38 protein-coding genes and 1 pseudogene are annotated in these 45,186 nt (G+C 63.4%); 17 read left to right on the plus strand and 22 right to left on the minus strand.

Annotated elements, in window-relative coordinates; all coding sequences use genetic code 11:
• Nucleotides 1-169 precede the first annotated feature (169 nt).
• Together SO139_RS31420 and SO139_RS31425 are read right to left on the minus strand one after the other, a co-directional pair.
• The gene (locus tag SO139_RS31420) at nt 170-919 is read right to left on the minus strand and encodes a glycosyltransferase family 32 protein (protein WP_449383006.1); all 750 of its coding nucleotides are present in this window, start codon (nt 917-919) and stop codon (nt 170-172) included.
• Nucleotides 920-994: 75 nt separating this feature from the next.
• Nucleotides 995-1,741: an FkbM family methyltransferase gene (locus tag SO139_RS31425; protein ID WP_449383007.1), complete on the minus strand. Its 747-nt coding sequence runs from the start codon at nt 1,739-1,741 to the stop codon at nt 995-997.
• 724 nt (nt 1,742-2,465) lie between these two features.
• On the opposite strand from SO139_RS31425, the gene SO139_RS31430 reads away from it, so the two are divergent.
• The 4 genes from SO139_RS31430 to clcA all read left to right on the plus strand — a co-directional run bounded on the left by SO139_RS31430 (nt 2,466) and on the right by clcA (nt 7,818).
• Nucleotides 2,466-3,068 (plus strand): hypothetical protein, encoded by a 603-nt coding sequence (locus SO139_RS31430; protein WP_449383008.1) that lies wholly within the window; start codon nt 2,466-2,468, stop codon nt 3,066-3,068.
• A 219-nt stretch (nt 3,069-3,287) separates the two neighbouring features.
• Entirely contained in the window at nt 3,288-4,133 is an 846-nt protein-coding gene (locus SO139_RS31435) for a metal-dependent phosphohydrolase (protein ID WP_449383009.1), read from the plus strand.
• A gap of 481 nt (nt 4,134-4,614) precedes the next feature.
• Complete coding sequence (locus SO139_RS31440) at nt 4,615-6,150, plus strand: PAS domain-containing sensor histidine kinase (RefSeq protein WP_449383010.1); 1,536 nt, start codon at nt 4,615-4,617, stop codon at nt 6,148-6,150.
• Nucleotides 6,151-6,453: 303 nt separating this feature from the next.
• Nucleotides 6,454-7,818, plus strand: coding sequence for a H(+)/Cl(-) exchange transporter ClcA (gene clcA, locus SO139_RS31445; protein ID WP_449383011.1), 1,365 nt, complete (start codon nt 6,454-6,456; stop codon nt 7,816-7,818).
• Nucleotides 7,819-7,875: 57 nt separating this feature from the next.
• Here clcA and SO139_RS31450 read toward each other — a convergent pair whose 3' ends face one another.
• Nucleotides 7,876-8,253, minus strand: coding sequence for an NUDIX hydrolase (locus SO139_RS31450; RefSeq protein ID WP_449383012.1), 378 nt, complete (start codon nt 8,251-8,253; stop codon nt 7,876-7,878).
• A 247-nt stretch (nt 8,254-8,500) separates the two neighbouring features.
• Here SO139_RS31450 and SO139_RS31455 point away from each other — a divergent pair, with 247 nt between their 5' ends.
• From SO139_RS31455 to SO139_RS31465, 3 genes are all read left to right on the plus strand, one after another.
• Nucleotides 8,501-9,964: a GH1 family beta-glucosidase gene (locus tag SO139_RS31455; RefSeq protein ID WP_449383013.1), complete on the plus strand. Its 1,464-nt coding sequence runs from the start codon at nt 8,501-8,503 to the stop codon at nt 9,962-9,964.
• 384 nt (nt 9,965-10,348) lie between these two features.
• Complete coding sequence (locus tag SO139_RS31460) at nt 10,349-11,581, plus strand: acetyl-CoA C-acetyltransferase (RefSeq protein WP_449383014.1); 1,233 nt, start codon at nt 10,349-10,351, stop codon at nt 11,579-11,581.
• Between the two features lie 280 nt (nt 11,582-11,861).
• Complete coding sequence (locus SO139_RS31465) at nt 11,862-12,164, plus strand: HU family DNA-binding protein (RefSeq protein ID WP_027528369.1); 303 nt, start codon at nt 11,862-11,864, stop codon at nt 12,162-12,164.
• A 240-nt stretch (nt 12,165-12,404) separates the two neighbouring features.
• Here the strand turns inward: SO139_RS31465 and lon are convergent, their stop codons facing one another.
• The 3 genes from lon to SO139_RS31480 all read right to left on the minus strand — a co-directional run bounded on the left by lon (nt 12,405) and on the right by SO139_RS31480 (nt 15,928).
• Nucleotides 12,405-14,786, minus strand: coding sequence for an endopeptidase La (gene lon, locus SO139_RS31470; protein ID WP_449383015.1), 2,382 nt, complete (start codon nt 14,784-14,786; stop codon nt 12,405-12,407).
• An 8-nt stretch (nt 14,787-14,794) separates the two neighbouring features.
• Nucleotides 14,795-15,181 (minus strand): Hsp20/alpha crystallin family protein, encoded by a 387-nt coding sequence (locus tag SO139_RS31475; protein ID WP_449383016.1) that lies wholly within the window; start codon nt 15,179-15,181, stop codon nt 14,795-14,797.
• A 180-nt stretch (nt 15,182-15,361) separates the two neighbouring features.
• The gene (locus SO139_RS31480; RefSeq protein WP_449383017.1) at nt 15,362-15,928 is read right to left on the minus strand and encodes a YciE/YciF ferroxidase family protein; all 567 of its coding nucleotides are present in this window, start codon (nt 15,926-15,928) and stop codon (nt 15,362-15,364) included.
• 224 nt (nt 15,929-16,152) lie between these two features.
• Between SO139_RS31480 and SO139_RS31485 the strand changes: the two genes are divergently transcribed.
• The 3 genes from SO139_RS31485 to SO139_RS31495 all read left to right on the plus strand — a co-directional run bounded on the left by SO139_RS31485 (nt 16,153) and on the right by SO139_RS31495 (nt 19,845).
• Nucleotides 16,153-16,779, plus strand: coding sequence for a MarC family protein (locus tag SO139_RS31485; RefSeq protein WP_449383018.1), 627 nt, complete (start codon nt 16,153-16,155; stop codon nt 16,777-16,779).
• Nucleotides 16,780-16,985: 206 nt separating this feature from the next.
• Nucleotides 16,986-18,797, plus strand: a complete 1,812-nt coding sequence (locus SO139_RS31490; RefSeq protein ID WP_449383019.1) for a chloride channel protein — start codon at nt 16,986-16,988, stop codon at nt 18,795-18,797.
• Between the two features lie 223 nt (nt 18,798-19,020).
• Nucleotides 19,021-19,845, plus strand: a complete 825-nt coding sequence (locus SO139_RS31495) for a hypothetical protein (protein WP_498541148.1) — start codon at nt 19,021-19,023, stop codon at nt 19,843-19,845.
• 61 nt (nt 19,846-19,906) lie between these two features.
• Here the strand turns inward: SO139_RS31495 and SO139_RS31500 are convergent, their stop codons facing one another.
• Nucleotides 19,907-21,100 (minus strand): MFS transporter, encoded by a 1,194-nt coding sequence (locus SO139_RS31500; RefSeq protein WP_449383021.1) that lies wholly within the window; start codon nt 21,098-21,100, stop codon nt 19,907-19,909.
• Nucleotides 21,101-21,162: 62 nt separating this feature from the next.
• Nucleotides 21,163-21,423, minus strand: a pseudogene (locus SO139_RS31505) (DUF2798 domain-containing protein).
• Between the two features lie 301 nt (nt 21,424-21,724).
• On the opposite strand from SO139_RS31505, the gene SO139_RS31510 reads away from it, so the two are divergent.
• Complete coding sequence (locus SO139_RS31510; RefSeq protein WP_449383022.1) at nt 21,725-22,111, plus strand: hypothetical protein; 387 nt, start codon at nt 21,725-21,727, stop codon at nt 22,109-22,111.
• A 43-nt stretch (nt 22,112-22,154) separates the two neighbouring features.
• On the opposite strand, the gene poxB is transcribed toward SO139_RS31510, so the two are convergent.
• A complete protein-coding gene (poxB, locus tag SO139_RS31515) occupies nt 22,155-23,891 on the minus strand; it encodes a ubiquinone-dependent pyruvate dehydrogenase (protein ID WP_449383023.1) in 1,737 nt (578 codons plus the stop codon).
• Nucleotides 23,892-24,016: 125 nt separating this feature from the next.
• Nucleotides 24,017-24,235 carry a hypothetical protein gene (locus tag SO139_RS31520; protein WP_449383024.1) on the minus strand — a complete coding sequence of 73 codons (219 nt, stop codon included), beginning with the start codon at nt 24,233-24,235 and terminating at the stop codon, nt 24,017-24,019.
• A gap of 230 nt (nt 24,236-24,465) precedes the next feature.
• Between SO139_RS31520 and SO139_RS31525 the strand changes: the two genes are divergently transcribed.
• The 4 genes from SO139_RS31525 to uraD all read left to right on the plus strand — a co-directional run bounded on the left by SO139_RS31525 (nt 24,466) and on the right by uraD (nt 27,084).
• Nucleotides 24,466-24,747 (plus strand): hypothetical protein, encoded by a 282-nt coding sequence (locus SO139_RS31525; RefSeq protein WP_498541159.1) that lies wholly within the window; start codon nt 24,466-24,468, stop codon nt 24,745-24,747.
• An 87-nt stretch (nt 24,748-24,834) separates the two neighbouring features.
• The gene (locus SO139_RS31530) at nt 24,835-25,248 is read left to right on the plus strand and encodes a DUF3830 family protein (protein ID WP_027528380.1); all 414 of its coding nucleotides are present in this window, start codon (nt 24,835-24,837) and stop codon (nt 25,246-25,248) included.
• A 1-nt stretch (nt 25,249) separates the two neighbouring features.
• Nucleotides 25,250-26,185: an allantoinase PuuE gene (gene puuE / locus SO139_RS31535; protein WP_498541149.1), complete on the plus strand. Its 936-nt coding sequence runs from the start codon at nt 25,250-25,252 to the stop codon at nt 26,183-26,185.
• Between the two features lie 11 nt (nt 26,186-26,196).
• Nucleotides 26,197-27,084, plus strand: coding sequence for a 2-oxo-4-hydroxy-4-carboxy-5-ureidoimidazoline decarboxylase (gene uraD, locus SO139_RS31540; RefSeq protein ID WP_498541150.1), 888 nt, complete (start codon nt 26,197-26,199; stop codon nt 27,082-27,084).
• On the opposite strand, the gene SO139_RS31545 is transcribed toward uraD, so the two are convergent.
• Nucleotides 27,081-29,807, minus strand: a complete 2,727-nt coding sequence (locus SO139_RS31545; RefSeq protein WP_498541151.1) for a molybdopterin-dependent oxidoreductase — start codon at nt 29,805-29,807, stop codon at nt 27,081-27,083. The two genes, uraD and SO139_RS31545, sit on opposite strands and share 4 nt — an antisense overlap.
• Nucleotides 29,804-30,631 (minus strand): FAD binding domain-containing protein, encoded by an 828-nt coding sequence (locus SO139_RS31550; protein WP_498541152.1) that lies wholly within the window; start codon nt 30,629-30,631, stop codon nt 29,804-29,806. The genes SO139_RS31545 and SO139_RS31550 overlap by 4 nt, the downstream gene beginning before the upstream one ends.
• A gap of 140 nt (nt 30,632-30,771) precedes the next feature.
• Between SO139_RS31550 and SO139_RS31555 the strand changes: the two genes are divergently transcribed.
• Nucleotides 30,772-32,118, plus strand: coding sequence for an 8-oxoguanine deaminase (locus SO139_RS31555; protein ID WP_498541153.1), 1,347 nt, complete (start codon nt 30,772-30,774; stop codon nt 32,116-32,118).
• A gap of 109 nt (nt 32,119-32,227) precedes the next feature.
• Here SO139_RS31555 and SO139_RS31560 read toward each other — a convergent pair whose 3' ends face one another.
• The 4 genes from SO139_RS31560 to SO139_RS31575 all read right to left on the minus strand — a co-directional run bounded on the left by SO139_RS31560 (nt 32,228) and on the right by SO139_RS31575 (nt 36,928).
• Nucleotides 32,228-33,304: a BMP family ABC transporter substrate-binding protein gene (locus tag SO139_RS31560; protein ID WP_449383028.1), complete on the minus strand. Its 1,077-nt coding sequence runs from the start codon at nt 33,302-33,304 to the stop codon at nt 32,228-32,230.
• A gap of 73 nt (nt 33,305-33,377) precedes the next feature.
• Nucleotides 33,378-34,295: an ABC transporter permease gene (locus SO139_RS31565; RefSeq protein WP_449383029.1), complete on the minus strand. Its 918-nt coding sequence runs from the start codon at nt 34,293-34,295 to the stop codon at nt 33,378-33,380.
• Nucleotides 34,282-35,373, minus strand: coding sequence for an ABC transporter permease (locus SO139_RS31570; RefSeq protein WP_449383030.1), 1,092 nt, complete (start codon nt 35,371-35,373; stop codon nt 34,282-34,284). The genes SO139_RS31565 and SO139_RS31570 overlap by 14 nt, the downstream gene beginning before the upstream one ends.
• Entirely contained in the window at nt 35,357-36,928 is a 1,572-nt protein-coding gene (locus SO139_RS31575) for an ABC transporter ATP-binding protein (protein WP_498541154.1), read from the minus strand. Before SO139_RS31575 ends, SO139_RS31570 begins: the two co-directional genes overlap by 17 nt.
• 568 nt (nt 36,929-37,496) lie before the next feature.
• On the opposite strand from SO139_RS31575, the gene SO139_RS31580 reads away from it, so the two are divergent.
• Nucleotides 37,497-38,603 carry a hypothetical protein gene (locus SO139_RS31580; protein ID WP_498541155.1) on the plus strand — a complete coding sequence of 369 codons (1,107 nt, stop codon included), beginning with the start codon at nt 37,497-37,499 and terminating at the stop codon, nt 38,601-38,603.
• A gap of 190 nt (nt 38,604-38,793) precedes the next feature.
• On the opposite strand, the gene SO139_RS31585 is transcribed toward SO139_RS31580, so the two are convergent.
• From SO139_RS31585 to SO139_RS31610, 6 genes are read right to left on the minus strand one after another with little or no spacing between them, the layout of a single operon-like run.
• On the minus strand, nt 38,794-39,279 hold the full coding sequence (locus SO139_RS31585) for a nucleoside deaminase (RefSeq protein ID WP_498541156.1): 486 nt from the start codon (nt 39,277-39,279) through the stop codon (nt 38,794-38,796).
• A gap of 13 nt (nt 39,280-39,292) precedes the next feature.
• Nucleotides 39,293-40,825: an ABC transporter ATP-binding protein gene (locus SO139_RS31590; protein ID WP_498541157.1), complete on the minus strand. Its 1,533-nt coding sequence runs from the start codon at nt 40,823-40,825 to the stop codon at nt 39,293-39,295.
• On the minus strand, nt 40,822-41,505 hold the full coding sequence (gene biuH, locus SO139_RS31595; protein ID WP_449382043.1) for a biuret amidohydrolase: 684 nt from the start codon (nt 41,503-41,505) through the stop codon (nt 40,822-40,824). Before biuH ends, SO139_RS31590 begins: the two co-directional genes overlap by 4 nt.
• A gap of 11 nt (nt 41,506-41,516) precedes the next feature.
• Nucleotides 41,517-42,443 (minus strand): ABC transporter permease, encoded by a 927-nt coding sequence (locus SO139_RS31600; protein WP_449382044.1) that lies wholly within the window; start codon nt 42,441-42,443, stop codon nt 41,517-41,519.
• Between the two features lies 1 nt (nt 42,444).
• A complete protein-coding gene (locus SO139_RS31605; protein ID WP_449382045.1) occupies nt 42,445-43,557 on the minus strand; it encodes an ABC transporter permease in 1,113 nt (370 codons plus the stop codon).
• Nucleotides 43,554-44,666, minus strand: coding sequence for a BMP family ABC transporter substrate-binding protein (locus tag SO139_RS31610; protein ID WP_498541158.1), 1,113 nt, complete (start codon nt 44,664-44,666; stop codon nt 43,554-43,556). Before SO139_RS31610 ends, SO139_RS31605 begins: the two co-directional genes overlap by 4 nt.
• Nucleotides 44,667-45,186 lie beyond the last annotated feature (520 nt).

Here is a 45,186-nt window from a genome sequence, read left to right on the forward strand (position 1 = left end):
GGAGATGTCGCAGCCCGGCCGAACAAGGAGATGGCCAATAACGAAAGCGCTTGACACCAATCGCCCCATACAAGTCCTCTGGCGCAAAGCGGACCTTCTGCGGGATGCGCACGTCTGCGATGGGGCCAGAACCGGACAGGAAGTCGAAAGCGACCACGGCATCTCGAAGCTATTGCCAGCTTCCGGCAGCCCCATGCACGAAGGAGGCTTCTTCCAACGTTCCCCTGCTCATTCCTGCTTGGAAGATTTGACTTCCAGAAACGACCCGAATGTCATTGTGTTGCTTCAATGAACCATTTTGGGTGATGGTCTTTGAAATAGCATTTGGTCCGGTGACACCAAAGACCGGCGGATAAACTGATTTTCCCAGCAGCTTGGCTGCTACTTGCTTTGCAAATCGGCCCGCTTGCGCAGTCGGCGACTGCACGGCTCGAACGTTCTGGGTAATTCCATTGAGGATATCTGTCCAAACGGGATGCTTCGGCTCGCTCGCAAATAGGCAGTTGTGCACACTGTTCGTGATCGAGCGATCGTTGGGCCAGGTCCATTCCCGCTCGACAAAAATGACTCCCGCGTCAAATTCAAATCTCTTTCTGAACAGAACGTCAGTGTCGCAGTAAACTCCACCACAGTGATCCATCAAGAGGTATCGGACAGTGTCGACAACCCAAATGAATTTGGGCATCTGGGAGATCGTACTCTCATAATACTCAGGATAGTTTTTCTTGATGAATTGCACGATGTCATCGTCGTCGTGGATCAGTATTTTGTAGTCTGGATAGAGGGCTCTTATGACATCGACATTGCCCTGCGCAGTCGAAGACAGTTTCTTACTCTTGCTTGTGAGGTGGAATATTTTAGGGATCATGCCTTGCCCTGTACCAATCGTTCGCGGCTCTTCTGCACGTTTTCCGATCACATAAGCTACCTACAAGCTATCTTCGTTCCCTGGCACTGCCGATGGCCGTCCCTTTGCTGCGGCTGTTTCGTAATTTCAAGCGAACGCAATCTCGATATCGGGCGCAGATGGATTGTTTGGGGCGTCGAGAGCAGAGGGGAGACTTTCGACTTTAGCCCCGCCCACGCTGTTTTTGGACAGCGTTAGCTCAATAACGAGGGGCGTGCCCTCGCTGATCGGAGACCAATTGTTGGCGTGGACATGCAGCAGACTGAACTTCAATTCGTTCACAAAACTCACAATCCGATCAAGATGAAGATCAACCTCGTGGAACTCGATGACGACGCTGGAAATCCGAGCCCGATTGCGCACGATTGAATCGAGACACCTGTATTCACTCCCTTCAATGTCCATTTTCACGAAGACATTCGAAGCCGTAACCCGCGCAAAGACGTCGTCGAGCGTACAATGTATTCCTCCAATCGGAAGGCCAACATACTTCGCGACATGCCGTCTTCGCCCTTTGAAAAACAGCCGGAACGCTCGCAATTTCCACAGAAGCCCTAATGCCAGTTTCGGCTTAAGGTCGAAGAACGCCCTAACCGCCCTTTTCATAAAGAGCTTCGGGTTGGTGGAGGCATCGTATGCGTCCAAAGGAACATCATTGATATTCACAAAATCGCTCTCGAATCTCCAATCGCAATTGACGCCAAACGACAAAAGGAAATCGGAGCGAGCAACATCTGAGCGAGACACCAGATATCCGCCGTCGCCCTTGCCCCCCAATCTAACGAGATCTTGGCAGGCCACGGGCTGCAACGTTGCAGGCAATCTAGCTTTCATGGAAAACCTCTGTAGCTGAAGGCACACTCATTCGCCCAGTCGCTACTGCCACCACTTCGCGGCGGAAATATTTCTCGACTGCGTGGCTCATCAGGCGCGACTCGCGCATCGCTTCATCTTCTGTCTCAATACGGAACTAGATCTTACCCCTCGCGGTGTGGGTGCCTGACGAGCGCCATGAGACCACACTATACCAATCGTTCGCGGCTCTCCTGCACGTTTTCCGATCACACAAGCTGCCTACAACGATCTTCGTTCCCTAGCGCTGCCGCGAATGAGGATGGAAGGAACAGTTCGGAAACGATGCTCACATAGACCGGCAATGGGTCAAACTGCGACGTGCGAGAGAGGGCGCTTCTGGCGCAAAGGGAACATTGGCGACGGTAGCCAGACAAAACTGACACACGGCGCACAAACTCGTGAGCGGGCCCCCGCCACGCGGTTCGCGTCACTGAATTCGTGCCCGCATCTCGCTTGGCGCCAGAATGAATTCACCGCATCGCCGGATTTAGGTCGCATTGCGACCTAGGTCGCGGCCAAAGCTCGTGCGGGTGGGGGCGCAACACCGGGGTTTTTCATGTCCGGTCATTTGCGATTTTGCTTCGCCGCTTTTGCGCTTCTTGCTGGTCTCTCGACGTCGCCTGCGTCTTCGAACCCTTTCGCCGGCTTATTCGAAGTCGCCCCCACAACAGCCCCTGCGCCCACCCCCGCGGAAGAGGAGTGCTTGCTGCGGCCCGGCAAGTCGGTCGCCGAGGGGCAGCACTGGGTCTATCGGTTGGAGGGCCGCCGCAAATGCTGGTTCCAGGCTGCCGAAGGGAGCGCGACGGTGAAGAAGGCGGTTCAGCACCGCGACCCCAAACATCGTGCCACCGCTCCCGAGGAGAAAGAGATTGTGGCGCGCAAGCGGCAGGCGGCGGTGGATGCGCGTGCGGAGCTGCAGCGCTCTGCACCGCTGGATACGTCTCGCCCGAGCCCGTCCGTGCCCGCGCAGGTCGCAGATGCCGGTCCCGTCCTTGCTGCCGAGATCGCGCCCCCCGCGTCGCCGGTGCGAGCTCCCAACCGCGAGGACGACCAGCTCACGCCCGACCACATCACGCCGGGTCAGGTCGACGTGGAGGCGCTTCTGGCGGCCGCGCCGGCCGCCGGGGAGGTGATTGCCGCCTCTGCGCCTTCGGCGACGCCGGTCGCCTTTCCCGCGACAGAGGTGGGCGGTGACGGGCAGGGCTGGACCTGGCTTGGCATGCTGCTGATGGCGCTGGGGCTCGTCTCCATCTTAAGCGCGAGCCGCACTTTTCGGTGGACCGTGCTTTTGCACCAGTTGAGGTGATCTTTCGATTGCCAGAGGCTGCCGCTTGTCAAAACGCGACCTGGGGGGATGTGGAGGCAAGCGGCCATGCGGCCTGAACCGCACGTCTCGGATTGGCTCCGGCGGCGAGCCGAACTGCCGAGACGACCTTTGATTTAGGTCAAGCTTTCCGAACAAGAGTCAGGGCCCTAGGTTGGCAAGACGAGCCGTTGTCGTGCGCACACACTGACGGGTGTTCAGATGATCACGATTCCAGAACTGTTGGCGCAGACTTTATCATCGTTCCTGACCTCTGATACGCGAGATAGGTTTGGTTCCTCGCATGCCCGCCTGACCGAAGTGCTTCCGTTTGCAGCCAGACTTACGTTGGAATGCATCGGCAACAGCGACGCCCTTTATCACGACATTGAACATACTATGCTTGTTACTCTTGCGGGGCACGATATCCTAATGGGACGAATGTTGTTGCTGCCGACAACAGCCGTAGACTACGCAAGTTTCATCCTGGCGTGCCTCACCCACGATATCGGCTACGTGCGCGGGATCGTTCAAGGAGATAGCGAAGACTCCTATGTCGCAGATCTGACCGGCCGTACAATTCGTCTCCCAAGAGGGGCGTCGGACGCCTCGCTCGGACCCTATCATGTGGACCGCTCAAAGCTGTTCGCCTCCGAGCGCTTCGATGGTATCGACGAGGTCGATGCGAGCCGAATTGCCCGAGCCATAGAATTCACGCGCTTTCCTTACACGGATTCTTCAAACGACGAACTGATCGAAGAGGAAGGTATGCTCCTGCGCGCTGCTGATCTTATCGGTCAGCTTGGCGATCCCAACTATCTGAGAAAATCAAATGCGCTGTTCTACGAGTTTGAGGAAGTCGGGTTGAACAAGAAGCTCGGCTACGAAACGCCTGCCGATGTCGTCTACAAGTACCCGCAGTTCTATTGGAACAATGTCGCCCCGCAGATTCAGAGCGCCATACGCTATCTCAATATCACCTCGAGCGGACGGCAATGGATAGCGAATCTCTATAGCAACGTTTTCCGAGCTGAACGTGAACCCGGCTTATCCGGGCCGCAGCCGTGACTGCGCTATCATCCAGATTTTAGGAAGCTAGGTCTTTCGGGCAAGACTGTTGGTACGTTCGCGCGCATTGTCTGCGTCGCGTCCAAGCACTTCTGCATGGGTCTGCGTGGCCGAACGTCGACCTTGCCGGGAGGGCAGGTCTTGGCGCACGGCGGGCATTGGTCGACGCCCGTGGCAAAGGTAGCACGGCTCCGCCTCACACGCAGGCGTTGATGGAACCGAAAGCTCGGCCCGCGTTGTTCGCCGGCCGGACCAATTCGTCCCGCGATGTGGGCGACAGAGAAGCCCTCGTATACGTAAGTATAGTCGTCACAAGGCATATTCCTGAAGGATCATTGGCCACTGCGAGGCCAGGTTCGACCCGCCGTGCGTCTTTAGCGATCGCCGGGGCTATCTGCCGCTCCGGGACGATGGACAGCCCCGCTATCCGATGCGAGAAAGAAATAAGTCGATCTGATCCATCGCTCTTCAAGAGTCGATTATGCAAGATCCGGTTCAAGTGCCGTCGGTCGCGCTCGATTCGAATGAGCGCAAGCGCTCCGAGGAGGCGCTGCGCGAGAGCGAGGAGCGCTTTCGCACATTGGTGCAATTCTCCTTCGATGTGTACTGGGAAACCGACTCGCAGCATCGCTTCATCCGCCAGGAGTTCGCCGAGACGCTTGCCGAGCCGCCGGTCGCCGAGATCGGCAGGACGCGGTGGGAGGTGCCATCCCTGGAGCCTGATGCAGAGGGCTGGCGCAAGCATCGGGAGATGCTCGATGCCCACCTCCCGTTCCGCGATTTCGAGCACGCGCGGCCGACGCCCGATGGCGGCAAGCGCTACGTGTCCGTCTCCGGGCTGCCCGTCTTTGACGAGACGGGGGGCTTTATCGGCTACCGCGGAGTGGGGCGCCACATCACGGAGCGCAAGCGCGCCGAACAGGCGCTGATCGAAAGCGAGGCCCGTTTCCGTACCTTCGTGGACCACGCGACCGACACGTTCATGCTCCACTGTGAAGACGGTCGCGTGCTCGACGTGAACCGACATGCTTGCGATAGCCTGGGTTACAGCCGGGGCGAACTGGTGGGGGTAACTGCGTCCTTCTTCGATCTGGAGCTGGATGAAGCGACCTGGCGGATCAACCGCGACCGCCTCAAGGCCGGCGGCATCGCTACGCTGGAGAGTCGCTATCGCCGAAAGGACGGCACCGTGTTTCCCGTCGAAGTTCGCATGCGTGAATTTTGCGAAGGCGGTCGGCGACGGATCATTTGTCTGAGCCGCGACATCACCGAACGCAAGCGAGCCGCCGAGACGTTCCGCGAGATGCAGGCGGAACTGACGCACGCCAATCGCGCGGCGGCGATGGGCCAGGTCACGGCTTCGGTGACACACGAATTAAGCCAGCCGATCACCGCGATGCTCTGCAACGCGGAAGCCGCATTGAACTGGCTGGGATCTCAATCCCCGAATTTCGAGAAGGCACGGCAGGCGCTCGCATCCATTGTCGCAGACGCCAAGCGGGGCGGCGAGATCATCGGTTGGATCCGTTCGCTGATCAAGAAGACGCCGGCGCCGAAAGAGACCATCGACGTCAATGGCGCGATCCTGGACGTGATCACCATAGCCCGGAGCGAGCTGCTCAAGCATGGTGTCTTGATCCAGACGGACCTTGCCCCTGGCTTGCCGCTCGCGGAGGGCTATCGCGTCCAGCTGCAACAGGTTGTTCTCAATCTAATCCTGAATGCGATCGAGGCGATGAATTGCATCGACGTGGGCGGACGGGAGCTCCGGATCAGCACGGCCGCAGATGCCTCAAATCGCGTTGTCGTCTCCGTGCGGGACAACGGCCCCGGACTTGACCTGGCCATGGTCGACCGCCTGTTCGAGCCCTTCTACACCACCAAGCCGGGCGGCACCGGCATGGGCCTGTCGATCTGCCAATCGATCATCGAGGCGCACGGAGGACGACTTTGGACCGGCGCGAATGAACCACGGGGCGCCGTGTTTCAGTTCAATCTGCCTTCGCAACACGGGTGATACGCGACATTTGCCAGTGATCTCGAAACACGCTGCGAGCGTCGCCTGGATGCCGCAGCGTGCGCGGCCGCAAATCCGTAGCATCGTGGGTGTCGAGAACGCCACCTGATAGAGAGGGTGGATCGCCAGCGATGACGCGCTCGTGCCGACGCCGATCGCGGCTGCCCCCCCATCCCAGCGCGTCGTGCTGCAAGCCGAGAAAGACAGTTCTTCGATCAGGTCGGAAGCATTTTTTCCGGGACATTCGCCGGTGATTTCGGCAAAGATTGTCCCTTGCGAAAGCCTCGAGATCATCGACCTGCCGTGGACCATAACCCCAATGACGACCGACAAGTCGAGGACGAACGTCGCGGCCTATTGGGGCTCGCGGCGATGGCCCTCGTCATAGGAGCGGCCACTGGATGTGTTGGGGCTATTTTCCGGCTTCTGCTCGCGCATGCCGATCGTCTGCGCGATGAGATGATCGCCTGGGCCTATGGCCAAGGGATCTGGGGATTTTTGATCGTCGTCGGCGCGTCCGCTCTCGCAACCCTGGTTGCCGCGTGGATGGTGAGGCAGTTCTCGCCACACGCTTCGGGCAGCGGCATTCCGCATGTCGAAGCCGTCCTGCACGAAGAGATTCCGCCGGCTCGGTTTGGTCTGGTGCCGGTGAAATTTGTCGGGGGGATACTGGCGATCGGCTCCGGGCTGGCACTGGGCCGCGAGGGGCCGACCGTACAGATGGGCGCTGGCATCGCGGTTTTCGCTGCGCGAGTCTGCCGGCTCTGCTGGGCGGACTCCCGCGTGCTGCTGGCGGCCGGCGCTGGCGCCGGCCTTGCAACGGCCTTTAATGCACCGATTGCCGGGCTCGTGTTCGTGCTGGAGGAGTTGGTGCAGAGGATCGAACACCGTGTTGCCATCGCCGCACTTGCAGCGCTGGCAACGGCGATCCCGGTCGCAAGGCTGCTTCTCGGTGATGCGCCCGACTTCCAGATCGGGCCGCTGGGCTACCCCAGCCCAGAGTCCGCCCCGCTGTTCTTTACCTTGGGTGGCGTCGCGGGCCTGCTGGCCGTCGCATACAATCGCACGCTGCTCGCGACCATCGCAGTTCGGGACCAATTCGGACGGCTACCGATCGAGCTCCGCGCCGGATTGATTGGCGCAAGCGTGGGCCTATTGGCCTGGTTCGCGCCCGAGCTGGTCGGTGGCGGAGATCAGATCACGCAGCGCACGCTGATTGGCCACGAGAGCGTGGGGATCCTCGGCTTCGCATTCCTGATCCGGTTCGGGCTCAGTGCTCTCTCATACGCCGCCGGCACTCCCGGCGGACTGTTCGCACCCTTGCTCGTGCTGGGAGCTCAGTCTGGGCAGCTGTTCGGAGCGGCTTGCCGCTTTGCATTCCCAACGTTCGCCATCCAGCCGGAAGCATTTGCATTGGTGGGCATGGCCGCTTTCTTCACTGGCGTGGTGCGTGCGCCGGTGACAGGCATCGTTCTCGTCGCCGAAATGACCGGTAACGTGACAATGCTGCTGCCGATGCTGGGCGCCTGCTTCATGGCGATGTTGCTACCCATGCTGCTGGGCAATGCACCGATCTACGATTCCCTGCGTGAGCATACGCTGCGTTTGGAGCGGCAAATCAGACAGAGACGAGGGCTGAAGGCTGACCAGACGTCGACAAAGGCGTAGAGCACCCGATGCCCGCTGATTGCCCGGGTTCGAAGCCGTGATTGCGAGCCTTGGGGCTCACTTCGGAAACAGCCTGTCCCGGATGTAGCGCGACGTCGGTGTTAATCTGAGCCCTCGCGGCTTGCACCAGGCCGCCTTGTCGATCTCCTTCTTGTCTCCGATCTTCAGCCCGCCGGAAGCATTCTTCGTCAGGAAAATCGCATCGCTCATCTTTCGTCCGGATCGGCGGTTTTTCCGCTTCACTTCTCTCCAGAGCTTCAAAGGGCCGGGCTTCAGGTTCGGCAATTCTTCCCTGATCTCGCGGCGTAGGCACTTCCTGTCACTCTCGCCTGCACGCCTGCGGCCGCCCGGAAACATCCAGCGCTTATCGCGCCGTCGTCTGACCAGGAGCACGCGCCCCTTCTTTGCCACAACGAGTTTCGAGGACTTTGCCATAATCCCTGCGAATCGATTTCATCAATGGGCAGCAGTCTAGACCAGTCGGATCGGCCTACAATAACGGGCGCTGCGTTTGCGGCCCTGTATTATCCCGGTATTGGCCTGGCCGGAGCGCGACCAAGTTTGCCCCTGCCGCTCTCGATACACCAGCAGCGCATCACGATCGTCCCCGAACTTCACTTCTCAAATCGGCCGGGACCCTCCATTGTGCCGGTCCGAAATGAATAGAAGTGGAACAGAACCAATGCCGGACAAGTTCTCGCGTCGCCAGTTTGCGAGGATCGCGGGGCTGTCCGCAGCGGGGATTGCGGCCCCCGGACAATCCGTCGAGGCGAAGCCGGGAGCGGCGCCACGCCCGGCGGGAGGCTTTCCGCCGGGCTTCCTCTGGGGCACTGCGACCTCGTCCTACCAGGTCGAGGGTGCCGTCACCGAAGATGGGCGAGGGGCCTCGATCTGGGACACGTTTACGCGGGTGGCTGGCAAGATCGAGGACGGAACCAATGGTGACCGGGCCAACGAGCACTACCATCGCTACAAGGACGACATCGCGCTGATCAAGGAGCTCGGCTGCAAGGCCTATCGCTTCTCGGTCGCATGGCCGCGGGTGTTTCCCGACGGCGACGGCAAGCCGAACCCGAAGGGGCTCGACTTCTATAATCGCCTGATCGACGAGCTCCTCAAGAACGGCATCGAGCCGTGGCTCACTCTCTATCATTGGGATCTGCCGCAATCGCTGCAAGATCGTTTCGGCGGCTGGCGCTCGGCCGAGACCTGCAAGGCGTTCGGGGACTACGCAGCCCATGTCGCGCGATACCTGACCGATCGCGTCAAGAACGTGTTCACTCTGAACGAGAGCGGCCGGTTCGTCTATTTCGGCTATGGCATCGGCATCGACGCGCCGGGGCTGACGCTGTCGCAAGCCGAGGTGAACCAGGTCAGGCACAACACCGCGCTGGCGCATGGTCTCGCGGTGCAGGCGGTTCGCAGCTCCGGCCGCCGCGGCACGAGGGTGGGGCCGGCGGAGAACATCGATGCCTGCATTCCCGCGATCGACACGCCGGAGAACGTCCGGGCCACCGAGATCGCGCTGCGCGAGCTGAACGCGAGCTATCTCAACGTGATCATGGAGGGCAAGTACACCGACGCCTTCCTGCAATTCGCGGGGCCCAACGCGCCGAAATACACCGATGCAGAGCTCAAGATCATCTCGTCACCGATCGACTTCCTTGGTCTCAACATCTATGCGCCGCAGCATTATGTCGTGGCCTCCGACAAGGGCGCCGGCTTCTCGCTGCTGCCGATCCCAAAATCGTTTCCGCACATGAATTCGGACTGGCTGCGTGTCGGCCCCGAGACAATCTACTGGGTACCGAAGTTAGCTGCGAAGATATGGAAGACGGGCGCGATCTATATCAGCGAGAACGGCGCCTCCGGCGACGACCAGGTCACGCCCGACGGCAAGATCTTCGACACCGACCGCATCATGTATTTGCGCAACTATCTCGCCCAGCTCGAGCGCGCGACGGCGGAGGGCGTGCCGGTCCGCGGCTATTTCCTGTGGAGCCTGATGGACAATTTCGAGTGGGTCTACGGGCTCAACAAGCGCTTCGGGCTCTACCACGTGAACTTCGACACCCAGGTCCGCACGCCAAAACTCAGCGCGAGCTTCTACCGCAACGTGATCGCAAAGAACGCAGCGGGGGTGTGAGGGGTCTTTGCCCAAGGCGGTCGCGTAGGCTCGGCCGCATGGTTCGAGCCGCGCCGCGAGCGGCGCTCCTCCGCATGAGGGTCCAGGATTTCGCCGCGATACCAGACCTCATCCTGAAGAGCCCGCCAAAGGTGCACGTCTCGAGGGATGGCGGCAAAGCGACTTTCTCACCGCATTGCCCGGCCATCGCTTGTTGCCTTCGATTTGTCTCGACGAATCAAATGGTTTCGCGGAACGGCCGTGTGTCGTCCGGCAGCCACGCTTCTACTTTGCATGGGCTTGTTTTTCAGCTTTTTGCAAAGAGGCGGCGCCGACCTGCGCATTGACTCCGCTCGCCCCCTGATTCAAAACCGCCGCAACAGCCAAGAACAAGAGGATAACGCCATGGTGGACGCGCTGATCATCGATGCCTGTCGGACGCCGCGCGGGGTGGGCAAGGCCGGCAAGGGGGCGCTGTCGGGCATTCATCCACAGCAACTGGGTGCGACCGTGCTGCGCGCGCTCGCCGATCGGACCGGCATCGACACCGCGGATGTCGACGACATCGTCTGGGGCTGTAGCGCGCAGGTCGCGACGCAAAGCGGAGACCTCGGGCGGATGTCGGCGCTCGATGCCGGCTATGACGTGCGCGCCAGCGCCGTCACGCTCGACCGCTTCTGCGGCTCCGGCATCACCAGCGTCAACATGGCGGCGGCTTCCATTATGTCCGGCGCAGAGGATCTCGTGATCGCTGGCGGCTGCGAGATGATGTCGATGGAGGGACGGCGCGGCGGCGGTCCGATGATGATGGATTCCGGCAATCTGCGCCTGCGCGCAAGGCATCCGCAGTCGCATCAGGGCGTCTGCGCGGATGCGATCGCAACCATGGAAGGCATCACGCGAAGGGATGTCGATGCGCTCGGGCTGGAGAGCCAGAAGCGCGCGGCGCATGCGATGGCCAATGGGCACTTCAAGAAGGGCCTGGTGCCGGTCTACCGCGAGGACGGCAGCCTCGCGCTCGATCACGAGGAGTATCCGCGGCCGCAGACCACGATGGAGGGACTTAGCAGCCTCAAGCCTGCATTTCCCGCGATTGCCGACTATGCGCTCGACGACAAGGGGACGACCTATCGCGGGCTGATCCTGCAACAATATCCAGATCTCAAAATCGACTTCGTGCACCACGCCGGCAACTCGTCCGGTGTCGTCGATGGCGCCGCCGCGATCCTGCTGGCCTCGCCGACCTATGCCAAGACGCATGGGCTGAAGCCTCGTGCCCGCGTGGTCGCGATGGCGAATATGGGGAACTCGCCGACCCTGATGCTGAACGCGCCGGTGCCGGCGACCCGCAAGGTGTTGGCCAAGGCCGGGCTTGGCATCGACGACATCGATCTGTTCGAGATCAACGAGGCCTTTGCAGTGGTTGCGGAAAAATACATCCGCGATCTCAAGCTCGACCGCGCCAAGGTCAACGTCAATGGCGGCTCGATCGCGCTCGGCCATCCCATCGGCGCCACCGGCTCGATCCTGATCGGCACCATCCTCGACGAGCTCGAGCGGCGGGACCTGAAGCGCGGCCTGGTCACCATGTGCGCCGCAGGCGGCATGGCGCCCGCGGTGATCATCGAGCGGGTTTAGCCTTCTTTTATAGGGTGAATCGCGCTCCTTCTTGCACAAAGAGGGCGGTCGTCGCTTGTCGAGAGCATGGAATCAGCTTTAGCAAGGGCGTCGCGGGCCTTTGAAATAAGGTAAAAAGCGCTGTTTTGGCTGCCACCTGCTCTGGAAGTGGCTAAAAAGCAGGGTTTTTTGTCACAGCGGGACAAAAAAGCCCGTATTTTCGCGACAAAACTGTGCAGAAGGCTATAGGCCTTCAACGGTTGGTCTAATATGCAACCGGCAACGAATCAGAGGAGACACGATGCCAACCCAACTGTCCAAATCGCAACTGATCGAAAAGATCGCGACTGCCACCGAGCTTTCCAAGCGCGACGTCAAGAACGTCATGGAGACCTTGACGGATGTCGGCCACAAGGAGCTCAAGAAGAACGGCCTTTTCCTGGTGCCGGGCTTCGCCAAGTTCGTGGTCATCAAGAAGCCCGCGACCAAGGCGCGCAAGGGCACCAACCCGTTCACGGGTGAAGAGATGATGTTCAAGGCCAAGCCGGCCCGGAAGATCGTCCGCGCACGGCCCGTGAAGGCCGCCAAGGACGCCGTGGCCTAACGGCTAAAAGCAAAGGCCCCCTCCACAAGAGGGGGCCTTTTGTTTTTTTAGGTGCCGCAGGGGCGAGGCGGAGGGGTCAGCCCCTGCGGTATCTGGCTTTGACCCGAACGGGCTGAAGCCGACCGCGCGACGCAGGGATCTGCTCCCGGAGCCGGCCGATCGTACGATCGAGCCATTGCCGCAACCGCTGCACCGTCCGTCTGGTCTTTGTTCTTTTCAACGCCATCGTCATCACCGTTCTCACTCCGCTGCCTCGACCTGTGCTTTGGCCGGGTCAAGCGCTTCGGCGACTGCCTCGTCGACCCGCTCGAGCCAGATGAATTCCAGGCTCTCGCGCGCGCTCTTCGGGATGTCGTCGAAATCCCGCTTGTTGCGCGCCGGTAGCATCACCCGCTTCAGGCCTGCCGCTGCGGCCGCCACGACCTTCTCCTTGATGCCGCCGACGGGGAGCACCAAGCCGCGCAAGGAAATCTCGCCGGTCATGGCGGTGTCGTTGCGCACGGTGCGGTTGGTCAGCAGCGAGGTCAGCGCCGTGAACATTGCAACGCCTGCGCTCGGGCCGTCCTTCGGGGTGGCGCCCGCCGGGACGTGAACATGGATGTCGCTCTTCTCGAACAGCGCCGGATCAATGCCGAGCTGGGTCGCGCGGCTCTTCACCAGCGTCAGCGCAGCCTGCACGCTCTCGCGCATGACGTCGCCGAGCTGGCCGGTCAGGATCAGGCTGCCCCTGCCGGGCACGCGCGTCGCCTCGATGAACAGGATGTCGCCGCCGACCGGCGTCCAGGCAAGCCCCGTGGCAACGCCGGGCACACTGGTGCGTAGCGCAATCTCGCCCTCGAAGCGTGGCTGGCCGAGCACGGTCGTGATGTCCTTCGGCGTGACCACGACCTTGGTCGCGGTGCCCTCGGCAATCTGCACCGCCGCATGCCGAAACACCTTTCCGATCTCGCGCTCCAGCCAGCGCACACCGGCCTCGCGCGTGTAGCCCTTGACGATCAGCTTCAACGCCTCCGGCTCGATCTCGGCCTGTTCTGTCGTCAGGCCATTGGCCTCGAGCTGACGCCGCACCAGATAGCGCGTGGCGATCTCGAGCTTCTCGTCCTCGGTGTAGCCGGCAAGACTGATCAGCTCCATGCGGTCGAGCAGCGGTCCCGGGATCGAGTCCAGCATGTTGGCAGTGGCGATGAAGACCACGCGCGAGAGGTCGAAGGGCACGCCGAGATAGTTGTCCCGGAACGTGCCGTTCTGCTCGGGATCGAGCACCTCCAGCATTGCGGCCGACGGATCGCCCTGCACGCCGCGGCCCATTTTGTCGATCTCGTCCAGCATCATCACGCAGTTCCGGCTACCTGCCTTCTTGATGCCTTGGATGATGTTGCCGGGCAGCGCGCCGATATAGGTGCGGCGGTGGCCGCGGATCTCGGCCTCGTCGTGCACGCCGCCGAGGCTGACGCGCACGAACGGGCGATCCATGGCGCGCGCGATGGACTGGCCGAGCGAGGTCTTGCCGACGCCGGGCGGGCCGACGAAGCACAGGATCGGCGCCTTGCCCTGTGGCGCGAGCTTGCGTACCGCGAGATACTCGATGATGCGGCTCTTGATCTTCTCCAGGCCATAGTGGTCTGCGTCGAGGATGCGGCGCGCCTCCGCGATGTCGATCGGCTTTTCCTCGGGCAGCGCCCAGGGCAGTTCGATCAGCCAGTCCAGATAAGTGCGGACCATGCCGGCTTCACCGGCCGCTTCCGGCATGCGCTCATAGCGGCGCAGCTCCTTCTTCGCATGCGCTTCTGCCTCCGGCGGCATTTTTGCTTTCGCGATGGCCTCGGTCAGCTCGGCGACTTCCGCCGCCTTGCCGTCGCCTTCGCCGAGCTGGCGTTGGATGGTCGCCATCTGCTCGCGCAGAATCGCCTCGCGCTGGCGCTCGTCGAAGGCCGCCTTGGTCTGCTGGCCGATTTCGTTGGAGATGCGCAAGACCTCCAGCCGCTCTGCGAGCCGCTTCGACACCTTGTTCATGCGGACCGAGAGATCGATCGTCTCAAGGACCTCCTGCTTGTCCTGTGGTTTGATGTCCATATAGGCGGTGGCGAGATCGGCCAGCGCGCCAGGCGCTGTCGTGCCCTGGAACATCGCCACGAGCTCTGGCGGCACCTGCGGTAGAAGCTGGATCGCCTCGATCGCCTGGCGCTGCAGGTTGAGAAAGCGCGCCTCGATCTCCGGCGAGGTCGTGCTCGGCTCCGGAATCTGCTGCACGCGCGCGGCCGGGAACGGCGTTCCCGGCAGGAAGTCGAGGATACGCGCGCGCTGCACGCCCTGGCAGACGATATGATGGGTCTCGTCAGGCGCGGTGATGTAGCGCACGATGTTGGCGATGGTTACGATCCGGTAGAGATCGTCCGGCGCGGGGTCGTCGATGTCGCCGTTGCGCTGGAGCACGATGCCGATCGGCCGCTGCTCGCGCAGCGCCTGCTGCGCGGCGGCAATCGACTTCGGCCGCGCGATCGCGATCGGCGCGATCACGCCGGGAAACAGCACCATGTTGCGGACGGGGATGACGATCAGCGCGTCGTCCGGAATCTTGGCGGCTTCGGTGGTCACAGTGGTTTCGGTCTGTTCGTTGGCCATGGTCGACCTCAGGCGGATTTGGCGAGGCGCAGCGCGACACAGCCGTCCATCACGAAGCGGCTGATGGCATAGCGTCCGACTGGCAGGGCAATGCGGCGCTCGAAACGCCCCTGTGGCAGCTCGAGCCGATGGATGCGGGCATTGCGCAGCTCCGGTGGCAGCGTGCGCCGGCCGGAGATGACGAGCACGCCGTCATGGATCACCGTTTCGACATTGTCGGGATCGACGCCGGGAAGGGCGACCAGGATCAGGAGCTCCCGATCGGTCTCCAGCACGTCGATCGGCGGCTCCCAGCAGGACTCCTGGCGACCGAACTGTTGGCGCAATCGCTCGCCGCGATTGAACTGCTCCAGGGCTTCGGAAAGCATCCAGTCGAGGGGGTTTTTAGGTTGCATGGCGCGGGCTCTGGAATTGGAAAGCCTGCATATGGTGCTGGTTCCGGGGAAATCCAGCACCAGCCTGCCAGGTTGACTGGGCGGCCAAGCGGCCTGTGCTGCCCGTTCAAATGCTCCGGCGCCGTTGCATCGCACACGGCGCCGTCTGTTGCCAATTTGCCTGGCCGCCGCGGGCAGCCTCTAGGCCGCCGCCCGGTACTGCTCTTCGGCTTCGAGGTTGATCACGGAGGTCGCAAGCTCGGTCAGCGTATGGTCGGTCGCTTCCTCTTCGTCCAGCGTCTGCTGGAGCAGGCGTGCCGCGTCCTGCATGCCGAGTTCCTCGGCCCAGGTGCGTAGCGTACCGTAGCGGGAGATCTCGTAGTGCTCGACGGCTTGCGCTGCCGCGAGCAGCCCCGCATCGAGAGCCGGCGCGCCCTTGAACTCCTTCATGATCTCCGCGCCTTCGTCCGCGATACCGTTGATGGCTTCGCAAGGTTTGCCGCGCGCGGGCTTGCCCAGCATCTTGAACACCTGGTCGAGGCGCTTCACCTGGCCTTGCGTCTCCTTGAGGTGTTTGTTGAAGGCGGCGGCGAGATCCTTTGAATGCGCTGCCTTCGCCATCTTCGGCAATGTCTTGATGATCTTGTTCTCGGCGAAATAGATATCCTTCAGCGTTTCGAGAAACAGGTCGTTCAGCGTCTTTGGCGTCGGGCGTGCGCGCCGCGCCTTCGATGTCCTCGTTGCTCGTTTCTTTGCTCGTTTGACCATGGATCCTCCTCTTGAGGTCGACGGGAAGGCGTCTGCTTCCTCAATCCTCAGGCGATCAAGACATGAGGCTGGCCCAAAGTTCCAATCGGCGCGACGAGGCGGCGATCCGCCAGGAGCATGCCGATCGCGCTGTTGCTCATGATCGACTCCTCTGGTTTTCAAGCTGGCGTTGGTGGGCTAAGTCGGTTCCGACAGTCATCGTTCTACGGGAGACGCTGCCGCGCATGCTCGATCTTGCCCTGTCGGCGTTTGTCACCCTGCTGCTGGTGGTCGATCCCGTCGGCCTCGTGCCGGCCTTCCTGGCCGCGACCGCCGGCATGCCGGAAGCGGTCAAGCGCACCGTCGCCTGGCGTGCGCCGCTGATCGCGGCTTCGATCCTGGTCGTGATCGCGCTGATCGGAAACTGGCTGTTGCGCCAACTCGGGATCGGCATCCCGGCGTTCCAGATCGCCGGCGGGCTGCTGCTGTTCGGCGTGTCCTACCGCATGATCTTCGGCGACCGGCCGCAGCGTGAGGCGCGCGAGGCCGACAAGGCGCTGTCCGAGCATGCCTCCGACGTTGCGGTGTTTCCGCTGGCGATCCCCATGATGGCCGGCCCCGGCGCGATCGCGACCACGCTGCTGCTCTCGGGCGACGCCGGCAACGCCGCCCGGCTCGGCATCAACATCGCGGTCATCCTCTTGGTCTGCCTGCTCTGCATGATCTCTTTTGCCGCCTCGACCCTGATCGCGCGCACGTTGGGGCGGACCGGCAACGCCGTGCTCTCGCGCCTGCTCGGCATCCTGCTTGCGGCCTATTCGGTGCAGTTCGTCCTGAACGGCATCGCCGCGGTCCGCGCCAGCCTGCCGTGAGATCAATGTGTTGATTTTGTTGCAATTTTCTTGCAGCTCCCGAGCCGGACATGCCATCGTCGGCTTTCTCTTGCGCAGCCTCATGGCTTTGACGTAACTCGGATCGATAAGAGCGCGGAACGCGCGCATCGCCAGGACGCCGATCCCGATGACAACACAGCGCATGGCCGGCGACGGCATGGCCGCAGAATAGAAGAGCCTCGCCGGTGTTCGCGCGGATCAGGCACATCGTCGATCGCAAGAGATCGCACAAGGGATCGAACAAGGCATCGAACCGGATGCTGGTCCGCATCCGCGCCCTCCTGCGCAGCAATGAATTCTACCTGATCCCGCTCGCGCTTCTGATCGGCATCGCCACCGGCGGCGTCGTGACGCTGATGGCCGAGATCGCGCAGATCGCCCACGTCCTGATCTTCGGCATTCCCGTCGACGTGCGGCTGTCCGCCAACGCCTATGTCAACCCGTGGGCGGCGCTGAGCGCGCCCGCCCTTGGTGGCTTGGCGCTCGGGATGATGGAATGGTCGCGGCGGCGGCTGAAGATCTCCAGTGCCGTCGACCCGATCGAGGCCAACGCGCTGCGGGGCGGCAATCTGTCCCTGCGCGACAGCGTGGTGGTCTCGAGCCAGACGCTGATCTCCAACGGCTGCGGCGCCTCCGTCGGCCTCGAGGCCGGCTATACCCAGATCGGCTCCGGCATCGCCTCGCTGCTCGGTCAGTTCTTCAACCTTCGACGCAACGATCTCCGCCTGATCGTCGGCTGCGGCGCCGCGGCTGCGATCGCCGCCGCCTTCGGCGCACCGATCACCGGCGCGTTCTATGCCTGCGAGCTGATCGTCGGCGTCTATGCGGTCGGCAGCGCCGCTCCGATCCTGGCAGCCTCGCTCGCCGGCGCGTTGACCGCGCAGTGGCTCGGCGGCGCGCCGTACTCGATCGAGATACCGAAGGTGAGCACGGTCGGCATTGAGCAATATCTGGCGCTGATCGGGCTCGCGCTCGTCACCGGCGGCGTGGGCATAGCCGTGATGCGCTCGTCCTCGACGTTCGAGCGCCTGTTCGCTTGGCTACCGGTCTGGCTGCGCCCGGTAATCGGCGGCCTCATCGTCGGCTCCTTCGCGGTCGCCACCCCGCAGGTGCTGGCGGCCGGCCACGGCGCGATGGTGCTCGATCTGTTTCACGACATGACGATCGGCCTGATCGCGCTGATCATCGCCCTGAAGCTGACAGCCTGTCTGATCTCGCTCGCATCGGGCTTCCGCGGCGGCCTATTCTTCGCCTCGCTGTTCGTCGGCAGCCTGATCGGAAAATTCTTCGCCGCCGTGCTCTTGCTGATCAGCCCCAGTTTCGCGATCGATCCGCTGGTTGCGATGCTCACTGGCATGGCGACGCTCGGGGTCGCCATCGTCGGCGGTCCCCTGACGATGTCGTTCCTGGTGCTGGAGATGACGCGCAATGTCGACGTCACTGCCGTGGTGCTGGCGGGCTGTATCGTGACCTCGATCTGCGTACGCTTCATGTTCGGCCATTCGTTCTCGACCTGGCGCCTGCATTTGCGCGGCGAGACCATCCGCAGTGCCAACGACGTCGGCTGGCTGCGAAACCTCACGGTCGAGCGGATGATGCGCAGCGACGTCGGCAAGGTGCCGTCCTCGACGACGATTGCCGCCACACGGCGCGAATTCGCACTGGGCTCGCGGCCGGGCATCGTCGTCGTCAACAACGCCGACGAATATGTCGGCCTCGTCATGTTGCCCGACCTGTTCTCCAGCGACCTCGACACCATCGCCGACGACATCCAGGTGATCGAGCTCGCCCGCTACACCGACATCGTGCTGATCCCGGAAATGAACATAAAAAGCGCGATGGCGGTGTTCGACGAGGCCGAGGCGGAGATGCTCGCGGTGGTCGAATCCGCCGATAGCCGCAAGGTGATCGGCTTCCTCACAGAGACCTTCGCCCGCCGCCGCTATGTCGAGGAGATCGACAAGGCCACGCGCGGCGTGCTGGGCGCGTTGTCGTAGCGCGTAGCGGTATTGGAGGAGGGGTGCCCGCGGCGTTCGTCTCGACCCGGCCCCACACTTTCCATGATGGGGTCTTGCTTTAGACAAACCGCGTCGGCGATGATCAGCCAAGCGGAAATGCGAAGAACGTCCTTCGGGGCGACATTGGGCTGGGGTAGGAGCGCCAATGAATTCCGTGTCAAACCCGACACAAGCCGAGCCACATTTTGCGCTGTCCGCGCGAATGGACCAAGAGCTCACGCATACGTACGAGAAGATCAGAAGCGTGGATGAAGAGATCGCGCGGGCCAGCGAGCAGCTTTCCAGGCTGGAGCGCGAGGAGCGCGATGACACGCGCAGCCGCCCGTCGCGCCGCCGGCCAGTGCTTCGCGGCCTGGTCGGCCTCGTGCTGGCCGCGGGTATTGGCACCGCGGCCCTGGTCTCGCAATCATCCCACGGTGATCAACTCAGGCAGGTGATCGCCGGCTGGGCACCGCTGCATGCTGCACTATCATCACCCTCGCAAGCAGAGCCCGTGCTTGCCGCGCAGCCCGGCCCGCCGGCTGTTCAGCTGGCCCAGGCATCACCCGCATCGCCGCAACCGGAGCCTCCCGCTCAGGCCGTCCCGGAGGCGGTCGCGCCGACCGTGACCGCGCTTCCTCCGCAGGTGACGGAATTGCTCGAGAAGATGGCGAGCGATCTCGCCAACGTGCAGCAGGGCATCGAGCAGCTCAAGGCAAGCCAGGCCCAATTGAAAGCGAACCAGGAGCAAATGTCGGCCGACAGCCTCAGGGTTGCCGACGAGTTGAAAGCGAGCCAGGAGCAAATGGCGCGTCTTGTCGCCAAAACGCCCGATACCAGGACGCCGGTCAATGCGCCTGACCAGGCGGCGGGAAAGACTGTTCACCAGGCGTCCGATTCGAACACGCGCCCGAAGACGGCCGCTGCTGCCGTGCCTCCGCCGCACCCGGTTCCGGCTTCGTCACGCAAGCCGGCCCAGGCCGCTCCCACCCCGCCTGCGGCTGCCCGGCGGCCGTCTCCAGTGCAACTGGAGTCCGCACAACAATAGTCGTCGGGACGGCTGTTTATCTCGGCCCTCGTACGCCGTCCTTGGGGATCGAGGGCCGATCTCACTCCAGTCGGTCGACCTGGCGCAGGATTGGGAACAGCTTCATCCACAACAGCGCCACTGCGATGGTGCCGATGCCGCCGAGCAATGCAGCCGGCATCGCGCCGAGCAGGGCAGCGACCATGCCGCTCTCGAATTCGCCGAGCTGGTTCGAGGCGTTGATGAAGAGGAAGTTGACGGCGCCGACGCGGCCGCGCATTGCATCGGGTGTCGCGAGCTGTACCAGCGCGACGCGGACGATGACGCTGATCGTGTCGGCCGCGCCCATGGCCATCAGCGCAGCGATCGACAGCCACACGGTTTGCGACAGCGCGAAGACGATGGTGGCTAGCCCGAACGCAATCACCGCCTGGAACATCCGCAGGCCCGCGCGACGCGCGATCGGATAGCGCGCGATCACCGCCGTCATCAGAAGCGCGCCGACGGCCGGCGCTGCCCGCATCACGCCGAGCGCCCATGGAATGTCCTTGGCATAGATCGGAAGCAGCGCGGTCGCGCCGCCGAGCAGCACGGCGAACAGATCGAGCGAGGTCGTGCCGAGGATCGCGGGATTGCTGCGCACGAACGCAAGGCCCGCGAACAATTCCGCGAGGTTCGGCGGCTCGGAGTCGGCGGAACGTTCGAGCTCGATCGCGCCGACGAGCATTCCGGCCAGCAGCGAGCATAGCGCCATGATGCCGTAGGGCGCGCCCGGTGCGAGTGCGTAGGCGAACCCCCCGAGCGCGGGACCCGTGATCGTGGCGAACTGCCGTGTGCCGGTCGCCATGGCGGTCGCGCGCTGGAGCATGCCATCCGGTGCGACGCCCGGCAGCAGCGCAGAGGAGGCCGGGCTTTCGAAGGCGCCGGCGAACCCGAGAATGGCAAGGACCACGAAGATCTCCGGCGCCGTCACCGTTCCCGCGAGCGCCCGTACGCCGAGCCAGGCTGCAGCCAAGGCCTGCATGACCTGGCAAAGCTGAACGATGCGGCGGCGGTCGTAGCGATCGAGAATTGCGCTCGGGATGAACTGCACGAGGCCCGCCATGCCGAGGTAGAAGGCGCTGCCGGTCAGCTCATAGATCTGCCAGCCCAAGGCGACGGTGGCGATGTTGTGAGCGAATTCCGAGAATGTGTTGGAGCCGATATAGAGCAGCAGCGGGCGATGCCGGGTCAGCGTCTCCGGATTTGCGGCAGAAGCCGTTTGGTCTGAAGTCATTTGATCCAGGTTCATGCGAGGTAAGCGCGGGGGACGGCGGGCGCTGCCGCGATCCTCGCCGGTTAGCGGGGCGAGTCCGCGGAGGGGGCGACCACGAAGGCGACGACGATCCGGCGGACCAGTGCCAGGACCACCAGCAACGTCGGAAAGGCGACGAGCCACGACAGACCCTAGGCCGCCGGCCACGTCACCAGGAAGAGGGGGGTAGGTCCAAGGCTCTTCAGAGTTGAAATGGTCGACACCACGGCCGTCATGAGGATGGAAAGCACCAATGGCATGACGACAGGCGCATAGCGCGGCGGCAGTTTGCGAACCGCAATCATCTGATCTCTTTGGGAAAAGGACGCGACAGTCACGTTGAACCCTGAAAAATGCATCGATCCCGACCACGTCGGTTGATGCGTTGGTTCACGTGTAACGCTTGCGGCGCCGAAGAACAGCGCGCCGGTTTGATAACGGCCCCGCTGAAATCGATCAAGCCGGATTTTGCCAGGCAGCTTTACAATCGTTCAAATTGGCGCGGCGGATTGCCGCGATCAGGCAACCACATCGCTGGGTTGTGGGTTATGTATCGTTTGCATATCTGCAAATTTGGTTCTTTGAGCGCGAACAGAGGATGCTCAGATGACGGATAAAGCCATGATGTCCTTGAAGAGCAGGAGCGTCCTGCTGGCCACGCTCGCTGGCCTCGTCCTTGTCGCGGCGCCGGTGGTGCCCTCGGCTGCCGAGTCACGCACGTCACTTTCGAAGGCTGCCACAGTGGCCCCGGCTTCCGCCGCTGCGACCGACTTCAGCGCCGCACGGCGCCGCTATTACCGTCGCGGACCGAGCGCCGCCGGCCTCGCCTTCATGGGCGCGGCGACCGGCATGATCGCGGGTGCGATCGCCGAGCAGCGCCGGCGGGACTACTATGAGAACAACTATTACTATGGCCCGGGTCCGTATTACGGCCCCGGCTATTCCGGCGGCGGTCCCTACTATGGTGGTCCGCGCTACTATCAGCCGTACTGATCACAAGGGCCTGCCGCCAGAGCTCGCGTGGACAAGCGCGTCTCTAGCGAGGTAACAGGTTCGTCTTGGCGAGATCGAGAACTTCGTCGCCGCGGCCATTCATGACGGCACGCAGGACCCAGAGACTGAAGCCCCTGATCTGCTCCGGGGTGATAGTCGGCGGCATAGAGAGCTCCTGCTTGGCGGTGACCACATCCAGGAGTGCCGGTCCGTTATGCGTCAGGATCTCCTGCATCGCGCCCGGGAGCTCGCCCGGGTCCTCGACGCGACGACCCATGATGCCCATGGCGCGCGCCATCGCCGCAAAGTCGGGATTCTCCAGATCGACGTTGGTGTCGACGAAGCCTGCAGCCTTCATCTCGAGCGCGACGAAACCGAGGACGCCATTGTTGAAGACGACGACCTTCACAGGCAGCTTCATCTGGGTGAGCGTGATGAGGTCGCCCATCAGCATGGTGAAGCCGCCGTCGCCCGATAGCGAAATGACCTGACGTCCCGGCTGTGCCGCCTGCGCGCCGATCGCCTGCGGCATGGCGTTGGCCATGGAGCCGTGCACGAATGATCCGATCAGCCGGCGGCGTCCGTTCATCTGCACATAGCGGGCCGCCCAGACGGTCGGCGTGCCAACATCCGCGGTGAACACCGCATCGTCCGCCGCATGATCGCTGATGACCTTCGCGAGATATTGCGGATGGATCGGCTTGCGGCCCGGGGTGCCCTCCGCGAGCGCGTCGAGGCCCTCGCGCGCCTTCTTGTAATGCGCAATCGCATTGTCGAGGTGCCGCCGCTCGGTCTTGACCTTCAACAGCGGCAGCAGCGCCTCGATGGTCAGCCTGACGTCGCCGACCACGCCGAGGTCGAGCTTGCAGCGTCGGCCGAGATTTTCCGGCCTGATGTCGATTTGCGCGATTTGGCAGTCAGTCGGGAAGAACTGCTTGTAGGGGAAATCAGTGCCCAGCATCAGCAGCACGTCGCAGGCATGCATCGCTGCATAACCGGACGAGAAGCCGATGAAGCCGGTCATGCCGACGTCATAGGGATTGTCGTATTCGACATGCTCCTTGCCGCCAAGCGCGTGCACGATTGGGCTCTTCAAGGTCTCGGCCATCCGCATCAGCGGTGCGTGCGCGCCGGCGCATCCCCGGCCGCAGAACAGCGTGACGCGCTCCGTTCCGTTCAAGAGAGACGCCAGCGCCTCCAGTTCGTTGGTCTCGGGCACGATCTTTGGTGGGGACAGCGCCAGGCCCCGCGCGGTCGCCAGAGCACGCTGAGGTGGCGCGCGAAACGCGACGTCGCCAGGTATGGCCACGACCGCAACTCCGCGCAGTCCGACCGCCGCGCGGATGGCGTTTTCCAGCACGTAAGGCAGTTGGCTTGGATCCGAGATCAGCTCGCAATAGTGGCTGCACTCCTGGAATAGATTTTGCGGATGAGTCTCCTGAAAATAGCCGCCGCCGATCTCGGCCGAGGGAATCTGCGCTGCGATTGCGAGCACCGGAACGCGGCTGCGATGGGCATCGAACAGACCATTGACGAGATGCAGATTGCCCGGTCCGCAGGAGCCGGCGCATACTGCAAGGCTGCCCGTCATCTCGGCCTCGCCTGCGGCGGCAAACGCTGCGACTTCCTCGTGCCGCACATGCACCCACTCAATGGTGCCACGGCGGCGCAGCGCTTCCGTGAGGCCGTTGAGGCTGTCACCGACGATGCCATAGATCCGCTTGACACCCGCCTGCTCGAGCGTTGCCACGAAGAGGTCGGCCACGTTGTTGATCGCCATCACGTTCTCCCGGTATCGCTGGTGTTGTCGCGTTTATCCTTCGAGGCTCCCCATACGGCGCGTTGCGCCCCCGGCTCGCTCCTCGGGATGACGGATCTGGCAGTATGGTCGTGCGAGCCTAGCAATCACCGCCCTGCGGGCGCCGAGAGCGCGCCGGTCGAGTAGCGCCACCAGTCGACTTCGCGTGGCTCGGTCGGCCAGACGGCAGCGCTGGAGTCGCGGAAGGACTGGGTAGCGGGGACGGGGGCCTTGCGGGGGTGGTGGCGCTGACTTGCTGAGGCCGTCTGGATCGTCAGGGACGCGAGCAGCGTCGTGGCGAGCACGGTCAGTGTTGTTGTTCGCATCATTGGTCTCCCTAGTCGGACGCCGCCCGAGAGAAATGTCTCGTGCCGGTGTCGCCGCTTTTCGGAGATGGCGATGCGTCTTGCCGAATATCACGGTTTCGGCCATCACGAAGCGGCGAGCCAAAATTTTAGTCGCGGCTAAATATTCGGCAATGGCGTGGATGGTCCTGATGGACTTGGCGAGCACGATCCGCTTGAATGGGGACCAGTTGATGTATCGAGCCACACCGATGTGGAAATATTTACTGGTCTTGGCCCTGGTGGCCTCGCCCACCGCAGCGCAGGTGAAGCAGCCGCCGAAAGCCGCGACGGCGGTGCGCCCCGACCCTTGCGCGCCGATCGGGCGTACCGCGGACGGCAAGCTGGTCTATTCCATGAAATGCGAGAACCTGCCGGCGCCGTCGTCACCTCCGCCGCAGGCGGAACTGAAGGAGGTGGCCCCGCCGGCGGCCGAGGCTGAGCCGGAAACGCGGCGGAGCGGCATTTTCGGCTGGTCTTATGACCGCAGGTGACGCCCCACTTGCGTTGGTCCTGCTGGGATGCTCTTTGCGTGAAAGTTCCCCGTGGAGGGCCAAAGCCTTCCCACCTAGAGAGATGAGATGAGCAAACTCGTTATTCGCGCCGGCGATTTCACCTTTGATGCCCGCTTCGAGGAGCAACTGGCGCCGAAGACCGTCGCCGCATTCCGTAAAGCCATGCCGTTCGAAAGCCACATCATCCACGTGCGCTGGAGCGGCGAGGGCGTGTGGATGCCGCTCGGCGACCTCGATTTCGGCGTCGGCTACGAGAACCACACCAGCTATCCCGCGCCGGGCCAGATCATCCTCTATCCCGGTGGCATCAGCGAGACGGAGATCCTGCTCGCCTATGGTGGCGTGCACTTTGCAAGCAAGATGGGCCAGCTTGCCGGTAATCACTTCATCACGCTGACGTCGGGTCTTGAGAATCTGGCGACGCTGGGCAAGAGCGTGCTGTGGAAGGGCGCCCTGCCGATCCGCTTCGAGGAAGTCTGAGTTGCCAGAGCCCCGCTATCCCCGTGATCTGCGCGGCTATGGCCGCAACCCGCCGCATCCGCATTGGCCGGGCGGGGCCCGCATCGCGGTGCAGTTCGTTGTCAACTTCGAGGAGGGCGGGGAGAACAACATTCTGCACGGCGACCGCGCCTCGGAAGCGTTCCTGTCCGACGTGCTGGGCGCGCAGCCATGGCCCGGCCAGCGCCATGCCAACATCGAATCGATGTTCGAATATGGGTCGCGCGCGGGCTTCTGGCGGCTGTGGCGGATGTTCACGATGCGCAAATTGCCGACCACTGTGTTTGGCGTTGCCACGGCGCTGAAACGCAATCCGGAGATCGTCGCCGCGATGCAGGAGGCAGGCTGGGACATCGCCAGCCACAGCCTGAAATGGATCGAGCACAAGGACATGACCGAGGCGCAGGAGCGCGCCGAGATCACCGAGGCCATCCGCGTGCATACCGAGGCGACCGGCGTGCGGCCACTCGGCTGGTACACCGGTCGATCCTCGATCAATACCAACCGGCTGCTGATGGAAGAGGGCGGCTTCCTCTATCTCTGCGACTCCTATGCCGACGATCTGCCCTATTGGGTCAAGGGCTCCGGCCGCAAGCAGCTCATCATCCCCTATACGCTCGACAATAACGACATGCGCTTCATCAACGCGCAGGGCTTTGCGGAGGGCGAGCAGTTCTTCACCTATCTGAGGGATGCCTTCGACGTGCTCTATGCCGAAGGCGAGAGCGCGCCGAAGATGATGTCGGTGGGCCTGCATTGCCGCCTGGTCGGTCGTCCCGGCCGCGCGGCGGGATTGATGCGCTTTCTCGACTATATCGGCGGGCACGAGCACGTTTGGGTGCCGACCCGACTGCAGATCGCGCGTCATTGGCACGATAATCTCGCCCATCTCGCCGACGATGCGTTCGAGATTGGTTGAGGCGGGCGGCGATGTCGCAACTGTCTCTGTCCGATCTCAACGCTGCAAGCAAAGCCGACTTCGTCGCGGCGCTCGCCAACATTTTCGAGCACTCGCCATGGATCGCCGAGCGCGTCGCGGATCAGCGGCCGTTTGCCGGGGTCAATCAGTTGTTCGCGGCGATGACGGCGGCGGTCGAAAGTGCCGTGGCAGAGTTGCAGCTCGCGCTGATCAAGGCACATCCTGATCTTGCCGACAAGACGCAGCGCGCAGCGGGACTGACCGCGGAATCCAATGCCGAGCAGAACAGCGTCGGGCTCGACCGCTTGTCCGACGCCGAATACATGGCGTTCGAACGCGTCAATAATGCCTATCGCGCAAAGTTCGGCATCCCCTATATCGTCTGCGTGCGCCGCCATACCAAGGATTCCATCCTGCGCGATTTCGAGCAGCGGCTGCCGAACGACGCCGAGACCGAGACAGGGCGCTCGATCGCGGAGATCTGCCGCATCGCCGCGTTGCGGCTCGATCAGCTCGTGATCGCCGACGATCGTCTGAAGGTGCACGGCCGGCTCTCGACCCATGTGCTCGACAATCACAGCGGCAAGCCTGCGCCGGGCATCGCGGTCGAGCTTGTCGAACTCGCTTCTCTCGGCGAAAGCCGCATCATCGCGCGCGCGGTAACCAACCATGACGGCCGTACCGATCAGCCGCTGATCGGCGGCCGGCCCTTGCCGATCGGCCGCTACGAGCTCCGCTTCAGCGTCGGCAAATATTTTGCCACGCGCGGCGTGCCGATGTCGGACCCGCCGTTCCTCGACGAAATTCCGCTGCGTTTTGCGATCAGCGAGCCCGAGGGCCACTACCACGTGCCGCTGCTGGTCACGCCCTGGAGCTATTCGACCTATCGCGGGAGCTAGGCGCCGAACTTTTCGTGCAGCGCCGGGAATAGCCGGTCTGGCTTGAACGGTGTCGATGTAAAACGAATGCCGGTAGCGTCCGCGATGGCGTTGCCGAGCGCAGCAGCGACCGGGTTGTACGGGCTCTCGCTCATCGACTTCGCGCCCATCGGTCCGATCGTATCGGACGTCTCGGCGAACAGCACTTCCGTGCGCGGCACATCGGCGAAGGAGGGCAGGTGATAGTCGCGGAATTTGGCGTTGATGATGCGCCCCTGCGCGTCGATCACCATCTCCTCATACATTGCCGCCCCCAGAGCCTGCGCTACGCCGCCCTCGACCTGGCCGCGGCATTGCATGGGATTGGCGACGACGCCGGCATCGGCGGCCTGCACGCTCCTGAGAATCTTCAACTCACCCGAGGCCTTGTTCACCGCCACGCGAAAACCCTGCACGTTGAACGCGACCGAGCGCGGCGTGCCCTGGGAATTGCCGCTCGCCGCGAGCACCTCGCCTTGCTCCCGTGCGTTCCTCGCGAGATCAGCAAAGGAGATCCGCCTGACACCGCTGACGACAGAATTGTCGTCAAGCGTGCAAATCGCGACATCGCACAGCCACGCTTCGGCCGCAGCAGCCTTCAACATGCTCGCAAGACGCTCCGCCGCCGCCTGCGTTGCCTTGCCGGCGACGAAAATGCCGGCGCTGCCATAGGCGCCGGTGTCGTGGCCGCCATGCGCTGTGTCGGATTGCTTGAGGTCGATGTTGTCGACGGTGGTCGCAAGCGCGCTGGCTGCGATCTGCCGGTGCACCGTGCTGGTGCCGTTGCCGAACTCGGCGGTGCCGACGGTGAGATCGAAGCTGCCGTCGCCGTTCAGCGTGATCATCGCGTCCGCGATATGCCCGGCGGGCGGCACGGTATCGATCATGGTCAGCGCAATGCTCTCGCCGATCAACCAGTCCGGCGACAAATCGGGCCGGGGCGCATCCGCTTGCATCGCGCGCTCGACCAGATCGAGGCACTGGTCGAGCCCGTAGGAGCCATAGGCGACGTCGTGATATTCCGACGGCGGCGGCGACAGCATGGGATCGCCGGGCCTGACGACGTTGCGGCGGCGGATATCGTACGGGCTGATGCCGAGCTGCCTTGCCAGTTCGTCGATCGCCGACTCGACCGCGAGCAATGCCTGCGGCAGGCCGTAGCCGCGATACGCGCCAGCCGGCACCGTGTTCGTGTAGACGACGACGCCATCGACCCTCTTGTTCGGGCAGTTGTAGACGCTGATGGACTCTCCCACCGCGTGGAACATCACGGCTCCGCCGTGATTGCCGTAAGCTCCGGTATTGGAGAGCAGGTCGAGCTGGAGCGCGGTCAGCCTGCCGTCCGCATCGGCACCGGCCTTGACGCGGACACGCATCGGATGTCGCGTCGAGGTCGCGATGAACTGCTCCTCGCGCGTCAGCTCGAGTTTCACAGGACGCCCGGTCTTCAGTGCCGCGAGGGCAAGGATGTCCTCGACGAACATCTCCTGCTTGCCGCCAAAGCCGCCGCCGACGCGCTCGCAAAACACGCGCACCTTGTCCATGGGAAGATCGAAAATGTTCGACAGCGCGCGGCGAGTGAGGAACGGCACCTGCGTGCTGGTGCGGACATTGAGGGCGCCGGACGCATCGAGCCAGGCCAGGCCGCCATGCGTCTCCAGCGCGGCATGCTGCACGCGCTGGCTAGCGAAAGTTCCCTCGTAACTGACGGCCGAAGCTGCGAACGCCGCCGCAACGTCACCGAACTCGCCATGGATCTCCGCCACGATGTTGCGCTGTGCATTCGCGACGCGATGTTCGATGCTGCGATCGGGATGCACGAGCGGCGCCCCGAGCGCCATCGCCTGCTCCGGGTCGATCACCGCGGGCAGGATGTCGTAGGCCACCTTCAGCCGGCGGCACGCTTCCTCCGCGGCAGCCTCGGTCTCCGCCACGACCGCGGCAACCTTCTGGCCGATGAAGCGGACGACGTCGTCGAGGATTCGCGTGTCCTCCGGGTCCATCCAATCCTTCTCGTGCCGCGCGGTCGAGAACAGCCGGTCGGGCACATCCTCGTGGGTCAGCACCGCGTGGACGCCGGGAATTTTCAATGCCGCGGACTTATCGATCGAAGCGATCTTCGCATGCGCATGCGGCGAACGCAGGAGCTTGATGTGGAGGAGGCCCTGGATCTCGGTGTCGAAAGTGTAGCGCGCCTCGCCGCGCACGATGTCGGGTCCGGCCGGCGCGGGAAGGCTGCGGCCGAACGCGCCGCCGGCCTCCACGGCATCGTCGACATTGGTCTTGCCGTCGAGCGCATCCGCGATCGCGCGATAGCCGGTGCAGCGGCAGATGTTGCCCTTCAGCGCCGCGCCGAGATCGGTGCGCTGCGCCTGGTTCAGCGACGCGCAGGTCAGGATCATGCCGGCGGTGCAGAAGCCGCATTGAAACGCCTGGGCGTCGAGAAAGGCCTGCTGCATCGGATGCGTGCCGCCGTCGCCGCCAAACCCTTCGATGGTGGTGATCGCGCGGCCCTCGGCGCGGAAGGCAGGGATCAGACAGCTATGCACCGGCTCGCCATCGAGCAGCACCGTGCAGGCGCCGCAATCGCCGGCGTCGCAGCCCTTCTTGACGCCGAAATGGCCGAGCTCGCGCAGGAAGGTTCGAAGGCATTGGCCCGCGCGTGGGTGTTCCGAAAACGGCTTGCCGTTGATCTCGAAGCTCATGGCCGCGCGCCATCCAGCAATTCGCGACGAATCTCCTCGGCAAGGTGCAGCGTCATATGCTTGCGCCAGAACGGCTTGCCGTGGACGTCGTCAAGATAGAGGCCGTCGATGATCTCGGTCACGATGGCTGCGCGCAATGCGTTCGCATCGGGCGGCTTCGGGAGGGACAGTCGGATCGGGCGCACGGTCGATGCAGTCACCGTCAGGTTCAGTCCACCATCGTCATCGAGGCTGCCGATCAACAGCGCCGCGGAGCGGCCGACCGGCGTTAACGAGATCTGGCGGAACGCCGAACGGCGCTTCAGTGCGGATAGGGGGATATCAATCTGCCGCAACAGATCGCCCGGCATCAGGCGGTTGCGCTGATTGCCGGTGATGAAATCGAGAACGGGAAGCTTCTGCTCGCCGCCGCCGGCCTTCCAGATCGTGCAAATGCCGTCGAGTGCTGACGTCAGCGAGATCATTGGACCTGCCGGCAGCGACATGCAGAGATTGCCGCCGACCGTTGCCGTCTTCCAGATCTTGAACGAGGCGAGGAAGGCGCGGCAGCATTGGCTGATCAGCGGTGCGGCGACCCAGTCGAGCGGACAGGTCAGCGCATCGAGCTCTGCGATGGTGCAGGTTGCCGCGATCGTCAGATAGGTGTCGGTGATGGTCAGTGCCGGCCATTTCAGGTCGGCGAGGTCGATCAGGCGGGACAGGTGGGCCTGCGGCTCCGAGAACAGCCAGGTTCCGCCCGCGAGCCAAGCATCACCTGCCGTCCAAACGGGCAGTTGCGCGCGGCTCTCCGGATGGGCCACCGACGTGATGGTATTCAAGTCCATGAGTACGCCAACGCCTTGAATCGGATCGATCGCTTGAAATGGAGTCTTGCAAGTCCGGAGCCAAGTCGCAACAAGGATGCAAGCAACTAACCTTCGCCTTGCGGGCGAGAATGCCGGCCGACGTCAGGAGAAACGGGATCATGGATAACGCAAAGCCGGTCTGGATCAAGGATCCGCTCGCCATCCTCGCCGGTGGTGCCGAGCGCGGCATCGTGGTGCAGGATGGGCGGATCATCGAGCTTGTGCCCGCTGGCGGTAAGCCCGCAGCGGACGCCGCGGCGTTCGAAGCGGGCGAACATGTCATCCTGCCCGGTCTTATCAATACGCATCACCACTTCTACCAGACGCTGACGCGCGCGCTGCCGGCGGCGATGGACCGCGAGCTGTTTCCCTGGCTCAAGGCGCTCTATCCGGTCTGGGCACGGATGACGCCGGAGGCGCTCCAGCTCGGCGTCACCGTGGCGATGTCGGAGCTGCTGCTGTCGGGCTGCACCACCACGACGGATCATCACTACGTCTTCCCCGCGGGCCTTGAAGATGCGCTCGACATCGAGGTCGCCGTTGCCAAGCGGCTCGGCGTGCGCGTGCTGCTCACGCGCGGTTCGATGAACCTGTCGCAGCGCGACGGCGGCCTGCCGCCTGATAGCGTGGTGCAGGACGAGGACACCATCCTCGCCGACAGCGCGCGGGTGGTTGCAAAGCATCACCAGCGCGGTGCGGATGCGATGGTGCAGATCGCGTTGGCGCCATGCTCGCCATTCTCGGTGACGACGTCGCTGATGCGCGCCACCGCCGATCTCGCCGACAAGCTCGACGTCCGCCTGCACACCCATCTCGCCGAGACCGAGGACGAGAACAGGTTTTGCGAACAGATGTATGGCTGCCGCCCACTCGATTATCTCGAGAAATGCGGCTGGCTCAATGCGCGGACCTGGCTCGCTCACGGCATCTTCTTCAATGCCGACGAGATGAAGCGGCTTGCCAAGGCGAAGACGACCATCAGCCACTGCGCCTGCAGCAACCAGCTTCTCGCGTCCGGCTGCTGCCCGGTCTGCGAGATGGAGGAGGCTGGCGTCGGCATCGGGCTCGGGGTCGACGGCTCGGCCTCCAACGATGCGTCCAATTTGATGCAGGAGGTGCGCTCCGCGTTCCTGCTCCAGCGTGCCCGCTATGGTGTGACGAGGATCAGCCACAAGGACGCATTGCGCTGGGCCACCAAGGGCTCAGCCGCCTGCGTTGGCCGTCCCGAGCTCGGTGAGATCGCGATCGGCAAGGCGGCCGATCTGGCGCTGTATCGGCTGGATGAATTGCGCTTCTCGGGTCATGGCGATCCGATTGCAGCGGTCGTGCTTTGCGGCGCGCATCGGGCTGATCGGGTGATGGTCGCAGGCAAATGGGTCGTGGTCGACGGGGCGATCCCGGGGCTGGATATCGCCGATTTGATCCGCCGCCACAGCGCTGCGGCCCGCGCGATGCAGGCAGGTTAGGCAGGTAGGATAGAGAAGAGGGGGCAACCACCATTGCCGGGTATTGGTGGCTACCCCCTCCGAACCTCCTCCGGGAGGAGCAGGTGATTTTAGCAATGCAAGAAGCGTGCTACTTGCCCGGCACCTTGTCGTCGATGCCCTTGACGTAGAAGTTCATGCCGAGGATCTGGCCGTCATCGAGGTGATCGCCGCCCTTGCACTCGACTTCCTTGCCGTCCTGCCCGACGACCGGGCATTTGAACGGATGCAGCTTGCCTGACGTGATCGCGGCTTGGGCATCCTCTGCCATCTTTTTCACGTCGTCGGGCATGTTGGTGTAGGGCGCCATCGCGAACATGTGGCTGTCGAGCCCGCCCCAGGTGTCCTCGGACTTCCAGGTGCCGTCGAGTTCGGCCTTGACGCGCGCGATGTAGTAGGGACCCCAGGTATCGAGGATCGAGGTGAGCTGCGCCTTGGGCCCGAACTTGATCATTTCGGAATCCTGGCCGAAGGCGAGCTTGCCGCGCTCGGCAGCGATCTGCATCGCCGCCGGCGAATCCGTGTGCTGCATGATAACGTCGGCGCCCTGGTCGAGCAGCGCCTTGGCGGCGTCGGCCTCCTTACCCGGATCGAACCAGGTGTTGGCCCAAATGATCTTGACCTTGATGTTCGGGTTGATGGTCTGCGCCGCGAGGATCGTCGCGTTGATGCCGGAGACGACCTCGGGAATCGGGAACGAGCCGATATAGCCGAGCACACCGGTTTTCGACATCTTGGCGGCGATCAGGCCCTGGATGTACCGCCCCTGATACCATTTCGACGAATAGGTCGACATGTTCTTGTCGCGCTTGTAGCCGGTGGCGTGCTCGAAATGCACGTTCGGATATTTCTTCGCGACCTTCAGCGTCGGGTCCATGTAGCCGAAGGACGTGGTGAAGATCAGCTTGTTGCCGGCGCGGACGAGCTGCTCGATGGCGCGCTCGGCGTCCGGGCCCTCGGGAACATTCTCGAGATAGGTAGTCTCGATCTTGTCGCCCAATTCCTTCACGAGCGCCTCGCGCGCCTGCTCGTGCTGATATGTCCAGCCGAGATCGCCAATCGGGCCAAGGTAAATGAAGCCGACCTTCAGCTTGTCGGCAGCGGAGGCGGCGCCAATGCTTCCGGCAAGCAAGAGCCCGGCAGCCAGCGCAAGAAGTGTTTTCCTCATCATCAATCTCCAAACAGTCGGGGAAAGCCACACCGCAACGTGCGCGCCCCATCGCGCACGAAGCGGAAGTCCATCAACGATCGGGCACGAACACGGTGCCGAGCGCGGCCGGCGCGGTCGATCCGCCGGTGCGTGCGCGCGACAAGAGAACCAGGACGATCACGGTTGCCAGATACGGCAGCGCCGACATGAACTGCGAGGGAATGCCAATGCCCCAGCCCTGAGCGTGCAGTTGCAGGATGGTCACCGCGCCGAACAGGTAGGCGCCGACGACGAGGCGCCCCGGCCGCCACGATGAGAACACGACCAGCGCGAGCGCGATCCAGCCGCGGCCAGCAGTCATGCCGGGAATGAAGAACGGCGTGTAGGCGAGCGGCAGATAGGCACCGGCAAGTCCCGCGCAAGCGCCGCCGAACATCACCGCAAGGGTGCGGATGCGCAGCACGGGATAGCCGAGCGCATGCGCGGAGACGTGGTTGTCGCCGCAGGCGCGCAGGATCAGCCCGGCTCGCGTCCGATAGAGGAACCACCATACGCCGACGATCAGCGCGATCGAGAGATAGACGAAGGCATCCTCGCCGAACAGCACGCGGCCGATCAGCGGAATGTCGGTGAGGATGGGAATGTAGAGATGCGGCGCCGGCGTGATGCGCTCGCCGACGAAGCCGGCACCGATCAGGCCCGAGAGCCCGATGCCGAGGATGGTCAGCGCGAGCCCGGTCGCAACCTGATTGACCGCGAGACCGAGCGCCATCAGCGCGAAGACCAACGACATCAACGTACCCGCAATGATGCCGCAGATTGCGCCAATGATGATCGAGCCCGTGAGCCACGCACCCGCAAAGCCGCAGGCCGCGCCCATGATCATCATGCCTTCGACGCCGAGGTTGAGGACGCCGGAACGCTCGGTCACGAGCTCGCCCGTCGCCGCGATCAGCAGCGGCGTCGAGGCGGCAAGCACCGACAGGATGATGGCTTCAACCAGTTCCACGGGCCACCTGACGGTTCGGGAAGACCAGCCGGAAACGGTAGAGGATCAGGGAATCGCAGGCGAGCACGTAGAACAGCAAAATCCCCTGGAAAACTTTGGTGACATCAAGCGGGATCTTCATTGCGATCTGGGCCTGCTCGCCCCCGATGAAGGTCAATGCGAGAAAAAGGCCTGCAATTAATATTCCAATCGGATTCAACCGGCCGAGGAAGGCGACGATGATGGCGGTAAATCCGTAACCGGGCGAGATGCCGGGTTGGAGATGCCCAACCGGGCCGGCAACCTCGATGATGCCGGCAAGACCGGCCAGCGCGCCTGAGACGGCGAAGGTCAGGATGATCAACTGGTTGGCGTTGAAGCCGCCGAACCGCGCCGCGCGCGGCGCAGCGCCGACCACACGGATCTCGAAGCCCTTGATGGTTCGTCCCAGCAGCACCGCCGCTGCCGCTACGATCAGGAGTGCGATGATCGAGCCGAGATGTAGCCGCCCGCCTTCGATCAGCACCGGGACTGTCGCCACGGGATCGAATTCCGCAGTGGTTGGGAAATTGAAACCGTGCGGATCGCGCCACGGGCCACGGACGAGATAGTCGAGGAAGAGGTCGGCAACATAGACCAGCATCAGGCTGGTCAGGATTTCGCTGGCGCCGAATTTCACCTTGCAGATGGCCGGGATCAGGGCGTAGAGCGCGCCGGCGACGGCACCAAGCAAGAGCATCGCCGGCAGCACCCAGACCCCGGCGTCCGTGCCTTGCGTCTTCACCGCGATCCAGCTTCCGGCGACTGCGCCAATCAGGAACTGGCCCTCGGCGCCAATGTTCCAGGCATTGGCGAGATAGCAGAGCGACAGCCCGATCGCGATCATCACCAGCGGCGTCGCCTTCACCGCGATCTCCTGGAGGGAGTAGCCGTCGGTCAATGGTGCGATGAAGTACGCATGGAGAGCAAGGAGCGGATTCTTGCCGAGGACCGCGAACAGGATGCTCATCGTCACGATCGTCAGGCCGATCGCGATCAGCGGCGAGACCAGCGCGATCGTGTTGGAGCGCTCGGTGCGCTTCTCAAGCACGAGCTGCATGCGCGACCTCCTTCTGGTCCAGGCTGCTGCCGCCCATCAGCAGGCCGAGCTTTTCACGCGTCGCTTCGCTGGCCGAGAGCGGCGCCGAGAGCCGGCCGTGGAACATCACCGCGATACGGTCGGCGATCTCGGCGAGCTCGTCGAGATCCTGGCTCGTCACCAGGACGGCCGCGCCGCTGGCGGCGAGATCCAGCAGCGCCTGGCGGATGATGGCAGCCGCGCCTGCATCCACGCCCCAGGTCGGCTGACTCACCACCAGCACGGCCGGGTTGCGCAGGATCTCGCGGCCGACGATGAATTTTTGCAGATTGCCGCCGGAGAGGCTTGCCGCTTCCGGATCGCGCTTGGCCTTGCGTACGTCGAAGGTCTCGGTCGCCTTGTCGACCGTTTTCAACGTCGCCGCCGTATCGATGAAGCCGTGCCTGACCATGCCGCTGGCGGCGTGGCCCGTCAGCAATGCGTTCTCCGACAATCGCATGCGCGGCGCGGTGCCATGGCCGAGCCGCTCTTCGGGCACGAAGGCCGCGCCCAGCTTGCGGCGCTGGGTGATCGACAAATGGCCGGCGGCGATGCCTTCGATCACCACCGTGCCGGGATCCTTCGACAACCTCTCGCCCGACAGGGCGGCGAAAAGCTCGTCCTGGCCGTTGCCAGCGACGCCTGCGATGCCGAGGATCTCACCGCCCTTGAGCTCGAGCGAGATGTGCTCGAGGCGCACGCCGTGCGGCTCGTCGGGCACAAGCGTGAGATCGTTGACGACGAGCCGCGGCACAGTGGTCTGCCTGCCAGTCGCGGCCCTGACCTCCTTGATCTCGCCGCCGACCATCATGCGCGCGAGCGAGGCCGCCGTCTCTTGCCGCGGATTGCAGGTCGCGACCTTCTTGCCACCGCGCAGGATGGTGGCAGTGTCGCACAGCCGCTTCACCTCTTCGAGCTTGTGGCTGATATAGAGGATTGCGCGGCCTTCCGCCTTGAGGCGTTCGAGCACGATGAATAGCTGGTCGGCCTCCTGCGGCGTCAGCACGGCGGTCGGCTCGTCCAGGATCAGGAATTTGGGATTTTGCATCAGGGCGCGCACGATCTCGATGCGCTGCCGCTCGCCGACCGACAATTGCCAGACCTCGCGCTTTGGATCGAGCGGCAGGCCGTAGGTCCTCGAAACCTGTTCCAGCCGCGCCGACATGTCCTTGTAGGACTCCTTGCCATCGAGCCCGAGCGCGACGTTCTCGGCGACGGTGAGATTCTCGAATAGCGAGAAATGCTGGAACACCATGCCGATGCCGCGGCTGCGGGCTTCCGACGGGCCGGACAGCACGATGCGCTCGCCCTGCCAGCGAATCTCGCCGGCGCTTGGCTGGATCAGGCCGTAGATCGCCTTGACCAGCGTCGACTTGCCGGCGCCGTTCTCGCCAAGCAGGGCGTGGATCTCTCTGGGGAAGATATCAATGTCGATCGAGGCGTTGGCGAGGAAGTCGCCATAGCGCTTGGTGAGCCCGATCGTCTGGAGCAGCGGTGGCTCCCCGGTATGCGGGCTGTTGGGCATCGCGTCTGACATTCGCCGTCACGTGGGTCGAGTAAAGTGCCTCTGCCTCAATAGTGGGCTAGTTTGATCCGCCGCGTAAGTAGCGAAAAAACGTCATGCCTTGCTCAACGCTTCGGCAAACGAGAGGATTCGCCATCCATTCGCGATTCTCGAGCGACAGTTCTAGCGAGTCCGTAGTTATGCGGTAAGTGTCTGTTGCAAATTTGTGACGGTTCAAGCCCAATCGGAACCGCCCTGTGCAGCCTTGATGCCAAGTTGGGCAACCGACGCGTTTCGCTTTGTACGCTTTGCGCAGACGCGGCGACGCCGCGGGTCCGGGCTCAGCGTGTCGGTTTTTGCCGCGCACAAAAGGCAAAGAAAAACAATCGGGAAACTCTGGCAGGGGCTCGCGCAACGCGCGCAAGCGAAGCGCGAGGCCGGGCATCGAAGCGAGCGAAAAAGTCCTGATCCTCGCGCGCCTTCTGCCGAAACCTGCAGCAGGCGCTGAAACAAGTTGAGGCTTCTCACCTCCAGGGAACGGCGCAAGTGTCGCGCCCGACGGGGCTTGATTTCTAAAGCTTCAATTTTGGGGGTGTTCAGGATGTCGTTTCGTTTCACGGCAATTGCAGCAACGGCGCTGTCTCTTGCTACGCTAGCCACCGGCGGCTTGGCTCACGCGGCGGACCTTCCAGTCAAGGCCGCCAAGAAGACAACGGACCTTCCGTTCTTCCTGGTGATCGACGACCGGGTGTCGTTCTCGTATATGCCGAAGGGCACCGACCCCGGCATGTGGAGCGTGCGCCCGGATGGTTCGATCGACGGCAAGACGCCCAAGCAGGTCTACTCCTTCACCCACTTCGATCTCTGGGCCTACGGCACCAACTTCTTCACCATCTCGATGTTCAAGTCGGGTCATAACGACCCCGCCAGCCCTTGCGTTGCGCCCGGCGTGACCATCACCGGCGGCGCTGCCGACTGCGCCGGCGCGACCGAGATCTACGGCCTGTTCCGCTCGACCTTCGGCTGGAACGAACTATTCAACACCAAGGCCTTCACCGCCGGCCCGCTGCACAACGTCTCGTTCGAAGTCGGTATGGACGGCAACACCGAGAACAACTTCCTTGCGCCCGCCAAGCGCGACGTCGTCGCCGGTCTGCAGTTTGCCTTCGATCTTCCCTACAAGGGCTACATCAACGTCGCGCCCTTGATGTACTGGGAGTTCTCGAACCACAACGCCTTCACCCAGTGCGGCCTGTTCGTCGCCGGACCTGCGGGCGTCGTCTGTAACTCGGACGGCAATGTCAGCTACAATCCGACCTGGGCGGTCGAAATCAACTACTACATGGACCTCGGCTTCCTGCCGCCGAACATGCAGTACTGGTCGATCAGCGGCCGTGCCGGATGGTATGGACCAAAGGGCGACTCGAACGGCCTTCCTGCGCTCTCGGGCGTCGGCCGGTTCTCCACCGCGTCCAAGACCGAGCTGAACAGCGAACCGATCCGCCTGACCTTCGACGCCTCGAAGGCGGCGTGGGGTGACAAGTACTCGCACTTCGTCGATCTCTGGGTCGCCTATCGCTACTGGCAGAACAAGTTCGGCCTCGATCACAACGCCATGCCCGGCGTCTGCACCGTCGCCGCCACCGGCCAGAGCACCAAGAGCTGCACCGAGTCCACGGTCTATGGCGGTGTCACTGTGAAGTTCTGATCGGTTGAAGTCTTCCAAGGTTCGGATGGCGCCGTGCAGGAATGCGCGGCGCCATTTGGGGGTTTTGGCGGAGAATCGTAGGGTGGGCAAAGCGAAGCGTGCCCACCACTTCTGCTCTATTGCATTCAGATGGTGGGGACGGCGCGAGGGCGCCTTTGCCCACCCTACGAGTCCGAGTTTGTGGAGATTGCTACCTCGTCCACACGCCGTCGTGCAGGGCTTCGGCTTCGTTTTCCAGGAGCGGGCCGACGACCTCGGTTCGCCGCTGGCCGCTGACAAAGACCTCGCGGCAGGGCAGATCGAGGGTCGGGTTCTCCGGGTGGTTGCCGGTGACGCCGCGCAGGCGATGTTCGCTGAGCCCATAGACCACGCGGCCGATGCCGGCCCAGTAGATCGCGCCGGCGCACATCGCGCAGGGCTCGGCGGAGGAGTAGAGCGTCGCCTTGGCGAGCACCTCACGACCCAGCGTCCGGCAGGCCTGCGTGGCGGCGAGGCGCTCGGCATGCGCGGTGCCGTCATGGTCCGGCATGTAGCCGTTTTCGGCCTCGATCAGCACCTTGCCGTCCGCGTCGACCACGAGGCAGCCGAACGGGTGGTTGCCATGGGTGAGGGAGCGGCGGGCTACCTCAAACGACAGGCGCAAGAAGTGCTCGTCGTGTTCCGATGCGCCGCTCATCGCTGCTCCGCTGTTAGTGTCCCGCCATATGACGGCCGACCACGGTGAGGTCGGCTTCGCTGGTCCGTGCTTCATACACGAATTCGCCGTGGAACATCACAACCAACCGGTCGGACAGCTCGAGCAATTCGTCGAGATCCTCGCTGACCAGCAGAACCGCCGCGCCGCGATTGCGCGCGGCCATGATCTCGGCGTGGATTTGCGCCACCGCCGCGAAATCGAGGCCGAAGCAGGGATTGGCCGCGATCAGCACCTCGACGTCGCCGCCGAGCTCGCGCGCCAGCACCGCGCGCTGCACATTGCCGCCTGACAGCGCCGAGATCGGCGTCTCCGGCGTGCGCGTCTTGATCTTGTATTGCGCGATCTTCTTTCGGGCGTCGTCGCGGAATGCGCCGCGGTTGAGCCACCAGCCGAGGCTCGCAAAGGGCGCGCGGTCGAATTCGCGGAAGGCGATATTGTCGGCGACGCTCATGCCGCCGACGCAGGCGTTCTTGAGCGGTTCCTCCGGCAATAGTGACATCTTGTGCTGGCGCATCTCCTCGCGGCGTGCGTGATAGGGATCGCCGGCGACGCGGATTTCGCCGCTCTCGGCGTCGCGCTGGCCGGCCAGCACCTCGACGAGCTGGCGCTGGCCGTTGCCGGAGACACCGGCGATACCGACGATCTCGCCGGCGCGTACCGTAAGGGAAACGTCGTGCACTGCGATCGCGCCGGCATCGTCGCGTGCGCGGACCTTTGCCAGCTCCAGCCGCGCCTGGCCTGTTTCGCCGGTGCGCGGCGGCTGCACGGTCAACTCTTCGGCGCCGATCATGGTGCGCGCCATGGCGTCGGGCGTGAGCTCGGCAACCTTGCCTTGGCCGGCGAGCTTGCCGCGCCGCAGGATCGTCACCTCGTCGGCGAACGCCATGACCTCGCGGAACTTGTGCGTGATCATCAGGATCGTCAGCTCGCCCCTGACCACCATGTCGCGGAGCATGCCGAGTACCTCGTCGGCTTCGGCCGGCGTCAGTACGGAGGTCGGCTCGTCCAGGATCAGGAAGCGCCGCTTCAGATAGAGCTGCTTGAGAATCTCGCATTTTTGCCGCTCGCCGGCGGAGATGTCGGAGACTTTTGCGTTGAGCGGCACCTTGAACGGCATCCGCGCCAGAAACGCTCCAAGTTCCTTCTTCTCCTTACTCCAATCCACCACTGCCGGAACGTCGTCGCGCGCGAGCACGAGATTCTCGGCAACCGTCATCGCCGGCACGAGGGTAAAATGCTGGTAGACCATGCCGAGCCCGAGCGCGTGGGCATCCCTGGGATTGCCGATCGCCTGCTGGCGGTCGCCGATCAGGATGTCGCCTTCGGTGGCGTGGTAGTAGCCCATGATGCATTTGACGAGCGTCGACTTGCCCGCGCCGTTCTCGCCGAGCAGCGCGTGGAAGGAGCCGGGACGCACCTTAAGCTCCACCTTGTCCAGCGCCAGGAAATCGCCGAAGCGCATAGTCATGGCGAGGGCATCGACGCCGAAGGCGCCGCTAGGCGGAGGTATTTCGCCGATGATCACGAGATCACCCCGATGAAGGCGTCAGATGTCGCGACCGCGCCGAACACGCCGCCCTGCATCTTGATCATCTTCAGCGCATGGTCATGGTTGCCCTTGTCGGTCGCGCCGCAGCAATCGTGCAGCAGCACGCATTCGAAACCGCGGTCGTTGGCCTCGCGCATGGTGGTGTGGACGCAGACGTCGGTGGTGATGCCCGTCAGCACGATGTTGTCGATGCCGCGCACGCGCAGGACCAGCTCGAGATCGGTGGCACAGAACGAGCCCTTGCCGGGCTTGTCGATGATGGGCTCACCCGCCATCGGCGCCAGCTCGGGGATAATCTCCCAGCCGGGCTCGCCACGCACGAGGATACGGCCGCATGGGCCGGGGTCGCCGATCCCGGCGCCGATCTGCCGCGAGCGCCAGCGCTTGTTGGCGGGCAGATCAGAGAGATCGGGCCGATGGCCTTCACGGGTATGTATGACGTGGAATCCCTGCTTGCGCATCACTGCGAGCAGCTTCTTGAGCGGCTCGATCGGCGCTCGCGTCAGCGACAGGTCGTAGCCCATCTTGTCGACATAGCCGCCGACGCCGCAGAAATCGGTCTGCATGTCGATGATGATCAGCGCCGTGTTCTCGGGGCGCAGATCGCCGTTATAGGGCCAGGCGTAGGGCTCGGACTTGATGTGACGCTCGGGCATGAGTTCGCTTCCTAGCGGGTAATCGATAGTTCAGCCGGCGCGCCCGTCAGCGTGCGCTTCGGCGAGCAGGTGATGATCATGATCGCCAGCGTCAGGATGTAGGGCGCGGCGTTGAAGAGGTGATAGCCGGAGGTGACGCCGACCGATTGCAGCGCGGGGCCGAGCGCCGCGGCGCCGCCGAAGGCGAGCGAGGCCCACAGGCACAGCATCGGATCCCAGCGCGCGAAGATCACGAGCGCAACCGCCGTGATGCCTTGGCCGGAGGAGAGGCCCTCGTTCCAGCTTCCGGGATAGAACAGCGACAGGAACGAGCCGCCGATGCCGGCGAGGAAGCCGCCGACCATGGTGGCGCGCAGCCGGATCAGGAGCACGGAATGGCCCATCGCGCGCGCCGCATCCGAGCTTTCGCCGGCGGTGCGGATGAGGAGGCCCCAGCGCGTGGTGCGGAAGGCCCAGTAGAGGATCGGCGCAAGCGCGACGCCGATCAGGAACATGACGTTGATGCGCAGTGCCGCGCGCACCTGAGGGATGTCGCTCCACCAGCCGAAGTCGATTGCGGGCAGCCGCGGCGCGGTCGGCTCGATCAGCGGCTTGCCGAGATAGAAGGCGAGGCCGGTACCGAACAGCATCAGCGCAATGCCGACCGCAATGTCGTTGACGCGCGGCAGCGAGCAGATGCCGGCATGCAGTGCGCCAAGCAATGCGCCGGTGACGCCGGCTGCAAGGACGCCGAGCCACGGCGAGCCGGAGAGATAGGAAATGCCATAGGCGCTCATCGCGCCCATGACCAGCGTGCCTTCGAGGCCGAGGTTGATGCGGCCGGAACGCTCGGTGATGCATTCGCCCAGGCTCACGAACAGGAAGGGAGTGGAGACGCGAATGGCGCCGCCGAACACGGCGAGCGGCACGGTCCAGAGTCCGATCGAGGCATCTGCCATCTCAGGACTTCTCCTTGAGAAAACCGATGCGGCCGTAAAGCGCATCGCTTGCCAGCACGAAAACGAAAATGATGCCTTGCAACACCAGCACGGACGCATCGGGCAGCCCCAGGCGGCGTTGCAACAACCCGCCGCTGGCGCTGATGCCGCCGAGCAGGATCGCCACTGGAATGATCGCAAGCGGATTTTGCCGCGCGAGGAAGGCGACCAGTATGCCGGTGAAGCCATAGCCCGCGGCGAGATTGGCGTTGGCGCGGCCCTGCACGGCCGCGACCTCGACCATGCCGGCGAGCCCCGCCGCGCCGCCGGCGAGGAAGCAGATTATGAGGATGAGCTTGTTGACGCCGAGTCCAACGATCTTTGCGGCCCGGATGTTGCCGCCGGCAACTCGCGCGGCGAAGCCGAACACGGTGTGGTAGATCAGGATGTAAGCGGCGATTGCGGCAGCCAGGCCGAAGACAAGGCCCCAATGCACGTCGGTGCCGGGGATGCTGCCGATCATGTTGACAGCGCCGATCTCACGCGTCGACGGCTTGTTGAGGCTTGCGGGATCCCGCATCACGCCTTCGACGAGATGGTTGAGGATGGCGAGTGCGATATAGACGAGCAACAGGCTCGAGATCGTCTCGTTGACGCCGCGATATTGCCGCAGCGCGCCGGACAGCATGATCCACAGTCCGCCGCCGATCACGCCGGCGCAGACCATCGCAATCTGGACCACGAGCGGCGGTAGGCCTTGCAACGCCAGTGCCGCGCTGGTTGCCGAGAGCGCGCCGATCAGCAGCGCCCCCTCGCCGCCGATGATGACCATGCCGAGCTGCGCGGGCAGCGCTGTGCAGAGCGCGGTGAGGATGAGCGGTGCTGCGCGTGTCAGCGTGTTCTGCCAGGAGAACCAGGTGCCGAACGCGCCCTGGTACATGTAGAAATAGAGGTCGAGCGGGTTCTTGCCGAACAGCGCGACGAAAATGCCGAACACCGCGAGCGCGCCGACCAGCGCCGCGCCTGGGATCAAGATGTACTCAATGCTCGCGCCGTGGCGCTGGAGGAAGCCCGCGTCAGCGACCGGGGCGACGGCCCCGACCGCACCGACGGGATCCGCCGCTTCCGTTGTCACGAAGTCGCTCCGATCACGCCTTCGACGAGGTAGTCCATCTTCTCGAGTTCGGGATCCTTCTGGCCGCGCTCGGTGCCGGCGGCAATTACTGTCTTGCCCTTGTTGTCGAGCAAGCCGCCCTTGAAGATGGCAAACCCGTCCGCAGACAGGAATTTGGCCTTGGCCTCCTCGGCCGCTTTGCGTGCCTCGGCCGACACCGCTTCGCCATAGGGAGATACCTTCACGATCTCTTCTTTCAGACCGCCGCGGTAGAAGTTCGGGATCTCTTCGCCGGCGGCGATCATCTTGACGAACTTCGGATAGAGCGCCTCCCAATTCCACTCGGCGCCGGTGAGATACGCCTTCGGCGCCAGCGCCGACTGGTTGCAGTGATAGCCGCAGACCATTGCGCCGCGGCGCGCGGCGTTCTCGACCATGGTCTTGGGACCGTCGACGTGACAGGTCAGGACGTCGACGCCCTGGTCGATCAGGCTGTTGGTGGCCTCGGCCTCCTTGACCGGCATCGACCAGTCGCCGGTGAAGATCACCTGCGTGGTGGCCTTCGCATTGACGGACCTGGCGCCAAGCGTGAAGGCGTTGATGTTGCGCAGCACCTGGGGGATTGGCTTGGCTGCGACGAAGCCGAGCTTGCTACTCTTCGAAGTCAAGCCAGCGACGATACCGGAAATGTATTGGGCTTCGTCGATATAACCAAAATAACTACCGGCGTTCTTCGGATCCTTGTCGGTCCAGAGGCCGCCGCAGTGCTCGAAGCGCAGCTTCGGGTACTTGGTCGCCATCTTGATCATGTGCGGGCTGTAGTAACCGAACGAGGTCGGGAAGAGCAGGGTAGCGCCATCGAGATTGATCATGGACTCGATGGTCTTCTCGACCGCATCGGTCTCCGGTACCTTCTCTTCCTCGACCACCTTCAGGCCCGGTATCTTCTTCAGCGCCGCCGCGCCCTGCGCGTGCGCCTGGTTGTAGCCATAGTCGTCGCGCGAGCCGACATAGATGAAGCCGATCGTCGTCTCGGCCGCGAAAGCCGGGCGGACACCGACTGCCGCTCCCAAGGAGAGCGCCGCGCCACCCTGCAACAAATGCCGTCGTGAAATCCTGCCAAGATCCATTGGATGCTCCCTTTGGCGGTGGTCCGCCCCTCTCTCGCGGCCACCGCCAGTCGGGGGCAGCCGGAATACGATGTCGCAAGCTTCGTGCCAGAGGTTATTGAGCAAGCAGGAGCGATTAACCCGTTATAAAATAAAGGCTTTGTTCCGGGGTCGAATCTTGGGCAGATGCCTGGGAGGCTAAATTATAGGCAGTATCACGACATTGTATGCAATGTAGTTAAGCAGTCTGAACCGACTTCCCCTTCGACTATCCGTCTGCCGGATGGCGCTGTCGGCGCTGCATTCATGCTAACCAATCCGCGAGTCGGGCCCTGCGCGTGAGGCGCGCGCTGGCACCGAACTTGTATCGATGGTCGTCGGGCCTCGCTTGAGAGGTTGCGGCCCGGAGGATGGAAAGTTTGAGCGAGATGGCTCCTGATATCGCCGTTCAAAATGGCTCGCTCGGCGAAGGGATCGTGCGTCGCATCAACGAGCTCGGGGTCATCTCGGAGGACGCGGACAAGCTCACGCGGATCTATCT

The sequence above is a fragment of the Bradyrhizobium sp. UFLA05-89 genome (assembly GCF_059803475.1).

Coding starts and splice junctions, on each gene's coding strand:
- SO139_RS31450 (WP_449383012.1), bottom strand. CDS start 8,253: ATGGCAAAGTCCTCGAAACTCGTTGTGGCAAAGAAGGGGCGCGTGCTC.
- SO139_RS31460 (WP_449383014.1), top strand. CDS start 10,349: ATGGTGGACGCGCTGATCATCGATGCCTGTCGGACGCCGCGCGGGGTG.
- SO139_RS31480 (WP_449383017.1), bottom strand. CDS start 15,928: ATGGTCAAACGAGCAAAGAAACGAGCAACGAGGACATCGAAGGCGCGG.
- SO139_RS31560 (WP_449383028.1), bottom strand. CDS start 33,304: ATGAGGAAAACACTTCTTGCGCTGGCTGCCGGGCTCTTGCTTGCCGGA.
- SO139_RS31585 (WP_498541156.1), bottom strand. CDS start 39,279: ATGAGCGGCGCATCGGAACACGACGAGCACTTCTTGCGCCTGTCGTTT.
- SO139_RS31530 (WP_027528380.1), top strand. CDS start 24,835: ATGAGCAAACTCGTTATTCGCGCCGGCGATTTCACCTTTGATGCCCGC.
- SO139_RS31600 (WP_449382044.1), bottom strand. CDS start 42,443: ATGGCAGATGCCTCGATCGGACTCTGGACCGTGCCGCTCGCCGTGTTC.
- SO139_RS31570 (WP_449383030.1), bottom strand. CDS start 35,373: ATGCAGCTCGTGCTTGAGAAGCGCACCGAGCGCTCCAACACGATCGCG.
- SO139_RS31435 (WP_449383009.1), top strand. CDS start 3,288: ATGATCACGATTCCAGAACTGTTGGCGCAGACTTTATCATCGTTCCTG.
- SO139_RS31580 (WP_498541155.1), top strand. CDS start 37,497: ATGTCGTTTCGTTTCACGGCAATTGCAGCAACGGCGCTGTCTCTTGCT.
- SO139_RS31575 (WP_498541154.1), bottom strand. CDS start 36,928: ATGTCAGACGCGATGCCCAACAGCCCGCATACCGGGGAGCCACCGCTG.
- SO139_RS31500 (WP_449383021.1), bottom strand. CDS start 21,100: ATGACTTCAGACCAAACGGCTTCTGCCGCAAATCCGGAGACGCTGACC.
- SO139_RS31465 (WP_027528369.1), top strand. CDS start 11,862: ATGCCAACCCAACTGTCCAAATCGCAACTGATCGAAAAGATCGCGACT.
- poxB (WP_449383023.1), bottom strand. CDS start 23,891: ATGGCGATCAACAACGTGGCCGACCTCTTCGTGGCAACGCTCGAGCAG.
- SO139_RS31425 (WP_449383007.1), bottom strand. CDS start 1,741: ATGAAAGCTAGATTGCCTGCAACGTTGCAGCCCGTGGCCTGCCAAGAT.
- uraD (WP_498541150.1), top strand. CDS start 26,197: ATGTCGCAACTGTCTCTGTCCGATCTCAACGCTGCAAGCAAAGCCGAC.
- SO139_RS31545 (WP_498541151.1), bottom strand. CDS start 29,807: ATGAGCTTCGAGATCAACGGCAAGCCGTTTTCGGAACACCCACGCGCG.
- SO139_RS31495 (WP_498541148.1), top strand. CDS start 19,021: ATGGACCAAGAGCTCACGCATACGTACGAGAAGATCAGAAGCGTGGAT.
- SO139_RS31510 (WP_449383022.1), top strand. CDS start 21,725: ATGACGGATAAAGCCATGATGTCCTTGAAGAGCAGGAGCGTCCTGCTG.
- SO139_RS31475 (WP_449383016.1), bottom strand. CDS start 15,181: ATGCAACCTAAAAACCCCCTCGACTGGATGCTTTCCGAAGCCCTGGAG.
- SO139_RS31520 (WP_449383024.1), bottom strand. CDS start 24,235: ATGCGAACAACAACACTGACCGTGCTCGCCACGACGCTGCTCGCGTCC.
- biuH (WP_449382043.1), bottom strand. CDS start 41,505: ATGCCCGAGCGTCACATCAAGTCCGAGCCCTACGCCTGGCCCTATAAC.
- SO139_RS31525 (WP_498541159.1), top strand. CDS start 24,466: ATGTGGAAATATTTACTGGTCTTGGCCCTGGTGGCCTCGCCCACCGCA.
- SO139_RS31555 (WP_498541153.1), top strand. CDS start 30,772: ATGGATAACGCAAAGCCGGTCTGGATCAAGGATCCGCTCGCCATCCTC.
- SO139_RS31485 (WP_449383018.1), top strand. CDS start 16,153: ATGCTCGATCTTGCCCTGTCGGCGTTTGTCACCCTGCTGCTGGTGGTC.
- lon (WP_449383015.1), bottom strand. CDS start 14,786: ATGGCCAACGAACAGACCGAAACCACTGTGACCACCGAAGCCGCCAAG.
- SO139_RS31440 (WP_449383010.1), top strand. CDS start 4,615: ATGCAAGATCCGGTTCAAGTGCCGTCGGTCGCGCTCGATTCGAATGAG.
- SO139_RS31550 (WP_498541152.1), bottom strand. CDS start 30,631: ATGGACTTGAATACCATCACGTCGGTGGCCCATCCGGAGAGCCGCGCG.
- SO139_RS31610 (WP_498541158.1), bottom strand. CDS start 44,666: ATGGATCTTGGCAGGATTTCACGACGGCATTTGTTGCAGGGTGGCGCG.
- SO139_RS31455 (WP_449383013.1), top strand. CDS start 8,501: ATGCCGGACAAGTTCTCGCGTCGCCAGTTTGCGAGGATCGCGGGGCTG.